The sequence below is a fragment of the Microbacterium sp. UFMG61 genome (assembly GCF_015354505.1).
Lineage (GTDB): Bacteria > Actinomycetota > Actinomycetes > Actinomycetales > Microbacteriaceae > Microbacterium.
The window spans coordinates 113027-170697 of the sequence record NZ_JACAFP010000006.1 but is presented as its reverse complement, the minus strand read 5'-3'; the positions used below and the strand labels follow the sequence as shown (position 1 = coordinate 170697).

At 68.5% G+C, this 57671-nt stretch carries 51 protein-coding genes (2 of these 51 running past the window's edge); 48 read left to right on the top strand and 3 right to left on the bottom strand.

From position 1 onward, the window contains the following. A protein-coding gene (secF, locus tag IXW21_RS09085) for a protein translocase subunit SecF (protein WP_194763940.1) crosses the window boundary here: on the top strand, positions 1-691 show its 3' portion. 299 nt of this gene lie to the left of the window's left edge; the window shows 691 of its 990 coding nt (coding positions 300-990); the start codon falls outside the window, past its left edge; it ends in the stop codon at positions 689-691. A gap of 68 nt (positions 692-759) precedes the next feature. Next, on the top strand, positions 760-3009 hold the full coding sequence (locus IXW21_RS09080; RefSeq protein ID WP_194763939.1) for a RelA/SpoT family protein: 2250 nt from the start codon (positions 760-762) through the stop codon (positions 3007-3009). On the opposite strand, the gene IXW21_RS09075 is transcribed toward IXW21_RS09080, so the two are convergent. Together IXW21_RS09075 and IXW21_RS09070 are read right to left on the bottom strand one after the other, a co-directional pair. Continuing rightward, positions 2996-3547: a type IV toxin-antitoxin system AbiEi family antitoxin gene (locus IXW21_RS09075; RefSeq protein ID WP_194763938.1), complete on the bottom strand. Its 552-nt coding sequence runs from the start codon at positions 3545-3547 to the stop codon at positions 2996-2998. The genes IXW21_RS09080 and IXW21_RS09075 overlap by 14 nt on opposite strands. Positions 3548-3607: 60 nt before the next feature. After that, positions 3608-4972: a DUF349 domain-containing protein gene (locus IXW21_RS09070; RefSeq protein WP_194763937.1), complete on the bottom strand. Its 1365-nt coding sequence runs from the start codon at positions 4970-4972 to the stop codon at positions 3608-3610. Positions 4973-5184: 212 nt separating this feature from the next. Here IXW21_RS09070 and nirB point away from each other — a divergent pair, with 212 nt between their 5' ends. From nirB to IXW21_RS09050, 4 genes are read left to right on the top strand one after another with little or no spacing between them, the layout of a single operon-like run. After that, entirely contained in the window at positions 5185-7764 is a 2580-nt protein-coding gene (gene nirB / locus IXW21_RS09065) for a nitrite reductase large subunit NirB (RefSeq protein ID WP_194763936.1), read from the top strand. After that, positions 7761-8129: a nitrite reductase small subunit NirD gene (nirD, locus tag IXW21_RS09060; RefSeq protein ID WP_194763935.1), complete on the top strand. Its 369-nt coding sequence runs from the start codon at positions 7761-7763 to the stop codon at positions 8127-8129. The genes nirB and nirD overlap by 4 nt, the downstream gene beginning before the upstream one ends. After that, positions 8126-8893, top strand: coding sequence for a uroporphyrinogen-III C-methyltransferase (gene cobA, locus IXW21_RS09055; protein WP_194763934.1), 768 nt, complete (start codon positions 8126-8128; stop codon positions 8891-8893). The genes nirD and cobA overlap by 4 nt, the downstream gene beginning before the upstream one ends. Continuing rightward, the gene (locus tag IXW21_RS09050; protein WP_194763933.1) at positions 8890-10014 is read left to right on the top strand and encodes a uroporphyrinogen-III synthase; all 1125 of its coding nucleotides are present in this window, start codon (positions 8890-8892) and stop codon (positions 10012-10014) included. The genes cobA and IXW21_RS09050 overlap by 4 nt, the downstream gene beginning before the upstream one ends. Positions 10015-10082: 68 nt before the next feature. On the opposite strand, the gene IXW21_RS09045 is transcribed toward IXW21_RS09050, so the two are convergent. Next, positions 10083-10394 carry a hypothetical protein gene (locus tag IXW21_RS09045; RefSeq protein ID WP_194763932.1) on the bottom strand — a complete coding sequence of 104 codons (312 nt, stop codon included), beginning with the start codon at positions 10392-10394 and terminating at the stop codon, positions 10083-10085. A gap of 144 nt (positions 10395-10538) precedes the next feature. Between IXW21_RS09045 and IXW21_RS09040 the strand changes: the two genes are divergently transcribed. From IXW21_RS09040 to IXW21_RS08835, 42 genes are all read left to right on the top strand, one after another. Beyond that, positions 10539-11879: a replication-associated recombination protein A gene (locus IXW21_RS09040; protein WP_194763931.1), complete on the top strand. Its 1341-nt coding sequence runs from the start codon at positions 10539-10541 to the stop codon at positions 11877-11879. 161 nt (positions 11880-12040) lie between these two features. Beyond that, the gene (rpsD, locus tag IXW21_RS09035; RefSeq protein ID WP_194763930.1) at positions 12041-12670 is read left to right on the top strand and encodes a 30S ribosomal protein S4; all 630 of its coding nucleotides are present in this window, start codon (positions 12041-12043) and stop codon (positions 12668-12670) included. Positions 12671-12775: 105 nt separating this feature from the next. Next, on the top strand, positions 12776-12964 hold the full coding sequence (locus tag IXW21_RS09030; RefSeq protein WP_194763929.1) for a hypothetical protein: 189 nt from the start codon (positions 12776-12778) through the stop codon (positions 12962-12964). 73 nt (positions 12965-13037) lie between these two features. Further along, positions 13038-15698 carry an alanine--tRNA ligase gene (gene alaS, locus IXW21_RS09025; RefSeq protein WP_194763928.1) on the top strand — a complete coding sequence of 887 codons (2661 nt, stop codon included), beginning with the start codon at positions 13038-13040 and terminating at the stop codon, positions 15696-15698. Continuing rightward, a complete protein-coding gene (gene ruvX / locus IXW21_RS09020; protein WP_194763927.1) occupies positions 15695-16168 on the top strand; it encodes a Holliday junction resolvase RuvX in 474 nt (157 codons plus the stop codon). The genes alaS and ruvX overlap by 4 nt, the downstream gene beginning before the upstream one ends. 2 nt (positions 16169-16170) lie before the next feature. Beyond that, positions 16171-17736: an endolytic transglycosylase MltG gene (gene mltG, locus IXW21_RS09015; RefSeq protein WP_194763926.1), complete on the top strand. Its 1566-nt coding sequence runs from the start codon at positions 16171-16173 to the stop codon at positions 17734-17736. Beyond that, positions 17733-18551, top strand: a complete 819-nt coding sequence (locus tag IXW21_RS09010) for a shikimate dehydrogenase family protein (protein WP_194763925.1) — start codon at positions 17733-17735, stop codon at positions 18549-18551. Before mltG ends, IXW21_RS09010 begins: the two co-directional genes overlap by 4 nt. Before the next feature lie 48 nt (positions 18552-18599). Beyond that, positions 18600-19829, top strand: coding sequence for a chorismate synthase (gene aroC, locus IXW21_RS09005; protein WP_194763924.1), 1230 nt, complete (start codon positions 18600-18602; stop codon positions 19827-19829). Next, positions 19813-20331: a shikimate kinase gene (locus IXW21_RS09000; protein WP_194763923.1), complete on the top strand. Its 519-nt coding sequence runs from the start codon at positions 19813-19815 to the stop codon at positions 20329-20331. Before aroC ends, IXW21_RS09000 begins: the two co-directional genes overlap by 17 nt. Continuing rightward, positions 20328-21416, top strand: coding sequence for a 3-dehydroquinate synthase (gene aroB, locus IXW21_RS08995; protein ID WP_194763922.1), 1089 nt, complete (start codon positions 20328-20330; stop codon positions 21414-21416). The genes IXW21_RS09000 and aroB overlap by 4 nt, the downstream gene beginning before the upstream one ends. Further along, entirely contained in the window at positions 21413-21850 is a 438-nt protein-coding gene (aroQ, locus tag IXW21_RS08990; RefSeq protein ID WP_194763921.1) for a type II 3-dehydroquinate dehydratase, read from the top strand. The genes aroB and aroQ overlap by 4 nt, the downstream gene beginning before the upstream one ends. Before the next feature lie 73 nt (positions 21851-21923). Next, on the top strand, positions 21924-22484 hold the full coding sequence (gene efp, locus IXW21_RS08985; protein WP_194763920.1) for an elongation factor P: 561 nt from the start codon (positions 21924-21926) through the stop codon (positions 22482-22484). Positions 22485-22487: 3 nt separating this feature from the next. After that, positions 22488-22898, top strand: a complete 411-nt coding sequence (gene nusB, locus IXW21_RS08980; RefSeq protein WP_194763919.1) for a transcription antitermination factor NusB — start codon at positions 22488-22490, stop codon at positions 22896-22898. A 56-nt stretch (positions 22899-22954) separates the two neighbouring features. Further along, entirely contained in the window at positions 22955-26245 is a 3291-nt protein-coding gene (locus IXW21_RS08975) for a DEAD/DEAH box helicase (protein WP_228528335.1), read from the top strand. Positions 26246-26319: 74 nt separating this feature from the next. Continuing rightward, entirely contained in the window at positions 26320-27897 is a 1578-nt protein-coding gene (locus IXW21_RS08970) for a Rieske 2Fe-2S domain-containing protein (protein ID WP_194763918.1), read from the top strand. A 1-nt stretch (position 27898) separates the two neighbouring features. After that, a complete protein-coding gene (locus tag IXW21_RS08965) occupies positions 27899-28483 on the top strand; it encodes a hypothetical protein (protein WP_194763917.1) in 585 nt (194 codons plus the stop codon). Between the two features lie 67 nt (positions 28484-28550). After that, positions 28551-29081: a bifunctional pyr operon transcriptional regulator/uracil phosphoribosyltransferase PyrR gene (gene pyrR / locus IXW21_RS08960; RefSeq protein WP_194763916.1), complete on the top strand. Its 531-nt coding sequence runs from the start codon at positions 28551-28553 to the stop codon at positions 29079-29081. Continuing rightward, entirely contained in the window at positions 29078-30043 is a 966-nt protein-coding gene (locus IXW21_RS08955; protein ID WP_194763915.1) for an aspartate carbamoyltransferase catalytic subunit, read from the top strand. The genes pyrR and IXW21_RS08955 overlap by 4 nt, the downstream gene beginning before the upstream one ends. Further along, a complete protein-coding gene (locus IXW21_RS08950) occupies positions 30040-31344 on the top strand; it encodes a dihydroorotase (RefSeq protein WP_194763914.1) in 1305 nt (434 codons plus the stop codon). The genes IXW21_RS08955 and IXW21_RS08950 overlap by 4 nt, the downstream gene beginning before the upstream one ends. Continuing rightward, entirely contained in the window at positions 31341-31877 is a 537-nt protein-coding gene (locus IXW21_RS08945; RefSeq protein ID WP_194763913.1) for a hypothetical protein, read from the top strand. The genes IXW21_RS08950 and IXW21_RS08945 overlap by 4 nt, the downstream gene beginning before the upstream one ends. After that, positions 31874-33019, top strand: a complete 1146-nt coding sequence (gene carA, locus IXW21_RS08940; RefSeq protein WP_194763912.1) for a glutamine-hydrolyzing carbamoyl-phosphate synthase small subunit — start codon at positions 31874-31876, stop codon at positions 33017-33019. The genes IXW21_RS08945 and carA overlap by 4 nt, the downstream gene beginning before the upstream one ends. Then, positions 33019-36306, top strand: coding sequence for a carbamoyl-phosphate synthase large subunit (gene carB, locus IXW21_RS08935; protein ID WP_194763911.1), 3288 nt, complete (start codon positions 33019-33021; stop codon positions 36304-36306). Before carA ends, carB begins: the two co-directional genes overlap by 1 nt. Continuing rightward, entirely contained in the window at positions 36303-37148 is an 846-nt protein-coding gene (gene pyrF, locus IXW21_RS08930) for an orotidine-5'-phosphate decarboxylase (protein WP_194763910.1), read from the top strand. Before carB ends, pyrF begins: the two co-directional genes overlap by 4 nt. Continuing rightward, positions 37141-38049, top strand: a complete 909-nt coding sequence (gene gmk, locus IXW21_RS08925) for a guanylate kinase (RefSeq protein WP_194763909.1) — start codon at positions 37141-37143, stop codon at positions 38047-38049. Before pyrF ends, gmk begins: the two co-directional genes overlap by 8 nt. Positions 38050-38157: 108 nt before the next feature. Continuing rightward, complete coding sequence (gene rpoZ / locus IXW21_RS08920) at positions 38158-38415, top strand: DNA-directed RNA polymerase subunit omega (protein ID WP_042536631.1); 258 nt, start codon at positions 38158-38160, stop codon at positions 38413-38415. Between the two features lie 92 nt (positions 38416-38507). Further along, positions 38508-39701, top strand: a complete 1194-nt coding sequence (gene metK, locus IXW21_RS08915; protein WP_194763908.1) for a methionine adenosyltransferase — start codon at positions 38508-38510, stop codon at positions 39699-39701. Between the two features lie 28 nt (positions 39702-39729). Next, a complete protein-coding gene (locus IXW21_RS08910) occupies positions 39730-41694 on the top strand; it encodes a primosomal protein N' (protein ID WP_194764041.1) in 1965 nt (654 codons plus the stop codon). 71 nt (positions 41695-41765) lie between these two features. Beyond that, complete coding sequence (fmt, locus tag IXW21_RS08905) at positions 41766-42686, top strand: methionyl-tRNA formyltransferase (RefSeq protein ID WP_194763907.1); 921 nt, start codon at positions 41766-41768, stop codon at positions 42684-42686. A gap of 176 nt (positions 42687-42862) precedes the next feature. Continuing rightward, entirely contained in the window at positions 42863-44248 is a 1386-nt protein-coding gene (locus IXW21_RS08900; protein ID WP_194763906.1) for an RsmB/NOP family class I SAM-dependent RNA methyltransferase, read from the top strand. Positions 44249-44252: 4 nt separating this feature from the next. Continuing rightward, complete coding sequence (gene rpe / locus IXW21_RS08895) at positions 44253-44933, top strand: ribulose-phosphate 3-epimerase (protein ID WP_194763905.1); 681 nt, start codon at positions 44253-44255, stop codon at positions 44931-44933. After that, a complete protein-coding gene (locus IXW21_RS08890) occupies positions 44930-45193 on the top strand; it encodes a phosphoribosyl-ATP diphosphatase (protein WP_042536637.1) in 264 nt (87 codons plus the stop codon). The genes rpe and IXW21_RS08890 overlap by 4 nt, the downstream gene beginning before the upstream one ends. Before the next feature lie 38 nt (positions 45194-45231). Further along, positions 45232-46074: an ATP phosphoribosyltransferase gene (gene hisG / locus IXW21_RS08885; protein ID WP_194763904.1), complete on the top strand. Its 843-nt coding sequence runs from the start codon at positions 45232-45234 to the stop codon at positions 46072-46074. Further along, entirely contained in the window at positions 46074-46835 is a 762-nt protein-coding gene (hisF, locus tag IXW21_RS08880; RefSeq protein WP_194763903.1) for an imidazole glycerol phosphate synthase subunit HisF, read from the top strand. The genes hisG and hisF overlap by 1 nt, the downstream gene beginning before the upstream one ends. Beyond that, positions 46832-47191 (top strand): phosphoribosyl-AMP cyclohydrolase, encoded by a 360-nt coding sequence (hisI, locus tag IXW21_RS08875; protein WP_194763902.1) that lies wholly within the window; start codon positions 46832-46834, stop codon positions 47189-47191. The genes hisF and hisI overlap by 4 nt, the downstream gene beginning before the upstream one ends. After that, positions 47188-47778 (top strand): Trp biosynthesis-associated membrane protein, encoded by a 591-nt coding sequence (locus IXW21_RS08870; protein WP_194763901.1) that lies wholly within the window; start codon positions 47188-47190, stop codon positions 47776-47778. Before hisI ends, IXW21_RS08870 begins: the two co-directional genes overlap by 4 nt. A gap of 47 nt (positions 47779-47825) precedes the next feature. Further along, the gene (locus IXW21_RS08865) at positions 47826-48071 is read left to right on the top strand and encodes a DUF6704 family protein (protein ID WP_194763900.1); all 246 of its coding nucleotides are present in this window, start codon (positions 47826-47828) and stop codon (positions 48069-48071) included. After that, positions 48071-48844 (top strand): indole-3-glycerol phosphate synthase TrpC, encoded by a 774-nt coding sequence (gene trpC, locus IXW21_RS08860; RefSeq protein ID WP_194763899.1) that lies wholly within the window; start codon positions 48071-48073, stop codon positions 48842-48844. The genes IXW21_RS08865 and trpC overlap by 1 nt, the downstream gene beginning before the upstream one ends. Then, on the top strand, positions 48844-50112 hold the full coding sequence (gene trpB / locus IXW21_RS08855; protein ID WP_194763898.1) for a tryptophan synthase subunit beta: 1269 nt from the start codon (positions 48844-48846) through the stop codon (positions 50110-50112). The genes trpC and trpB overlap by 1 nt, the downstream gene beginning before the upstream one ends. Then, positions 50109-50912, top strand: a complete 804-nt coding sequence (gene trpA / locus IXW21_RS08850) for a tryptophan synthase subunit alpha (protein WP_194763897.1) — start codon at positions 50109-50111, stop codon at positions 50910-50912. The genes trpB and trpA overlap by 4 nt, the downstream gene beginning before the upstream one ends. Before the next feature lie 10 nt (positions 50913-50922). After that, entirely contained in the window at positions 50923-51951 is a 1029-nt protein-coding gene (gene lgt / locus IXW21_RS08845) for a prolipoprotein diacylglyceryl transferase (protein WP_194763896.1), read from the top strand. Positions 51952-52086: 135 nt separating this feature from the next. Next, positions 52087-56610: a glutamate synthase large subunit gene (gene gltB, locus IXW21_RS08840; protein ID WP_194764040.1), complete on the top strand. Its 4524-nt coding sequence runs from the start codon at positions 52087-52089 to the stop codon at positions 56608-56610. Beyond that, positions 56603-57671, top strand: partial view of a glutamate synthase subunit beta gene (locus IXW21_RS08835; protein WP_194763895.1) — the 5' portion only. Its footprint extends 398 nt past the window's final position; only the first 1069 of its 1467 coding nucleotides appear in the window; the start codon lies at positions 56603-56605; its stop codon lies beyond the right edge, outside the window. The genes gltB and IXW21_RS08835 overlap by 8 nt, the downstream gene beginning before the upstream one ends.

Here is a 57671-nt window from a genome sequence, read left to right as displayed (position 1 = left end):
CCAGATGAGCGCCGAGGAGACTCAGCAGGTCTCGAACGCACTCGCCGAGGCCTACGGCGTCGAGCCCGACAGCGTCACCTCGTCGTTCATCGGCCCCGCCTGGGGAGAGAACGTCACGAAGCAGTCGCTGTGGGGTCTCGCGATCTTCCTCGCGCTGACGTTCCTGATCCTCGCGATCTACTTCCGCACCTGGAAGATGTCTGCGGCGGCGATCATCGGTCTTCTCGATGTGCTGGTCATCACGGTCGGCGTCTACGCTCTGGCCGGGTTCGAGATCTCGCCGGCCGCGGTCATCGGCTTCCTGACGATCCTCGCGTACTCGCTGTACGACACCACGGTCGTCTTCGACAAGATCCGCGAGAACACCACCGAAGACGGCGAGCAGTCGTCCCGTCTGTTCGGCGAATCGGTGAACCTCGCCGTCAACCAGACGCTCGTCCGATCGATCAACACCTCGGTCGTGGCCGCCCTCCCGGTCGGCGCCGTGCTCTTCATCGGTGCCTTCTGGCTCGGCGCCGAATCGCTCACCGACATCTCGCTGTCGATCTTCGTCGGCATCCTCGTGGCGACCTACTCGACACTGTTCGTCGCGGCGCCGCTGTACTCGCTCTTCCGCGAGAACGAGCCGCAGCTCGCCGCCCGCGACGCCCGCGTGCGCGAGGCTCGCAGCCGGGCCTCGGTCGAGGCCTGATCGTCCCGCTCAGCGGGGCCGCCCCCCGCTGAGCACGCGTAAGATGTTCTGATTGGGGAGGTGAGCGGATGGCGGAACCGCAGACGACGTCGCAGGGGTCGAGCCTCAGGCGACTGGTTCCCCGCATCTTCTCCCGTGCGCCCCGCGTCAATGACCTCGACAACCTGATCCGCACCGTGCGTGCGAACCACCCTCGCGGTGATCTCGCGGTGATCGAGAGGGCCTATTCGGTCGCCAAGGTCAAGCACGAGGGGCAGAAGCGCCAGAGCGGTGAGCCCTACATCACGCACCCGCTCGCGGTAGCTCAGATCCTCGGTGAGATGGGCCTCGGACCGAGGGCCGTCGCGGCGGCGCTGCTGCACGACACTGTCGAGGACACGGGATACGCGCTCTCCGACCTGACGGCCGAGTTCGGCGACGAGGTCGCGATGCTGGTCGACGGCGTCACGAAGCTCGACAAGGTCAAGTACGGCGAGAGCGCGCAGGCCGAGACCGTCCGCAAGATGATCGTGGCGATGTCGAAAGACATCCGCGTCCTCCTGATCAAGCTCGCCGATCGGCTGCACAACGCACGCACCTGGGGCTTCGTCCCGCCCGAGAAGGCGGCGAAGAAGGCGAAGGAGACGCTCGAGATCTATGCGCCGCTCGCCAACCGACTCGGCATCCAGGCGATCAAGTCCGAGCTCGAGGATCTCTCCTTCGCCGTCCTGCACCCGAAGATCTACAACGAGATCCACAATCTCATCGCCCAGCGCACGCCGCAGCGCGAGAAGTACCTGACCCAGGTCGTCGAGGAGATCGACGAGGATCTGCGCGATCTGCGCATCCGGGGCAAGGTGGTGGGGCGGCCGAAGCAGCTCTACTCCGTCTATCAGAAGATGGTCGTCCGAGGTCGCGAGTTCGACGACATCTACGATCTGATCGGCATCCGTGTCCTGGTGGCGTCGGTGCGAGACTGCTACGCGGTGCTCGGCGCGATCCATGCGCGGTGGACGCCCCTTCCCGGTCGCTTCAAGGACTACATCGCGACTCCGAAGTTCAACCTCTATCAGTCGCTGCACACGACCGTGATCGGTCCCTCGGGTCGCACGGTCGAGATCCAGATCCGCACGCATGAGATGCACCAGCAGGCGGAGTACGGCGTCGCCGCACACTGGATGTACAAGGAGCGGATGAACGGCGGCAAGGCCGAGGTCCGTGCGTCGGACAGCGACATGGCCTGGCTCGCGCACATCTCCGACTGGCAGGCCGAGACAGCTGACCCGGGGGAGTTCCTCGATTCGCTGCGGTTCGAGATCGGCGCGAAAGAGGTCTACGTCTTCACCCCGAAGGGCAGGGTCATCGGCCTTCCCGCGGGTGCGACGCCGGTCGACTTCGCCTACGCCGTGCACACCGAGATCGGCCACCGCACCATGGGGTCGAAGGTCAACGGACGTCTCGTGCCGCTCGAGTCGGAGCTCAAGAGCGGCGATGTCGTCGAGGTCTTCACGTCGAAGAACCCGGACGCCGGTCCGAGCCAGGACTGGCTCGGCTTCGTCAAGAGCACGCGGGCCCGAAACAAGATCCGCGGCTGGTTCACGAAGGAGCGTCGCGAAGAGGCCATCGAGCAGGGCAAAGAGGCGATCGCCCGTGCCATGCGACGTCAGAACCTGCCGCTTCAGCGCCTGATGAGCCACGACTCGTTCGCCGAGGTCGCACACCAACTCCGCTACGAAGACGTCTCCGCGCTCTACGCAGCGGTCGGCGAGGGCCACGTGTCGACGCAGTCGGTGCTCGAGAAGGTGACGGCGCTCGTCGCGGCCACCGATCCGGCGACCGGTCCGATCGATCTTCCCGGAACCGTCGCGTCGCGCGAGCCTCGGGCGGGCGACTCCGGCATCCTCGTGCGCGGGGCAGCCGACATCCTCGTCAAACTCGCGAAATGCTGCACTCCGGTGCCGGGCGACGACATCGTCGGCTTCGTCACCCGAGGCAGCGGCGTGTCCGTGCACCGCGCGGACTGCGTCAACGTCAAGGCGCTGGCGAGCGAAGAGGATCGATTCGTCGACGTGTCGTGGGCACCGACGACCAAGAGCGTGTTCCGCGTGCAGATCCAGGTCGAGGCACTCGATCGCTCGGGCCTGCTGTCGGACGTGACCCGGGTGCTCAGTGAGCACCACGTCAACATCCTCTCGGCGACGGTCAGTACGACCGACGAGCGCCTCGCGATCAGCAGGTTCGTGTTCGAGATGGGAGATGCGGTGCACCTCGACCGCGTGCTCAACGCGGTGCGTCGCATCGACGCCGTCTACGACGTGTACCGGGTCACCTCGTCCTGAGCGCGGTCCGTACGAGAGCGGCTCGTGCCGACTTCGTGCCGGGCACTCGTGCGAGCCGGTCGATGCGGTCGATGGCCGCGCTCGCGAGTGTCGCGTCGCTCTCTGCGAGCAGTACGATCCAGCGCATCAGTGACTCGTCGCGGTGCAGTCCAAGGGCGAGGTCGAGCATCGTGCGTGTCGGTGACATCACCGGCACTCCGCCCACGGTCACGAGGTCGGACGACGGCACGCTCGTGTCATGAAGGACGACGCGTGCGGGCAGCTTCGCGCGGATCCGCCGCTCGACGGCCCGGCGCACATGATGGATGGCCGGCGGGGCGTCTCCGGCTCCGTGTATCCACGCCGCAGTGGGCCCTGAAGCTGCGGTGTCGACCGGGATCAGAATCGCGATCGACGCGGCCCGCGTGCCGGGTGTCTCCACGAGGTCGGCGGGGATGAATCCCTCGCCGATGTCGAACAGGTCTCCGTCGATTCGTGCAGCGGCCAGCTCGGAAACGCTGAGAGCACGACCGGGCAGATACAGGAACGCGGGATGCATCACGCCAGTGTGGCGCAGTGCATCCCGCGTTCGCAGTCGTCGTGACGGGCTGTGGAGAGATCAGCCGCCGAGGGCGTTCAACCAGGTGCGTCGAGCTTCGAGGGCATCCGCCGCGTCCTTGGCGGCCTTCTTGTCGCCGGACTTCTCGGCCGCGGCGAGCTCGGACTCGAGCTTCTCGATGGCTTCGAGCAGCTGCGAGCTCATGTCGTTCGCGCGCGCCTTGGTCTCGGGGTTGTTCTTCTTCCAGTCGACGTCTTCACGCGCCTTCAGCGCCTGCTCGATCACGCGCAGACGGTCGTCGAGCGCGCGTTCCTTGTCGCGGGGGAAGATCCGACCGATCTCGTCCCACTGACGCTGGATGCCTGTGAGCAGTGCACGGGCGCGCTTGATGTTCGACTCGTCGGCAACCGCCTTGGCCTCTTCGAGCAGCGCCTGACGGGCCTCGATCTTGGGACCGGACTCGGCTTCCTCGGCGGCGGCCTGCTCGGCGCGAGCCGAGTACAGTGCGTCGCCGGCGGCCTTGAACCGCGCCCACAGCGCGTCGTCAGCCTTGCGGCCGGCACGCCCCGCGGACTTCCAGTCGTCGAGGAGCGAGCGGTAGGCGGGGATGCCGTCGACGCCACGCGGAGCGAGCGCCTCGGCGCGCTCCACCAGACGGGTCTTCGCATCGCGTGCGACCTTGTGGGAGTCGTCGAGCTCGGAGTAGAACGAGCGTCGCGCCTTGTCGACCGTGCTGCGGGCGTCGCGGAAGCGCTTCCACAGTTGCTGCGAAACGCTCTTCGACAGACGCGGGCCGTTCTGCTGGTGAGCCTGCCACGAGTCGAAGAGCTCGCCGAGCTCTGCGGTGACCTGCTTCCACTGCACCTTCGACAGGTCGCGTGCGGCGATGGCCTCGGCTCGCTCCACCAGAGCGGTGCGCTCGGCGATCGCCTGATCGACCAGCTCCTTCGCCTGCTGAGCCTCCTGCGCGGTCGCCTCGGAGAGCGACGAGGTCAGTGCGTCGAGGCGATCACGCAGTCCGGCGAGATCGCCTACGGCTGCGGCGTCCGTCGCCTCCTCGCGGAGGTGGTTCGCCTGCTTGACCAGATCACCCGCCGACGCGCCGCCGGCCTGGTGGCGCTGCTCGAGGGTGTTGACTTTGAAGGCGATGTCGTCGTACTTGCGTACGAAGTAGGCGAGGGCCTCATCAGGGGTGCCATCCGGGTACTGCCCGACGACGCGCCAGGTCTCACCCTCACGCACCTCGACGGTGCCGTCATCGGCGACTCGGCCCCAATCCGCGGCATCGGCGGACGAGGTGCTCGGAGCGGGGGCGGCGGGCGCAGCGGACGCCGCAGCTGCCGGTGAGGGCATCTTGCGGGGCAGCGGCTTCGCCGGGGGAGCGGGAACGGGGGGAGTCGGCTTCGACGGCTCGGTGGCAGACACGTGATTCTCCTTGCGCGGTAGGGCCGCGGGAGGCGGAAAGGACGAGGTTCAGCCTAGTACGCGCGGGCTCCTTCGGTGTGGTCGGTCGTTCTCACAATGCTCGTTACCGTTCTGTGAGCAAACCGTTCGACGCACGAAACACGCAGCGACACATGCGGGAAACACCACGCTCTTATCGTCGCCAACACGGGATAACCGTCGAATGGAGCAAGATGAGCGAGATCGCACTCACCCCCACGGAGATCGTGGTCGTCGGAGCCGGTATGGTCGCGCACCGATTCGTCGAGAGCCTGCTGAGCCGGGCGGAGTCCCCGGTGCACGTGACGGTGATCGGCGACGAGGGGCGCCACCCCTACGATCGGGTGGGGCTGACAGGCTTCTTCTCCGGTTCTTCGCCCGAGGATCTCGAGCTCGACCGCTCGGTGTTCGACGACTTCCGCGTGCGACTGCTGTCCGACGATCGTGTGCTGCGCATCGATCGCCCGCACCGCACCGTGACCACCAGGTCGCGCACCGTCATCGCCTACGACACCCTCGTACTGGCGACCGGCTCGTACGCCGCCAAGGTCGCTGTCGACGGCGCCGACCTGCCCGGCTGCTTCGTGTACCGCACGCTCGACGATGTGCAGGGTCTCAAGGAGTTCGTCGAGCGTCGCGGTCACGCGCTCGGCAGGCCTCTGCGCGGTGCGGTGATCGGGGGTGGCCTTCTCGGTCTCGAGGCGGCGGGCGCCCTGCAGGGCATGGACGTTGATGCGACGGTCGTGCAGTACTCGGACCGCCTGATGTCGGCACAGCTCGACTCTGCGGGTGGCGGGATGCTTCGCAGGCTCCTCGAGGATCGTGGCATCGCGGTCCGCACCGAGTCTCGGACGACGAGGCTCGACCCCGACGCTACAGGCGCGGTGACGGCGCTCGAGTTCCAGGACGGTTCGGTCGAGCGCGCGGACGTGGTGGTGTTCACGGTCGGCGTTCGCCCGCGTGATGAACTCGCCCGCAACGCGGAGCTGCAGGTCGACCCGCGCGGCGGCGTGGTCATCGACGACCGCTGTTCCACCTCGGATCCGCACATCCTCGCGATCGGTGAGGTCGCGAACTTCGAGGGCCGCTGTGTGGGACTCGTGGCGCCCGGCTATGCCATGGCCGAGGTGGCGGCCACGCGCCTGCTCGGCGGCGATGCGGTGTTCCCCGGATACGACGACTCGTCGAAGCTCAAGCTGTCGGGCGTCGATGTCGCGAGTTTCGGTGACGCGATGGCGACGACTCCGAATGCCCTCGATGTCGTGTACGCCGACCCTGTGGCCGGTGTCTACAAGAAGCTGGTGCTGTCGGACGACGCGCAGACACTGCTCGGAGGCATCCTCGTCGGAGATGCCACCGCATACGGCGCGCTCCGACCCCTCGTGGGCGCGAAGCTCGGCGCAGATCCCGCCGCCTACCTGCTGCCGGCGGGCGGCAACGAGGCGCCGAGCGGCGAGCTGCCCGATGCTGCTGTGGTCTGCTCGTGCTCCAACGTCACCGCGGGCCGCATCCGCGAGGCGGTTCACGAGGAAGGGTGCCGCGACTCCGCTGCCGTGAAGGGATGCACGAAGGCAGGTGCGACCTGCGGATCGTGCGTGCTGATGGTGAAGAAGGTCGTCGGGCAGGAGCTCACCAAGCTCGGTCAGACCGTCTCCCACGCTCTCTGCGAGCACTTCGACATGTCTCGTCGTCAGCTCTTCGACGCGGTCCGGGTAGCACGGCTCACGACCTTCAGCTCGATCGTCGAGCGGTTCGGTCGCGGACGAGGATGCGACGTGTGCAAGCCGGCCATCGCCAGCATCCTGTCGGTGCTCGTGGGATCGCACGTGCTCGACGGCGAGAACGCGACTCTGCAGGACACGAACGACCATGTGATGGCGAACATGCAGAAGGACGGCACGTACTCGGTCGTCCCGCGGATGCCCGGCGGCGAGGTGACTCCCGAAGGCCTGCTCGCCATCGGGCAGATCGCGAAGGACTTCGCGCTGTACACGAAGATCACCGGCGGTCAGCGCATCGACATGTTCGGAGCCCGGCTGGAACAGCTGCCGCTGATCTGGCAGCGGCTGGTCGACGCGGGATTCGAGTCGGGCCACGCCTATGGCAAGTCGCTGCGAACCGTGAAGTCGTGCGTCGGGTCGACCTGGTGCCGCTTCGGCGTGCTCGACGCGGTCGGCATGGCCGTCAAGCTCGAGCTCCGTTACCGCGGGCTCCGGGCTCCGCACAAGCTGAAGGTCGGCGTCTCCGGGTGTGCACGCGAATGCGCGGAGGCCCGGGGGAAGGACGTCGGTGTGATCGCCACCGAGACCGGATGGAACATGTACGTCGGCGGCAACGGCGGGTTCTCGCCCCGGCATGCGGAACTGCTCGCATCCGATCTGGACGATGACGGGCTGATCCGCGCGATCGACCGCTTCTTCATGTACTACATCCGCACGGCTGACCGCCTGCAGCGCACGGCGCCCTGGTGCGAGGATCTCGAGGGCGGTCTCGACGGCCTGCGAGAGGTGATCTTCGACGACAGCCTCGGCATCTGCGCCGACCTGGATGACGCGATGGCACAGCACGTCGACCGTTACGAGGACGAGTGGGCGGCGACGCTTCGCGACCCCGCGAAGCTCGAGCGCTTCCGTTCGTTCGTGAACGCTGCGGACACGCCGGATCCCTCCCTCGCCTATGTGGCCGAGCGTGGTCAGATCCGCCCGGCGACGGCTCAGGAGCGGATCAGCGGCGGAGTCCTGATCGCCGGCACAGCACTGGAGGTGCGCAGATGACGACAGCGACCGAGACCGGCATCCCGGTGCGGGTGTGCACGCTCGACGATCTCGAGATCGAGCGAGGGCGCGCGGCTCTGATCGGCGACCAGCAGGTCGCGCTGTTCCTGCTGGGCGACGGCACGGTGCATGCGGTCGACAACTTCGATCCGTACAGCGGCGCCCATGTGATCTCGCGAGGGATCGTCGGCAGCAGGGGAGACGCTCCGACGGTCGCGTCGCCGCTCCACAAGCAGGTCTTCGACCTGCGCACCGGCGTGTGCCTCGAGACGCAGGGCAAGCCCGACGGCGCGTTGAGGGTCTGGCCGGTGACCGTCGTCGACCGCGAGGTGCGGGTCGTGCCACTGCCGCGGAGCGACTCATGAGGCGTGCGCTGGTCGGCAGGGTCGATCTCATCGGCGGCGGCCCCGGCCCCGCCGACCTGATGACGGTCCGCGCTTACCGGCTGCTCATGGCGGCGGATGTCGTGGTCGCCGACCGCCTCGGGCCTTTCGAAGAGATCCGCGCGGAACTGCCCGCGCACGTCGAGATCGTCGACGTCGGCAAGAGCCCGGGCAATCACCCGGTGCCCCAGCACGAGATCAACGATCTGCTCGTGTCCCATGCGCGTGCGGGACGTCGCGTGGTGCGGCTCAAGGGCGGCGATCCGTTCGTGTTCGGACGCGGTGGCGAGGAGGTACTGGCCTGCGAGGCCGCCGGTGTGCCGGTGACGGTGACTCCGGGTGTCAGCAGCGCCATCTCCGTTCCCCAGGCTGCCGGAATCCCTGTGACGCACCGGAGCTCTGCGTCCGGCGTGCATGTGGTGAACGGCCACGGCGAACTCGGACCGGGGGCGCTCGCGTCACTCGCCGATCCGAGCGTCACGACAGTCGTGCTGATGGGCGTCGCCGCCCTGCCCCGTCTCGCCGCCGAGGCCGCGGCTTTCGGTGCTCCGGGCGAACAACCCGTCGCGATCGTCGAGAACGGCCACACGGAAAGGCAGCGGACCATCCGGAGCACGCTGGCCACCATGGCGGCGGACGCGTGCGCCGCGCAGGTGGAGAACCCCGCGGTGATCGTGATCGGCGAGGTCGCACGAGCGGGGCTTCTGCTGCCCACGCCCGCGATGGTGGCGGAGAGCCGCACATGACCATCGCGCGAACCCTCGATTCCGCTCTCGCCGGCTGCACGATCATCGTGGCAGCCGATCGTCGCTCCGTGGACCTCGCGACCGCGCTCGAACGCCGAGGGGCGATCGTGCATCGGGCACCGGCGCTGAGCATCGTCACGGGTGCCGACGATGAGGAGCTGCTGGCGCGCACGAAGCGCGTCATCGCGGATCCGCCCGACATCGTCGTCGCCACCACCGGCGTCGGCTTCCGCGGATGGATGGATGCGGCGCATGAGCACGGCCTCGACGCAGCGCTCGACGACGCGCTCGGCTCCGCTCACTTCGTCGCGCGCGGTCCCAAAGCGCATGGGGCGATCCAGCAGGCGGGATTCACCGCCGACTGGGTCGCGCAGAGCGAGACCTCGGCGGAGGTCGGTGAGTACCTCCTCGCCTCGGGTGTCGCAGGCAAGCGCGTGCTCGTTCAGCACCACGGCGCTGGATCCGACGGACTGGACGAGCAGCTGGCCGATGCCGGGGCCGACGTGCTCAGCATCACGGTGTACCGCTGGGGCCCGCCTCCGAACCCCGAGGTCGTGCGTCGCTCGGCTGTGCAGGCCGCAGCGGGTGAGGCCGATGCGGTTCTCTTCACCTCGGCCCCGGGAGCGGCGTCCTGGATCGCGGTCGCGGAGGAGGCCGGCGTACTCGATCATGTTCGGCGTCGTTCGCACGGTGGTCGGTTGCTGCTCGCCGCCGTCGGGCCGATCACCGCTGCTCCGCTCCACGCGGCAGACCTTCGGGCCACGGTCGCCGATCGCGGACGACTCGGCTCTCTCGCCCGTACCGTGATCGCCCACTTCGGAGGGGGCCGTGCTCCGTCGCTGCCCACCGACGCCGGTCGCGTCGAGGTCCGCAGCGGGGGAGTCGTCGTCGACGGCGCGTTCCTTCCTCTCTCGCGCTCGGCTGCGGCATTGCTCGAGGCGCTCGCGGGTGCCGGCGGTCGGGTGCTCTCGCGCGCCGAGCTGGGCAGCGTCCTCGGCGGCGATCGCAATCCGCACGCGGTCGAGGTCGCGGTCGCACGCCTGCGCGAAGCGCTGGGCGGACACGAGCTCGTGCACACCGTCGTCAAACGCGGATATCGACTGGCGGTCACCGAGGCCTGAACCACCTGCATCCGGTGGATCGTCGAGGGCGCGAGTACCGGGGCGGGCCGGCGGGAACCGGCGGGCGGTCAGCCTGCCGGGGCGTCTTCCGAAGGAGCGGGATCCGGCAGCGGTGTCTGCTCCGGCAGAGGCGCCTCGTCCTGGAGCGGTGCATCGGTCGGCTCGACGGTCGGCGCGGGTGCCGGCGGCGCCACCTGCGCGTGCACGACCTGGCTGCCGATGGCGGCCGCGACGATCAGCGCACCGACGATGCCGGCGATCGTGTTGTCGCGCACCCGGCGCCGGATCAGACCGTCGTGCCACTCCGTGCGGGCGGCGTGGAGCCGTGCGCGCTCCGCCTCGGTGCGCTGCTGCGCGTTCTTGGAACCGCGTGCGGCCATGCCGTGCTCCTTCGTGGACGTCGACTCTCGGCGTACAGGGACAACGCGGCGCTCGGCGGCACCGACGTGTCTCCGAGCCTAGCGGCGACCTCTGGATCCGCCGATCACGAGCGTGATGTCGGAGACCGGCGTTAGCCTGGACTGATGACCTCCGCCGCACTGCTCTCCGGGCAGACGCCCCTCGCCGTGCGCATGCGCCCGGTCTCCCTCGATGAGGTGGCGGGCCAGAAGCACCTGCTGCGAGCGGGGTCGCCGATCGTCGCGCTGGCAGATCCCGACGCCACGTCGCCCGGCGCCGTGTCGATCATCCTCTGGGGGCCGCCCGGCACGGGCAAGACCACGCTCGCACAGGCCATCGCCCGCTCGTCCGGGCGTCGCTTCGTCGAGCTCTCCGCCATCACCGCCGGTGTCAAGGACGTCCGCGAGGTGATGCAGGAGGCGATCACCCAGCGAGACCTGTACGGACAGACGACGATCCTCTTCCTCGACGAGATCCACCGCTTCACGAAGGCCCAGCAGGACGCCCTGCTGCCCGGCGTCGAGAACGGGTGGGTCATCCTGATCGCCGCGACGACCGAGAATCCGTCGTTCTCGGTGATCTCTCCACTGCTGTCGCGGTCGCTGCTCCTGACGCTGCAGCCGCTGACCGACGACGACATCGGACTCCTCGTCGACCGCGCCGTGACCGACGCGCGAGGCCTGAACGGTGCGGTGACTCTCGCAGACGATGCGCGTGCCGCCCTGATCCGTCTGGCGTCCGGCGACGCCCGACGTGCGCTCACCGGTCTCGAGGCCGCGGCCGCGGTCGCCCTGTCCCGCAGTGGCGACGACGGTGACGAGAGCACCGTTCCGTCGGCGACCGCCGACGACGTGGCGCAGGCCGTCGACAAGGCGCTTCTGCGCTACGACAGGCAGGGAGACGAGCACTACGACGTCATCAGCGCCTTCATCAAGTCGATCCGCGGTTCCGATCCCGATGCCGCGCTCCACTACCTCGCACGCATGATCGAAGCGGGGGAGGACCCTCGCTTCATCGCTCGGCGTCTCGTCATCTCGGCGTCCGAAGACGTGGGCCTCGCCGATCCCCAGGCGCTCTCGATCGCGGTCGCCGCGGCCGATGCGGTCGCCTTCATCGGAATGCCGGAAGGGCGCATCCCGCTCGCCGAGGCGACCGTGTATCTCGCGACGACGGCCAAGTCGAACGCGGCGTACGTCGGGATCGACGCCGCCATCGCCGACATCCGGTCCGGCGGTTTCGGACGCGTCCCGCTGCACCTGCGCGATGCGCACTACCCCGGCGCCAAGCGACTCGGCCATGGGCGTGGCTATGTCTATCCCCACGACAGCGAGTTCGGCATCCTCCCGCAGCAGTATCTGCCGGATGAGCTGCAGGGCAAGCGCTATTACGAGCCGAAGAATCTCGGTGCGGAACGCGACATCTCCGCACGTCTCGAGCGCATCCGCCGCATCCTCGACGGGCGATGATCCGGATCTGTTAGACTTGATCGGCTCGAAACCGTGTTTTCGGGCATCTCCTCGTTCACACCCCACCTTGCTGGCGCCCCGGCGTGCGCTCCAAGGCAGAACGCGGACGATACGTCCGCGAGTCGTGAGAGACACGACCGCGTCATCGGAAGGACAACTTCGTGACCACGAAGTCCCAGGACCGCCGCAAGGTCCGTCTGAGCCGTGCCCTCGGCATCCCGCTCACCCCGAAGGCCGCCCGCTACCTCGAGAAGCGTCCCTACGCTCCGGGTGAGCACGGCCGCACCAAGCGCAAGGCTGACAGCGACTACGCCGTCCGTCTGCGTGAGAAGCAGCGTCTGCGCGAGCAGTACGGCATCCGCGAGAAGCAGATGCGCAACACGTTCAACGAGGCTCGTCGTACCGAGGGCCTGACCGGTGAGAACCTGGTCGAGCTCCTCGAGATGCGTCTCGACGCGCTCGTCGTGCGTTCGGGCTTCGCCCGCACCACCGCACAGGCTCGTCAGCTCGTCGTGCACCGTCACATCCTCGTCGACGGCCAGCTCGTCGACCGCCCGTCCTTCCGTGTGAAGCCGGGTCAGCTCATCCACGTCAAGGCCAAGAGCGAGGGCACCGAGCCCTTCCAGGTCGCAGCAGCCGGCGGTCACGCCGAGGTCCTGCCTCCCGTTCCCGGCTACCTCGAGGTCGAGCTCGACAAGCTCCAGGCTCGCCTGGTTCGTCGCCCGAAGCGCGCCGAGGTCCCCGTGACCTGTGAAGTGCAGCTCGTCGTCGAGTACTACGCAGCTCGCTGAGTTCAGCTTTTCCGCAGAAGGCGTCGGGGGCACCCGACGCCTTCTGTCGTTTCGGCATACGATGGTGACACCGCGCCTTCGCGGGTCAAGGGCAAGGATGACGACATGAAGAACGTGCTGTGGTTCCTGATCGGTGTGATCGGCGGCTTCGTCGCGGCGCATTTCATGAACAAGGACCCCCGCGGTCACGACATCCTCGCCGAGGTCGATGCTCGTTTCAACGAGTTCACCGGCATCATCAGCGACGCCTACCGTGAGCAGCAGGCGCGACTCACAGATCCCGCAGACGACTGATCGCCACGGCCCGTCGGCCGCGACGCTTCGCCCGCTCTTCCACACCCTGTACGCAAGGACACCTGGCACCCCTATGAAAACTGCGGAGATCGCGCAGCGCTACCTCGACTTCTTCGAGAAGAACGACCACGTCATCGTCCCTTCGGCCTCTCTGGTGAGTGACGATCCGTCCCTGCTGTTCACGGTCGCCGGAATGGTGCCGATGATCCCGTACCTCACCGGTGTGGTGCCCGCGCCGCACCCCCGCATCGCCGACCTGCAGAAGTGCATCCGCACCAACGACATCGAAGAGGTCGGCAAGACGGCCCGTCACGGCACCTTCTTCCAGATGATGGGCAACTGGTCGTTCGGCGACTACTTCAAGGAAGGCGCGATCCGGTACGCGTGGGAGCTCCTGACCAGCTCCGAAGCCGATGGCGGTCTGGGCTTCGAGGAGAAGGATCTCTGGGTCACCGTCTATGAGACGGACGACGAGGCAGAGGCGATCTGGCGCGACATCATCGGCCTGAAGCCCGAGCGCATCCAGCGCCTCGGACGTGCCGACAACTACTGGAACACCGGACAGCCCGGCCCGGGCGGACCCGACTCCGAGATCTTCTTCGATCGCGGTCCTGCGTACGGCAAGGACGGTGGCCCGGCCGCCGATGACTCGCGGTTCCTGGAGATCTGGAACCTCGTGTTCATGCAGGACTTCATCGAGAACATCCGTGGCAAGACCGAGTTCGACATCGTGGGCGAACTGCCGCAGAAGAACATCGACACGGGTATGGGACTCGAGCGCGTCGCCTTCCTCAAGCAGGGCGTCGAGAACATGTACGAGACCGACCAGGTGCGTCCCGTCCTCGACCGTGCCGTCGAGCTCTCGGGTCGTCGTTACGGCGCCGAGCACGAAGACGACGTCCGCTTCCGCGTGATCGCCGACCACGTCCGGTCCTCGCTCATGCTCCTCTCCGACGGGGTCCGCCCGTCGAACGAGGGGCGCGGGTACATCCTGCGTCGCCTCATGCGTCGCACGGTCCGGGCTATGCGCCTGCTGGGCGTCGACGAGCCGGTGTTCCCCGAGCTCTTCGCCACCTCGCGCGACGCCATGAAGTCCGCATACCCGGTGCTCGAGAAGGACTGGTCGACGCTCTCGGCAGCGGCCTTCGCCGAGGAGGAGACCTTCCGCCGCACGCTCGCTCAGGGGTCCACCATCCTCGATCTGGCTCTCGACGAGACGAAGAAGAAGGGCGACTCGGCGCTGAGCGGCCGCGAGGCCTTCCTGCTGCATGACACCTACGGATTCCCGATCGACCTCACCCTCGAGGTCGCGGAGGAAGCCGGCCTGAACGTCGATCGCGCTGCCTTCGACTCGCTCATGCAGGAGCAGCGCTCCCGTGCGAAGGCCGATGCGCGCAACCGCAAGCGCCAGCTCGCCGACGTGTCGGTCTATCGCGACCTGCGCGCACTCGGCGAGACCGGTTTCGACGGCTACAGCGAGCTCGAGGTCGACTCGCGCATCCTCGGGATCCTGGTCGACGGTCAGGTCGTGACGAGTGCTGCCGAGGGACAGATCGCCGAGGTCGTGCTGGCAGAGACGACGCTCTACGCCGAGTCCGGCGGCCAGGTCGCCGACAAGGGAGTGATCGTCGGTGCAGGGTTCGAGCTCGAAGTGCTCGACGTGCAGCGACCGGTTCCCGGTCTGATCAGCCACACCGTCGAGGTGAGCCGTGGATCCGTCGCCGTCGACGACGCCGCGACGACCGTCGTCGATGCCGCGAACCGACGTGCTGCTCGTCAGGCGCACTCCGCGACGCACCTCGTGCACGCGGCGCTCCGCGACACGCTCGGACCGACGGCCACCCAGTCGGGATCGCTGAACCGCGCGGGGTACATGCGCTTCGACTTCGCCTGGTCTCAGGCCCTCTCGACCGACACCCGCACCGAGATCGAGGACATTGCGAACCGGGCCGTGCAGGATGCCCTCGAGGTGACCACGCGGATCGTCTCGCTCGACGAGGCGAAAGAAGCCGGCGCCATGGCGCTGTTCGGCGAGAAGTACGGCGATGTCGTCCGCATGGTGGACATCGGCGGACCGTGGTCGCGCGAGCTCTGCGCAGGTACGCACGTCAACAGCAGCGCGGAGATCGGCCTGGTCAGCGTCGTGGGCGAGTCGTCCGTCGGCGCCTCCAACCGACGGATCGAGGCTCTCGTGGGGCAGGATGCCTTCCGTGAGCTGGCGGCCGAGCGTGCTCTCGTGTCGCAGCTCACCTCGTCGCTGAAGACGCCCCGCGACCAGCTCGCCGAGCGCATCGCCGACCTGTCGTCGAGCCTCAAGGCGGCAGAGAAGCGGATCGCGCAGTTCGAGGCCAAGGAGCGCGCCGGTCTGGTGCCGGCGATCGCCGACGCAGCCTCGCGTGTCGGGGCTTTCCGCGTCGCAGCGCAGTCCCTCGGAACGATCGCCTCGGCCGACGATGTTCGCGAGCTAGTGCTCGGAGTCCGCGATCGTCTCGGCTCCGACCCCGCGGTCGTCGCACTCGGCGGGATCGTGAACGACCGCCCGGTGGTCGTCGTCGCGACGAACGACGCCGCTCGCGCAGCAGGCGCCAAGGCGGGAGCGCTCGCGAAGCGCGCTGCAGCGGTGCTCGGCGGAGGCGGAGGCGGACGCGATGATGTGGCGCAGGGCGGCGGCACCGACTCCGCAGCGCTCACCACTGCGCTTGAGGCCATCTCCCAGGAGCTGCAGACAGCGTGAGCGGGTTCCGTCGCGGCGTGCGCCTCGGTGTCGACGTCGGCAGGGCGCGCGTCGGCGTCGCCCGATGCGACCCCGACGGCATGCTCGCCGTGCCGGTGGAGACGGTGCCTCGCACGGACGCCGCGGTCGAGCGGATCGCCGCTCTCGCCGCGGAGTACGAGCCGCTGGAACTGGTGGTGGGACTGCCCGTCAACATGCAGGGCGCCGACACCGCATCCACGCTCGACGCTCGGGAGTTCGCGGCGGCCCTTCTGGCGCGTACGCGGATTTCGACGAGACTGGTCGACGAGCGGTTGAGCACGGTGACCGCACACGCCGCACTGCGATCTTCGGGGAGAACTCAGAAGAACTCTCGTAGCATTGTGGATCAGGTCGCCGCGGTGGTTCTGCTGCAGCAGGCGATCGACACGGAGAAGAGCACCGGAAACCCGCCCGGTGTCACGATTCCGCTCGACGAGGAGTCTTCCTGACAATGCCCGAACGCGATAGTGCTTCCCCCCGGCACGATCCGGATGCTCGCCTGAGCGATCTGTTCGAGAACCTGCCGGAACCGACGCAGCAGATCCCGACGGTCGACGACACGCCGCCCGCCCCGGGATCCCGACGTGCCGCTCGTGAGGCCGCCTCGCGGCCGACGAACGCGGCGTCCGGCCGGTCGCAGGAAGCGCCGTCGCCATCACCCGCCGACGCAGGTGGCTCTGCGGAACCGCTCGCTGCTGCGGATACCCGTCAGGTCGATGCGTCGACACGAGCGGTGCCCGCGGATGGCGCGGAGCGGACGACGGCATCGTCCGCCGTCCCCGCAGCCTCCGCCGCTGCAGCCGGTGCGTCCTCGTCGGCAGCGTCCCCGAGAGCCGAGTCCCCCGACTCGCGCGCCGTCGACCGTAACGGTGCAGGGGGACGCCTCGAAGACCTCTTCCACAGCCATCCCGAAGAGGTGCCCGGCGGCACACCGCCCAAGAAGAAGCGCCGCACCGGGTGCCTGATCGCGCTCGTGATCATCCTGGTGATCGTCGGCGGCCTTGCCGCGACAGGCGTCTGGGCGATGAACACCTACGGCGACAGGATCAGCGACGCGCTCGGGTGGGGCGAACCCGACGACTGGGAGCCGGGGCTCGCCACCGGCGAGGTCATCGTCACGATCGCTGAGGGCGACACGGGTTCTCCGGTCTCGGCCTCGCTCTACGAGGCCGGTGTGACCCGCACGGAGACGGTCTTCTACGACTACCTCGTCGACGAGGGCATCGCGGTCACGTTCTACCCGGGCAACTACCGCCTGCAGGAGAAGATGACCGCGGAGGCGGCGCTCGATGCGCTCCGCAATCCCGACAACAAGCTCGAGAACACGGCCAACGTGGGGGAGGGGGCGACGATCGACTCCACTCTTCCCGGCATCGCGGAGTCTCTGAGCATCCCGCTGGCCGATCTCGAGGCCGCAGTGGCGGACCCCTCGGTCTACGGCGTGAGCGCGCAGACGCTCGAAGGCTGGCTGTTCCCCGCGCTGTACACGTTCGATCCGGGCGTGACCGCCCAGCAGGTCATCCAGCGCATGGTCGACCGCACCCACGAGTCGCTGGACAAGGCCGGCGTCCCGGCGGAGGACGCACAGCGCGTCCTGACGATCGCGTCGATCATCCAACGCGAGGGGCTCACCGCGGACTTCCCGAAGGTGTCGCGCGTGATCCAGAATCGCCTCGACATCGACATGAAGCTCCAGATGGACTCGACCGCGCAGTACGGGTACGGCTCCCTTCACGAGGGCGTCGTCTCGAGCTCGGCCGAGGCTCTCGAAGACCCGAACGACTGGAACACCTACGTCCACACCGGGCTTCCGATCACGCCGATCGCCAGTGCGAGCGATGCAGCGATCGACGCCGCCATGCACCCCGCAGACGGGCCGTGGTTGTACTTCGTGACCGTCAACCTCGCCACCGGCGAGACGCAGTTCTCCGAGACCTACGAGGAGCACCTCAAGGGCGTCGAGAAGTGGGGCGAGTGGTGCAAGGCGAACCCCGACGGCGGATGCTCGGCCGGATGATCCGGCATCGACTCGCTGTCTGGGGCGATCCGATCGCGCACTCGAAGTCGCCGCAGCTGCACGCCGCCGCCTATGCGGTGCTCGGCCTCGACTGGGAGTACTCGCGCCGGCAGGTCGCCGAGGGCGGCTTCGCTGACGCCGTCGGCTCGCTCGACGATTCCTGGCGGGGACTCTCACTCACGATGCCGCTGAAGGAGCAGGCGCACCGTGCCGCCCACGCGCTCGACCGCCACGCCGAGCTCACGGGAGCCGTCAACACGCTGCTCCTCGGCGACGACGTGCGGGGCTTCAACACCGACGTGGGCGGCATCGTCGATGCGCTGGCCGACGAGGGCCTCCCCACGGTCGAGCGGGTCCGGATCCTCGGCGCCGGCGCGACAGCCTCATCGGCGCTCGTCGCCGCGGGCGAGATGGGCGCGACCAGGGTCGACGTGCGCGCGCGGCGGCCCGAGCGGGCTGCGCCGCTGATCGATCTCGGTGCCCGGCTCGACATCGAGGTGTCGGTACAGAGTTTCGATTCCGGTCCGGACCCGGTGGATCTGACGATCGCGACGCTTCCCGGTGGCGTGACCATCGATTCCGAAACGGTGTCGCGTCTCTCGGCAGCGGGCGGTGTGCTCTTCGACGTCGCCTATTCGCCGTGGCCGTCTGCGCTGGCGTCCGGGTGGGCCGGCGGACCCGCCGTCTCCGGTCTCGGGATGCTCCTGCACCAGGCCGTGCGTCAGATCAGGGTGTTCCGCCACGGGGATCCGACGCGCGCTCTGCCCGACGAGGACGCCGTGGTGGACGCCATGCGCGCGGTTCTGACGTCGTAGTGCGAAACGCGGCACGAGAGCCCGTGAAACCCATGGGAGACTAGAGCAATGCTCCGCGTGCTCACGGCCGGCGAATCGCACGGCCCAGAACTCATTGCCGTCATGGAGGGTCTGCCTTCGGGCGTCCCGGTGTCCTCAGAGGCGATCCAAGCCGATCTGGCACGTCGCAAGCTCGGTTACGGCCGTGGCTCCCGCATGAAGTTCGAGCAGGACGAGCTGACGATCTCGGGCGGCGTCCGCCACGGCAAGACGCTCGGCAGCCCGATCGCGCTGCGTATCGGCAACACCGAATGGCCGAAGTGGATCGAGGTCATGAACCCCGAACCCGTCGACCTCACCGACAAGTCCCGCGGTCGAGGGGCGCCGCTGACGCGCCCGCGTCCCGGTCACGCCGATCTGGTCGGCATGCAGAAGTACGACTTCGACGAGGCGCGTCCGATCCTCGAGCGCGCGAGCGCCCGAGAGACGGCGGCTCGCGTGGCGCTCGGCGCCGTCGCCCGCTCGTTCCTGGGCGAACTGGGGATCCGACTCGTGAGCCACACGTTGTCGATCGGTCCCGTGCGGGTCCCGGAGGGATCGCCCCTGCCGTCGCCCGATGACGTGGACGCACTGGATGCCGATCCGCTGCGCTGTTTCGACCCGGCGACCTCGGAGCTCATGGTCGCGGAGGTCGACGACGCCAAGAAGGACGGCGACACCCTCGGCGGCATCGTGGAGGTGCTCGCCTACGGCCTGCCTCCCGGACTCGGCTCGCACGTGCACTGGGATCGTCGACTCGACGCCCGTCTCGCGCAGGCGCTGATGAGCATCCAGGCGATCAAGGGCGTCGAGGTCGGAGACGGCTTCGAGACCACCCGGCGCCGCGGTTCGGCAGCCCACGACGAGCTCTTCGCGACGCCCGATGGCATCAGCCGCGGATCCGACCGCGCCGGTGGCACGGAGGGCGGCATGTCGACCGGCACCGTGCTGCGCGTGCGCGCCGGCATGAAGCCGATCGCGACGGTTCCCCACGCACTCCGCACGATCGACGTCGCGAGCGGTGAAGATGCCACGGCGCATCACCAGCGGTCGGACGTCTGCGCGGTGCCCGCTGCGGGCGTCGTCGCCGAGGCCATGGTCGCCGTCGAACTCGCGCGCGCCGTGCTCGAGAAGTTCGGCGGCGACAGCATCCGCGAGACGCGTCGGAACGTCGAGAGCTACCTGGCAGCGATTCCTGCAGAGCTGCGCACGACACCGGCGTCCGAGGCTGCGCTCATCGCGCATGACGAACGGGGCTGAGCAGCTGACGCTGGTGCTCGTCGGTCCGATGGCGGCCGGCAAGACCAGCATCGGCCGGCGGGTCGCGCGCACACTCGCGCTGCCCTTCGTCGACACCGACAAGAGGGTCGTCTCGGAACACGGTTCCATCCCGTCGATCTTCGAAGCGCACGGGGAGCCGCACTTCCGCGCGCTCGAGAGGTCTGCGGTCGCGCGAGCGCTGGACGACGGCGGCGTGATCTCTCTGGGCGGCGGCGCGGTCACCGACCCCGGTACCCGAGAGCTGCTGCGCGAGCATCCCGTGGTCTTCCTCACGGTGAGCCCAGCAGCGGTGGCCGATCGGCTCGCCTCGGGAGGGCGTCCGCTGCTCGACGGCGACGACCCTGTCGCTCGGTGGATGCAGATCTTCGAGGAGCGCCGTGCCTGGTACGACGAGGTCGCCAGCGTGACGTTCGACACATCGAGGCGCCCGATGCAGCGCATCGCAGAAGACATCGTGGCATGGAGGAGAGATCAGGGATGAGCACGACGACAATCACCGTCACGGGGGAGAGCCCCTACGACATCAGAATCGGGCGCGGCATCCTCGATCACGTCTCCGCGGCTCTGTCGCCGGGGGTGCGGAAGGTCCTCGTCGTGCACCCGCCCACGCTCGCGGCCCGCGCCGCCGAGCTTCGCGATCGGCTGCTGGCCGATGTGAGCGAAGGGCCTCGTGAGGTGCTGCTCGCCGAGGTGCCGGATGCCGAGCAGGGCAAGCGTGTCGAGGTCGCGGCCTTCTGCTGGCAGGTGATGGGCCAGGCCGACTTCACCCGTACCGACGCCGTGATCGGGTACGGCGGAGGCGCGGTCACGGACCTCGCCGGGTTCGTCGCAGCGACCTGGTTGCGCGGCATCCAGGTCGTGCACGTGCCCACGACCGTGCTCGGCCTCGTCGATGCGTCGGTCGGCGGCAAGACGGGCATCAACACGGCCGAGGGCAAGAACCTCGTCGGTGCCTTCTGGGCGCCGCGCGCCGTCATCGGCGACCTCGACGAGCTGGCGAGCCTGAGCCCGAACGAGGCGACCGCCGGTTTCGCGGAGGTCGTCAAGGCAGGTTTCATCTGGGCGCCCGAGATCCTCGACATCGTCGAGGCCGATCCTGCCCGCGCGGTCGACACCACGACCGCGGAGTTCCGTCGCGCGATCGAACTCGCGATCGACATGAAGGCGCAGGTCGTGTCGAGCGACTTCCGCGAAGCCGGTCAGCGCGAGATCCTCAACTACGGACACACGCTGGGCCATGCGATCGAGCATGCCGAACGCTACCGCTGGCGTCACGGTGCGGCGATCTCCGTGGGGATGCTCTACGCCGCCGAGCTCTCCCGGCTCGCCGGCCGGCTGTCCGACAGCGCTGCAGAGCGTCACCGCACCGTGCTGGAGTCGCTGGGCCTGCCCACCTCGTATCGCGCCGGTGCCTGGCAGCAGCTGCTCGCCACGATGCAGCGCGACAAGAAGAGCCGGGGCGGCATGCTGCGGTTCATCCTGCTCGATGACATCGCGAAGCCGACCGTGCTCCAGGCCCCCGACGAGTCCCTGCTGTTCGCCGCCTACCAGGAGGTCGGGGCGTGACCGGTCGCATCCTGCTGGTCAACGGTCCGAACCTGAATCTGCTGGGCAGCCGCGAACCGGATGTCTACGGCACGGCGACGCTCACCGACGTCGAGGACCTGACCCGTGCGGCGGCGGCCGAGGTCGGGTTCGACGTGCGGGCGATTCAGAGCAATCACGAGGGTGTGCTGATCGACGCGATCCACGCGGCGCGCGAGGACTGCGTTGCGATCGTGATCAACCCCGGCGGACTCACCCACACCTCGGTGTCGCTGCGCGACGCGCTCACCGGCGTGGCTCTGCCCTTCGCGGAGGTGCACATCTCCGACGTGTACGCGCGCGAGGAGTTCCGACACCATTCCTACCTGCACGATGTCGCGACGGTGCGCGTGATCGGAGAGGGCGTGGAGGGGTATGCGAGCGCCGTGCGGCAGCTCGCGGCGCTCATCCCGTAGAATCGACTGTCGGCTCGCGCCTCGACAGGCTCGTCGGCCCCTGAACTTTCACCCACGAACGGAACTCCAGCGCATGGCATCTACCGCAGACATCAAGAACGGCGTCGTCCTCAACCTCGAAGGCCAGCTCTGGAGCGTCGTCGAGTTCCAGCACGTCAAGCCGGGCAAGGGCGGAGCGTTCGTCCGCACCAAGCTGAAGAACGTGCTCACCGGCAAGGTCGTCGACAAGACCTTCAACGCGGGTGCCAAGGTCGAGATCGAGAACGTCGACCGCCGCGACTTCACGTACCTGTACACCGACGGCGACGGCTACGTCTTCATGGACCAGTCCGACTACGACCAGATCACGGTCGGGGCCGCCACGGTCGGAGACGCGAAGAACTTCCTGCTGGAGAACCAGCAGGTCACGATCGCCCTGAACAACGGCAACCCGCTCTACATCGACCTGCCCGCCTCGGTGATCCTCGAGATCACGTACAGCGAGCCCGGAGTGCAGGGCGACCGCTCGTCGGCCGGCACCAAGCCCGCCACGCTCGAGACCGGTTACGAGATCCAGGTCCCGCTGTTCGTCGAGACCGGCACCAGGGTCAAGGTCGACACCCGCACGGGCGACTACCTCGGTCGCGAGAAGTAAGGCGTGAGCGCCCGTACGAAGGCGCGCAAGCGCGCACTCGACATCCTGTTCTCGGCCGACGTCCGCGGTGACGAGGTCGCCGTCGCTCTGGCCTCCGAGGCGAAGCGAGCGGCATCCGAGCCTGCTCGTGAGGCATCCTGGCTCTACGCCCGCGAAGTCGTGGACGGCATCATCGACCACCGTGACGAGATCGATGAGCAGATCACGACCCACAGCCGCGACTGGAAGCTCGAGCGGATGCCTGCCGTCGACCGTGCGCTGCTGCGGATCGGCGTCTGGGAGATCCTGTTCAACTCGGAGGTCCCGACGGCCGTCGCGATCGACGAGGCGGTCGAGCTCGCCAAGGAGTTCTCGACCGACGACTCCGGTGCGTTCGTCCACGGTGTGCTGGCGCGGGTGGCCCGCGCCGCCTGAGCGCTGAGCCGCGGCCTGACATCGCTGATGTCGGTGCCTGCGGGAAGGATGAGGGCATGTCCGCGCCGCACGTCGATCTCCGCGAGATCATGCAGATCACCGACGCCGGTGGCTACAAACGGGGCCTCGCCTACTTCCGCGAGGGCAACGTCCTCGATGTGGTGTGGCATGAGGATCTCCTCGAGCTCGAGGGGCACGTGAGCGGTGGGCAGGAGACGCCGTACCTGACGGAGATCACGTTCGTGTCGTCGAACGGTCGGCGGCGGATGCGCACGACGAAGTGCTCGTGTCCGGTACGCACCGGGTGCAAGCACGTGGTCGCGACCGTCCTGGCGTCGAACGTGCACGAGTACTCGCAGCAGGCCGCCGCACTGGAGGTCCCGCCCGAGCCCTCCAAGGCCCCGCCGAAGCCAGAGGCGACATCGTGGCGCACCCTGCTCGATGCCGAGGCCACGCGTCACGCGCAACCGCTCGCGCTCGGTGTCGAGCTCCGGCACCGCGAATCGCGCGCCGAGAGTCACTGGGGTCCTCGCCCCATGCGCGCGGCCACGCTGCGCGACCTCGCGCGTCCGTCGGGGGAGCTGCTTCTCGCGATCCGACCGCTCATGCGCAGTGCCCAGACAGGCGCGTGGATCCAGGGGCATGCGGGGTGGGATGCGGTGCGTCGCGACGCCTCGCAGTTCGGGCGCACCCAGACCCGATGGTTCGGCGATCTGCTGAACATCTCGCGTGATTCGCTGCTCTCCGGCAACGCCGGGGAATGGATCGTTGTCGATCAGATCGAGTCGGTCCTCCTCTGGGGCCACCTTCGCAGCGGCACCGAGCTCGGTATTCCTCTCGTCCCGAGTCAGAAGAACGCCACGGTGCGTCTGGCCGGCTCCGCTGCGGTCTCGGCCGCCATCTCCCGCGGCGACGACGGCTCTCTGTCGGTCGGTGCCGAGGTGAAGGTCGACGGCGACGTGATCGACGCCGCCGCCGCGCATCCCATCGGCAGGACGGGGCTCTACGCGGCGACGCTCACGGGCAATCGCATGGACATCGTCCTCGCCGAGGCGCCGCTCAGCGAGCAGACGCGCACGCTTCTCGCCGCGGCGGCCCCCGTGGTCGTGCCGAAGAACGAGGAGCAGTCGTTCATCGACGATGCCTACCCGCTGCTCGCTCGACGCGCGTCCGTTCGTGCCGTGGGCGCCGTGCGCCTGCCCGAGGTTCCCGAGCCGACTCCCGTGCTCACGGTCACGTACGAGCGCGGCGACGTCGTGAGCTACGAGTTCGCCTGGTCGTATGGGAGCTTCGGCACCGTGCCGTTCGCGTGGACCACCTCCGCGGTGCGGGACGCCGCCGTCGAAGCCATGCGGCGCGCCGAGATCGAGACGATCTGGCAGGAGCACCGTGCCACCCGTTTCCGGCCCGCCGGCTCACTGCACGACATCGACGCGGCCGACTTCGTGGCTCAGGTCGTTCCTGCTCTGGAAGCTGTCGGGGTGCGGATCGAGTCCCAGGGCGCGCGCAAGGAGTATCGGGAGCTCACCGGAGACCCGCAGGTCACGGTGACGACGGTCGAGTCGACCGATTCCGATTGGTTCGATCTCGGCATCCTCGTCTCGATCGACGGTCGCAGGATCCCCTTCGGCCCGCTGTTCACCGCCCTGAGCAAGGGGAAGAAGAAGCTGCTGCTCTCGGACGGCGGCTATTTCTCGCTGAGCCATCCGGCACTGGATCGCCTCCGCGACCTCATCGAGGAGGCCGGCGAACTCGACGAGTGGGAGACCGGCCCCCGGATCAACCGCTACCAGGTCGACCTCTGGGAAGAGTTCGAGGATCTCGCCGACGAAGCGCAGCCGGCCGTCAGCTGGCGCGCGACGGCGGAAGGCCTGCGGCGAGCGGAGGGCGTTCCTGCCACGCCGCTTCCGGTCGGCCTCCGCGCTGAGCTGCGGACCTATCAGAAGTCCGGCTTCGACTGGCTCGCCTTCCTCTGGAAGCATCGCCTGGGCGGCATCCTCGCCGACGACATGGGTCTCGGCAAGACGCTGCAGCTGCTGACCTTCATCCAGCACACCCGGGAGATGGGAGAGACCCGGCCGTTCCTGGTGCTCGCTCCCACCTCGGTGCTCAGCACCTGGCGCTCCGAGGCCGCTCGATTCACGCCGGACCTCCGCGTCGCGGTCGTCGAGAGCACGAGCACCACGCGCGCGGCCGGGCTCAGTGTCGCGGCGGCGTCAGCAGACATCGTCGTGAGCTCGTACACGGTCGCCAGGCTCGACGAAGACGAGTTCCGCGAGGTCGAATGGGCGGGCCTGATCCTCGATGAGGCTCAGTTCGTGAAGAACCCGAAGACCAAGCTGCATCGGGCCATCTCGACGTTCCGCTCCGACGTCACCTATGCGGTGACCGGAACCCCCATGGAGAACAGCCTGTCGGAGCTGTGGTCGCTGTTGAAGCTCGCGGCTCCGGGGCTCTTCCCGTCGGCGCGCAAGTTCCGCGATCGCTACATCCAGCCCATCGAGAAGGGCAAGGTCCCCGAGAACGAGGAGGGCGGCGAATACCGCGCCCGGCGCCTCGCGCAGTTGCGTCGACGCATCCGTCCTCTCATGCTGCGGCGTACGAAGGAACTCGTCGCCTCCGACCTTCCGGCGAAGCAGGAGCAGCTTCTCGAGGTCGACCTCAGCCCTGCGCACCGCGAGCTCTACGACGTCGTGCTGCAGCGCGAGCGGCAGAAGGTGCTCGGTCTGCTCGACGACCTCGATCGGAATCGGTTCATCGTGTTCCGCTCACTCACGCTGCTGCGCATGCTGAGCCTCGCACCGGCGCTGATCGACGGGCACGACGCGGAGATCGGGTCGAGCAAGCTCGACACCCTGCTCGATCGCGTCGCCGAGCTCCAGGCCGAGGGTCACCGGGCGCTCGTCTTCAGCCAGTTCACGTCGTTCCTCGATCTGGCCGCCGCACGTCTGGACGAGGCGGGGATTCCCTACGCGCATCTCGACGGGTCGACGCGCCGCAGGCAGGATGTGATCGACTCCTTCAAAGCGGGGGAGCAGCCCGTGTTCCTGATCAGCCTCAAGGCCGGCGGGTTCGGACTCACCCTCACCGAAGCCGACTACGTGTTCCTGCTGGATCCCTGGTGGAACCCCGCCGCCGAGGCGCAGGCGATCGACCGCACGCACCGTATCGGGCAGACGAGTCAGGTCTTCGTCTATCGCATGATCTCCACCGGGACCATCGAGGAGAAGGTGCTCGAACTGCAACGGCGCAAGGCCAGGCTGTTCACCGCCGTGATGGACGATGAGCAGCTGTTCGCGCAGTCGCTCACCGCCGACGACATCCGCGGACTCTTCGACGGCAGCTGAATACTCCCGGCCGGTCACCCCGGCCGCACAGGGAGCCGCCGGTAGAATCGAACGGTTCACTTCAGGAGGAATGCATGCGGATCACGGGACTCGGCCACGCCGGGATGTTCATCGAGACGGCCGGCGGAAACATCATCTGCGACCCCGTTCTCGGGCCCTCCTTCTTCGGCTCGTGGTTCCCGTTCCCCGACAACCGGGGGCTCGACTGGGAGCGGTTCGGCCGCGAGGCGGATTTCCTCTACATCTCGCATCGGCACCGCGACCACTTCGATCCGAAGCTCCTCGAGCGCTACATCCGCAAGGACATCGAGGTGCTGCTTCCCGAGTACCCGATCGATGATCTCGAGCAGGACATCCGGGCTCTCGGGTACACGAACATCACGTACGCGCCCGCGGGCGAGATCATCGAGCGCGGCGACCTCAAGATCATGATCACGCCGTTGCGCGCCCCCAGCGACGGACCGATCGGCGACTCGTCGTTGAGCGTCGACGACGGCACCGGATCGATCCTCAACCAGAACGACTCGCACCCGCTCGATCTCGACACGCTCCTGCACTTCGGCAAGCCCGACGCCTACTTCACGCAGGTCTCCGGGGCGATCTGGTGGCCCATGGTCTACGACCTGCCGATGGATGCCAAGCAGAACTTCGCGAAGCTCAAGCGCGACGCACAGAACAAGCGCGCGATGTACTACATCGACAAGGTGGATGCTCCGCACGTCTTCCCGATGGCCGGTCCGCCCATGTTCCTGCGCGACGAGCTGTTCGACTTCAACGGGATCGGCCGCAACGGCGAATCGATCTTCACGGATCAGAAGCAGTTCCTCGCGCACATGAAGGAGCTCTCGCCGCAGTACGACGGTCACCTCTTCGTGCCCGGCACCGTCGTCACCGTCGACGGGGCAGAGGTCACCACGACGCAGTCGCTGTACTCCGAAGCGGAGCTCGCCCACATCTTCGACGAGAAGTGGAACTACCTCGAGGAGCAGCGCTCGAGCCGTCAGCAGGAGATCCTCGACGAGGAGGCCTCGCGCGCCGAGGTGCTTCCGGCGGCCGAGATCCTCGAGGCGCTCAAGGGGTGGTGGGAGCCGCTGCTGAAGAAGTCGCGCACGATCCGCCTCGGCGTCGGCGGGTGCGTCCGGTTCAGGATCGGCGATCTCGACATGGTCGTCGACTTCCCCCGCGCCAAGGTGCGCGAGTACGCCGGGGAGGAGTGCATCTACTGGTACACGATCCCCGCCGACCTCGTCTCGACGAACATCCGCGACCACGAGATCGACTGGTCGAACTCGATCTTCCTGTCGATGCAGTTCCAGGTCGGTCGCAGCGGCAAGTTCAACGAGTTCCTCACGACCTTCCTCAAGTGCCTCTCGGTCGATCGCATCGAGTACGTCGAGAACTGGTACCAGGAGCAGACCGACCAGACCGAAGACGCCGAGATCGGCGACTGGGTCGTGCAGCGTCGCTGCCCGCATCTGCGCGCCGACCTCACGAAGACCGGGAAGGTCGACGAGGACGGCATCCTGACGTGCAGCATGCACGATTGGAAGTGGGACCTCAAGACCGGACGCTGCCTGTCGACCAGCGGCCACCCGATCCGCTCGACGAAGCTCGACGAGGTCACCGACGCAGTGCTCAGCGAGGCCGGCTGACGTGCGCAGCGGCTCGCACCCGCAGGGATCGGGTCGGGATGCCCGCACCTCGCGCCTGCAGTTCGACGGGCCGTTCCGCGGTGCCCGGTGGGTGGTGCGATCGGATGCTCCCCGGCTGGTGCGCATCGCGACCGAGTTCCTGCAGGAGCAGGGCTTCGAGCGTCGTGACGACGGCCGCGAGAACGACGATCGTCCGCAGGGTCAGGAGTGGACGTCGAGCGCTCTCGAGATCGGCGATGAGAAGCGCTCTCGTCGCGGCTTCTGGCAGGGACTGCTGAGCGACGACCTGCCGTTCCCTCTGCCACGGGCGCTGCAGCACTCCATCCCGCCGACGCTCGTGATCGTCGCGGCCCGCCGCGTGGCGAACGGGGTGGCCGAGCTCGTCGTCTTCCCGCACATCTCCCGGAGAGGAGACGCGGAGTACGCCAGGGCGGCAGGGCCGCGTATCCGTGCGGCACTCGACGGCATCACCGCGGCTGCCGGAGCCGAGGGCGCCATGGTGTCGCACGAGTCTCTGCGCGGGGTGCCGAACGACGGCGCCCCGTTCTCGCAGGCCGTCGTCCGCGACGTTCTCGGTTGGCGCTGACCGCGCTAGACTGGTTCCATCAAGCAACCTTTAACACCGTCCTGTGAGGCGGAGAAGGGAGCGGCTGATGAGTGCACGCACAGTTCTGCACGAAGCCGATATCTCGCGGGCTCTGACCCGCATCGCACACGAGATCCTCGAATCCAACCGAGGGGCCGAAAACCTCGTTCTGCTGGGCATTCCGACCCGCGGCGTCACTCTCGCCCGTCGCCTCGCCGCCGTCATCGGAGACATCGCCCAGACCGACGTCCCGGTCGGAGCGCTCGACGTCACGATGTTCCGCGACGACCTCGCGAAGCACCCGACCCGGTCACCGCGCCCGACGGACATCCCGTCCGGCGGGATCGACGGCCGGACCGTCGTGCTGGTCGACGACGTGCTCTTCTCGGGTCGCAGCATCCGTGCCGCACTCGACGCGCTGCAGTCGATCGGCCGTCCCTCGATCGTGCGACTCGCCATCCTCGTCGACCGCGGCCATCGTGAGCTGCCGATCCGCCCTGACTTCGTCGGCAAGAACATCCCTTCGTCCCGCCAGGAGCGCGTCAACGTGCGGCTCACCGAAGACGACGGCGCCGAAGAGGTGACGATCGAAGCATGAGACATCTCCTCGACACCCGCACCCTCGACCGCGAGACCGCTCTGCGCATCCTCGACGTCGCCGAAGACATGTCCGACACGCAGTCGCGCGAGGTCAAGAAGCTCCCGACGCTCCGAGGCAAGACCGTCGTCAACCTCTTCTTCGAGGACTCGACGCGCACTCGCATCTCGTTCGAGGCGGCGGCGAAGCGTCTCTCGGCCGACGTCATCAACTTCGCGGCGAAGGGCTCCAGCGTGTCCAAGGGCGAGAGCCTCAAGGACACGGCGCAGACGCTGCAGGCGATGGGAGCCGATGCCGTCGTCATCCGGCACCCCGCCTCCGGTGCTCCGCAGACCCTTGCGACGAGCGGCTGGATCTCGGCCGGCGTCGTCAACGCGGGCGACGGCACGCACGAGCATCCGACGCAGGCGCTGCTCGACGCGTTCACGATCCGCAAACGGCGGTTCGGTGCCGACAGCCGCGGTCGAGACCTCGCCGGCGTCCGCGTCGTCATCGTCGGCGACGTGCTGCACTCGCGGGTCGCGCGCTCGAACGTCTGGCTGCTCGCCACGCTCGGGGCCGAGGTCACGCTGGTGTCCCCGCCGACGCTGGTGCCCCAGAACGTCTCGCTCTGGCCGGCGAGGGTCGTCTACGACCTTGATCAGGCGCTGGCGGAGGGCCCGGATGCGGTGATGATGCTGCGCATTCAGCTCGAACGGATGAACGCCGCGTATTTCCCGACTGAGCGGGAGTATTCCAGACGATGGGGTCTTGACGCACTGCGAGTCGCGGGCCTTCCGGACGGTAGCATTGTGATGCACCCCGGACCCATGAACCGGGGCCTGGAGATCTCCTCCGAAGCCGCAGATTCCCCGCGCTCCACCGTGCTGGAACAGGTGACGAACGGGGTGTCCATCCGGATGGCAGTGCTGTACCTGCTTCTTGCAGGAGAACGAGACGACGAACGAGGGGGAGACCAGTGAGCGAGACCCTCGTCATCACCGGCGCACAGCTTCTCGGTGCGGAGAGCGCCGACATCATCGTGGAGAACGGTGTGATCGCCGAGATCGGCACCGGTCTCTCGCGCACGGGGGCCCGTGTCGTCGACGCGGCGGGCCTCGTCGCCCTCCCGGGTCTCGTCGATCTGCACACCCATCTTCGCGAACCGGGCTACGAGGCCTCCGAGACGATCCTCACCGGAACCCGCGCTGCGGCGGCCGGTGGATTCACCGCCGTCTTCGCGATGCCGAACACCTCCCCGGTCGCCGACACGGCCGGAGTCGTCGAGCAGGAGCTCGCGCTGGGTGAGGCCGCAGGCTATGCGACGGTCCAGCCGATCGGCGCCGTCACGGTCGGTCAGAAGGGCGAGCGCCTCGCCGAGCTGGGCGCGATGGCGACGTCGCGCGCCCAGGTGCGCGTCTTCAGCGACGACGGATTCTGCGTCTTCGATCCGCTGATCATGCGCCGTGCGCTCGAGTACGTGAAGTCGTTCGACGGCGTCATCGCACAGCATGCGCAGGACCCCCGGCTCACCGAGGGCGCCCAGATGAACGAGGGCACCGTCTCGGCCGAGCTCGGACTCGCCGGGTGGCCGGCGGTCGCTGAGGAATCGATCATCGCCCGTGATGTGCTCCTCGCCGAGCACGTGGGCTCGCGCCTGCACGTCTGCCATCTCTCGACGGCCGGCTCGGTCGACATCATTCGCTGGGCCAAGAAGCGCGGCATCGACGTCACCGCCGAGGTGACCCCGCACCACCTGCTGTTGACCGACGAGCTGGTGCGCGGCTACGACGCCCGGTACAAGGTCAACCCGCCGCTCCGTCGCGAAGAGGATGTGCTCGCCGTACGCGAGGGCCTCGCCGACGGCACGATCGACATCGTCGCGACCGACCACGCCCCGCACCCGAGCGAGCACAAGGCCTGCGAGTGGCAGGCCGCCGCGAACGGAATGGTCGGGCTCGAGAGCGCGCTGCGCGTCGTGCACCAGTCGATGGTGCAGACCGGCCTGATCGGCTGGGACGACGTGGCTCGCGTGATGAGCGCCGCACCCGCACGGATCGGTCGCCTCGCGGGCCACGGCACCGCGCTCGAGGTCGGTGCCCCGGCGCAGATCGCCCTCTACGACGCGTCGGTCGCAGGGGCCTTCACCGAGGCCGACCTGCACGGTCGCAGCAGGAACTCGCCCTACCTCGGCCGAGACCTGCCTGGTCGGGTCGAGTACACCGTGCACGGCGGCGTGCTGACCGTGGACGCCGGTGCCGTGGTCGAGGAGCTGCGCGCATGATCCCCAGGGATCTCGCGATCGCGCTGATGATCGCGCTGGCCGTGCTCGTCCTGCTCGCGATGCTGTTCGCCTGGCGACGACGACTCCGACGCGATTCGGGCCTCACGGCGCCTCTCGGTGTTCCCGAGCACGCGCAGGTGCTCGATCGTCACGAGGTGCTGTACGTGTCGACGACCAAGCACGATCAGCCGCTCGAGCGACTCACGCTGTCGCCGCTCGCGTATCGGGCACGCGGCGAGGTCGCGGTCACCGACCGGGGACTCGCCCTCTGCCTCGACGGCGCGCCGACGGTCTTCCTGGCCTCCGCGCGCCTCGCGAGCGTCGACCGCGCGACGGTCACGATCGATCGCGTCGTCGAGCCCGGCGGCCTCGTCCGCGTGGCCTGGAGTGCCGACGACGACACCATCGTCGACTCCTACCTCCGTCTCACCGACGGCGACCCCCAGAACTTCATCTCAGAACTGCAGCGACTCGTCCCCGCCTCCGGCGCCTCGGACGACGAAGCCGCCCCCGACACAGGAGCAACGTCATGACAGCCCTCCCCGAACCCGCCGTCCTCGTCCTCGAAGACGGGACCCGTCACACCGGCCGCGCCTACGGCGCGCTGGGAACCACGATCGGTGAGGTCGTCTTCGCCACCGGCATGTCCGGCTACCAGGAGACGCTCACCGACCCGTCGTACGCCGGGCAGATCGTCCTGCAGACCGCGCCGCACATCGGCAACACCGGCATGAACGACGAGGACCCCGAGTCCCGACGCATCTGGGTGGCTGGGTACATCGTGCGCGACCCCTCGCGTGTCGTCTCGAACTGGCGCGCGAACGCCTCGCTCGACGAGATCCTCGTGCAGGACGGCATCGTCGGCATCAGCGGCATCGACACCCGGGCGATCACGCGTCACATCCGGTCGGCCGGATCCATGCGCGGCGGCATCTTCTCCGGCGACGACGCACGGCTCGATGCCGAGGAGCAGCTGCGCATCGTGCGTGAAGCGCCCCAGATGGCCGGTCAGAACCTCTCGGCTCAGGTCTCCGTCGACGTCGCGACGGTGACGACCGCGATGGGGGAGAGGGTCGGCAATCTCGCGGTCCTCGACCTCGGAGTCAAGCAGGCCACGATCGACAACCTCGCCGCCCGCGGCTTCGAGGTGCACGTCCTGCCGCAGAACGTCACGATCGACGACATCCGCTCGATCGACCCGGTCGCCGTCTTCTACTCGAACGGCCCCGGCGATCCCGCCGCATCCGGCGACCACGTCGAGCTGCTGCGCGCCGTGCTCGACGACGGCCTCCCCTTCTTCGGCATCTGCTTCGGCAACCAGCTGCTCGGCCGCGCGCTGGGCCTCGGCACCTACAAGCTGCCGTTCGGCCACCGCGGCATCAACCAGCCCGTGCTCGACAAGTCGACCGGTCGGGTCGAGATCACCGCGCACAACCACGGGTTCGCCGTGGACGCCCCGCTCGAGGGATCCTTCGACAGCCCGAACGGCTACGGCAAGGTCGAGGTCAGCCACGTCGGACTGAACGACAACGTGGTCGAGGGCCTCCGCGCCCTCGACATCCCCGCGTTCTCGGTGCAGTACCACCCCGAGGCGGCCGCTGGCCCGCACGACGCCAATTACCTCTTCGACCGGTTCCGCGACATGGTCATCGCGAGCAAGAAGGACGCCAAGTAATGCCCAAGCGCGACGACATCAACTCCGTTCTCGTCATCGGCTCCGGCCCGATCGTCATCGGTCAGGCGTGCGAGTTCGACTACTCCGGCACCCAGGCGTGCCGCGTGCTCCGCGAGGAGGGCGTGCGGGTCATCCTGGTCAACTCCAACCCGGCCACGATCATGACCGACCCCGACTTCGCCGACGCGACGTACATCGAGCCGATCACCTGGCAGGTCATCGAGACGATCATCGCCAAGGAGCGCCCCGACGCGATCCTGCCGACGCTCGGCGGCCAGACCGCGCTGAACGCCGCGATCGAGCTGCACAACCACGGCGTCCTCGAGAAGTACGACGTCGAGCTGATCGGCGCGAGCTTCGAGGCGATCAACAAGGGCGAGGACCGTCAGGTCTTCAAGCAGCTCGTGCTGGATGCCGGCGCAGACGTGGCACGCAGCATCATCGCCCACACGATGGACGACCTGCTCGAGGGAGCAGCCGAGCTCGGCTACCCGCTCGTCGTGCGTCCCTCGTTCACGATGGGCGGCCTCGGCTCCGGGTTCGCGTACGACGAGGAGGATCTGCGCCGCATCGGCGGTGCCGGCCTGCGTGACTCTCCGACCACCGAGGTGCTGCTCGAAGAGTCCATCCTCGGCTGGAAGGAGTACGAGCTCGAGTTGATGCGCGACACCGCCGACAACACCGTGGTCGTCTGCTCGATCGAGAACGTCGACCCCGTCGGCGTGCACACCGGTGACTCGATCACCGTGGCGCCCGCGCTGACGCTCACCGACCGCGAGTACCAGAAGCTCCGCGACATCGGCATCGACATCATCCGCGCCGTCGGCGTCGACACCGGCGGCTGCAACATCCAGTTCGCCGTCGACCCGAGCAACGGCCGCATCATCGTCATCGAGATGAACCCGCGTGTCTCGCGGTCGAGCGCCCTGGCCTCGAAGGCCACCGGCTTCCCGATCGCCAAGCTCGCCGCCAAGCTCGCACTCGGCTACCGCCTCGACGAGATCCCGAACGACATCACGGGCGTGACCCCGGCGAGCTTCGAGCCCACGCTCGACTACGTCGTGGTCAAGGTGCCGCGCTTCGCCTTCGAGAAGTTCCCGGCCGCCGATGCGACGCTCACCACGACCATGAAGTCGGTCGGCGAGGCGATGGCGATCGGTCGCAACTACGCCACCGCGCTGCAGAAGGCGCTGCGTTCGCTCGAGAAGCGCGGCTCGAGCTTCCATTGGGGCACGGAGGAGCGCTCGGTCGACGAGCTGCTCGAGATTTCGAAGGTGCCCACCGACGGACGCATCGTCACCCTGCAGCAGGCGCTGCGCAAGGGCGCGACCGTCGAGCAGGCCTTCGAGGCCACCGCGATCGACCCGTGGTTCATCGATCAGATCGTGCTCATCAACGAGGTCGCCGAGATCGTGCGCACGGCGCCCGAGCTCGACGCCGCCACGCTCCGCTACGCCAAGGAGCACGGCTTCTCGGACGCGCAGATCGCCGAGCTGCGGGGCGAGAAGGAGGCGGAGATCCGCGGCGTGCGCCACGGACTCGGCATCCGTCCGGTCTACAAGACGGTCGACACCTGCGCGGGCGAGTTCCCCGCCCTCACGCCGTACCACTACTCGAGCTATGACTTCGAGACCGAGGTCGCGCCGTCCGATCGCACGAAGGTGGTCATCATCGGATCCGGCCCGAACCGCATCGGTCAGGGTGTCGAGTTCGATTACTCCTGTGTGCACGCGTCGTTCGCGCTCTCGGATGCGGGCTTCGAGACCGTCATGGTCAACTGCAACCCCGAGACCGTGTCGACCGACTACGACACGTCTGACCGCCTCTACTTCGAGCCCCTCACCCTGGAGGACGTGCTCGAGGTGCTCGACGCGGAGGCCGCCAGCGGAACGATCCTCGGCGTCGTCTGCCAGCTCGGCGGACAGACGCCGCTGGGTCTGGCGAAGGGGATCGAGGCTGCGGGATACACCGTTCTCGGCACGAGCCCCGCGGCCATCGACATCGCAGAGGAGCGCGAGCTGTTCTCGCAGCTGCTCGATTCGGCAGGACTCGTCGCTCCGCGCCACGGCACCGCGATCGACGCCGACGGCGCGGTCGCGGTCGCCGAGGAGATCGGCTACCCGGTTCTCGTGCGTCCGAGCTTCGTGCTCGGCGGACGCGGCATGGAGATCGTCTACAGCTCGGAGTCGCTGCGCGAGTACTTCGTGCGCACGGCCGGCGAGGTCATCATCGAGGAGGGCAAGCCCCTGCTGGTGGATCGCTTCCTCGACGACGCGATCGAGCTCGACGTCGACGCGCTGTACGACGGCACCGACCTGTTCATCGGTGGCGTCATGGAGCACCTCGAAGAGGCCGGCATCCACTCCGGCGACTCGAGCTGCACGCTTCCGCCGGTCTCGCTCGGCCGCACCGACATCGACCGCGTCCGCGAGGCGACCCTCGCGATCGCCGAAGGTGTGGGCGTGCGCGGTCTGCTGAACGTGCAGTTCGCCATCAGCGCCGGTGTGCTCTACGTGATCGAGGCCAACCCGCGCGCCAGCCGCACGGTGCCCTTCGTGTCGAAGGCCCTCGGGATCCCCATGGCGAAGGCCGCAAGCCGCGTGATGGCCGGAGCGACCATCGCCGAGCTGCGCGCCGAGGGCATGCTGCCCGAACAGGACGGCTCGCGCGTTCCGCTCGACGCACCGGTCTCGGTCAAGGAGGCCGTGCTGCCGTTCAAGCGCTTCCGCACCGCGGACGGCAAGACGGTCGACTCGATCCTCGGGCCGGAGATGCGCTCGACCGGTGAGGTCATGGGCATCGACCGTGACTTCCCGACCGCATTCGCGAAGAGCCAGGCTGCCGCCTACGGCGGGATGCCGACGTCCGGCACGGTGTTCATCTCGGTCGCCGACTCGGACAAGCGCGCGGTGATCCTGCCGGCGCACCGCCTGCAGCAGCTCGGGTTCACGATCGTGGCCACCGAGGGCACCGCTGAGATCCTCTCGCGCAACGGCATCGCCGTGACGGTCGTCGAGAAGTACAGCGAGACCCAGGAATCGGGCGCGACGAACATCGTCGACCTGATCAACGACGGCTCGATCGACATCGTCGTGAACACCCCCTCGGGGGGAGCGGCCCGTGCCGACGGCTATGAGATCCGCGCGGCCGCCGTCGCAGCCGACAAGGCGCTGTTCACCACGATGGCCGTTCTCGGCGCCGCGGTGAGTGGAATGGATGCGGCGCACGAGGGCTTCCAGGTGAAGAGCCTGCAGGAGTACGCCCTCGACAGGAAGGCCGCTCTGTGAGCGCACGCTTCGGAGAGAGGGTCCGCGCTGCGCTCGATGAGCGCGGGCCCCTCTGCGTGGGCATCGACCCGCATGCGTCTCTGCTCGCCGAGTGGGGCCTGAGCGATGACGCATCGGGGCTGCGCGAGTTCGGTCTGCGCACCGTCGAGGCCGCCGCGGGACGCGTCGGACTCGTGAAACCGCAGGTCTCGTTCTTCGAGAGAGTCGGCTCGGCCGGGTATGCGGCCCTCGAAGAGGTCCTCGCCGCAGCTCGCGCCGCCGGCCTTCTCGTGATCGCCGACGCCAAGCGCGGCGACATCGGATCGACCATGGATGCCTATGCGGCCGCCTGGCTCCTTCCGGGATCGTCTCTCGAGGCGGATGCCCTCACGGTCAATCCCTTCCTGGGAGTGGGGTCGCTCGACGGCGCCTTCGATCTCGCGAGGGAGCACGACAAGGGCCTCTTCGTACTCGCGGCGACGAGCAACCCCGAAGCCACCGCCCTGCAGCGCTCGATCTCGGCCACCGGACGCGCGGTCTCGGCCGACATCGTCTCGGTGGTGGCGGCGCGCAACGCCGAGCATGCGGAGGCAGGGGAGTGGGGCAGCTTCGGCTTCGTGATCGGAGCGACCGTCGACTGGACGGATGCCGGCCTCGCCGCGTTCACCCCTCCCGCACCGATCCTCGCTCCCGGATTCGGAAGTCAGGGGGCGACCCCCGCCGATCTGCGACACCGCTTCGGTTCGATGAGCCCGGCCGTGGTTGCCAGCGAGAGCCGCAGCATCCTCTCGGCAGGACCGACCGGTCTCGCCGCCGCCATCGACGCCCGCGTCGCAGAGTACAGGGAGACTTCCCGTGGCTGAGTCGCGTCCGGTACCCGAGGTCGACCGCGCAGCCGCGGCACGCCGAGCCGTGGAACGTCGTCGCGCACGCGCGTCGCTCAAGCGCGATCTCACGACCCGTGTCGTGACACCGCAGACGGTTCTCGAGCGCGCAGTCGCCGACGCGGACTCCGTCGAGGGCTCGATGCGGATCACCGACTTCCTCCTCGCACTTCCCGCCATCGGCGCCGGCAAGCGCGACCGCATCCTCGACGAGCTGCACATCTCACCGGTCAAGCGTCTCGGCGGACTCGGTGTGCGCCAGCGAGTCGCGCTCGCACACTGGCTCGACACGCGGTTCCCGGTGACGAAGCCGCGCGATGCCCGGAGCCGGCTGCTCGTGCTCGCCGGCCCGACGGCGGTGGGCAAGGGAACGGTCGCCGCCCACATCCGCGAGCACAACCCCGAGATCCATCTCTCGGTCTCGGCGACGACCCGTCCGCCGCGCCCCGGTGAGGTCGACGGAGTGCACTACTACTTCGTCGACGAGGCGGAGTTCGATCGCCTCATCGACGAGAACGAGCTGCTCGAGTACGCCGTCGTGCACAATCGCTCTCGCTACGGCACGCCGCGCGCCCCGATCGATGCGGCTCTGGCCGCGGGCAAGACCGTGCTGCTCGAGATCGACCTGCAGGGTGCTCGGCAGGTACGGAAGGCCGAGCCGTCGGCGACGCTCATCTTCCTGCTGCCCCCCACATGGGATGAATTGGTGCAGCGACTGGTCGGTCGTGGCACCGAGGATGCGGAGGAGCGGGCCCGTCGGCTCCGCACCGCGAAGGTCGAGCTGGCCGCTCAGAACGAGTTCGATCACCTCATCGTGAACGAGGACGTCGCCTCGGCAGCCGCGGAGGTCGTAGAATTGTCTTCGAGCTCTGCGCGCTGACACGATTTCGGGGATCCTGCCACATCCGGTCCCTGAGCCTGTCGAAGGGTCGCGCGCCCGCTGCACCGTCTTCGCGACGATCCCGTCGCCTGATCAGGAGGTCCCACCATGGCCGGACACCACACCAACGGAATCATCGATCCCCCCATCGACAACCTGCTCGACCGTGTCGACTCGAAGTACGAGCTGGTCATCTACGCCGCGAAGCGCGCGCGTCAGATCAACGACTACTACTCCGACCTGCACGAGGGCAACCTCTTCGACAACGTCGGCCCGCTGGTCGACTCGTCGGTCGAGGACAAGCCGCTCACCATCGCGCTCCACGAGATCAACGAGGACAAGCTCCGCCTGCGTCACGCAGAGTGACGTCCGATGACCGCACCGCCGACTGATGTCGGCGGTGCGGTCCATCATGGGAGCACCCCTTTCTGTCCGACCGATCCCGTCCTGGAGCCCAGATGAGCGCCCTGCGTCTGTTCACGTCCGAGTCCGTCACCGAAGGACACCCGGACAAGATCTGCGACCAGATCTCGGACAGCATCCTCGACGGACTCATCGCGAAGGACCGGGATTCCCGGGTCGCGGTCGAGACACTCGTCACCACCGGACTCGTCCACGTCGCGGGTGAGATCCGCACCGAGGCCTACGTCGACATCCCGACGATCGTCCGCCAGGTCGTGAACCGCATCGGCTACACGTCGAGCGACACCGGCTTCGACGGCGACTCGTGCGGTGTCAGCATCTCGGTGGGCGAGCAGTCGACCGACATCGCCCACGGTGTCGACAACGCGCAGGAGCACCGCGACGGATCCTCGGTGGATCCGCTCGACGGACTCGGCGCCGGCGACCAGGGCATCATGTTCGGCTTCGCGACGAACGAGACGCCGCAGCTCATGCCGATGGCGGCCTGGACGGCGCACCGCATCGCGGAGCGGCTGACCGAGGTGCGCCGTTCGGGCGCCCTGCCGTTCCTCCGCCCCGACGGCAAGACTCAGGTCACGCTCGGTTACGACGGATTCACCCCGAAGACGGTCGACGCGGTCGTGCTGTCGACCCAGCACCACCCCGACATCTCCCAGGACGACATCAAGGCGCAGGTGCGCGAGCACGTCATCGACCCGATCCTCGCGAGCACGGGCCTCGACCTCGACGACGTCACCTACTACATCAATCCCGCCGGTCCCTTCGTCACGGGCGGGCCGAAGGGCGATGCCGGACTCACCGGTCGCAAGATCATCATCGACACCTACGGCGGCGCCGCTCGCCACGGTGGTGGCGCGTTCAGCGGCAAGGACCCGTCGAAGGTCGACCGCTCCGGTGCCTACGCGACGCGCTGGGTCGCGAAGAACGCGGTCGCCGCGGGACTCGCCGACCGCCTCGAGGTGCAGGTCGCCTATGCGATCGGCGTCGCTCGGCCCGTCGGGCTCTACGTCGAGACCTTCGGCACCGGCAAGGTGTCCGACGAGGTCATCACCCGAGCGATCAACGAGGTCTTCGACCTCCGTCCGCAGGCGATCATCGACCAGCTCGACCTCCTGCGTCCGATCTACGCGCGCACGGCGGCCTACGGTCACTTCGGCCGTGAGCTGCCCGAGTTCACCTGGGAGCGCACCGACCGCGCCGAAGAGCTGCGCCGCGCTGCCGGTCTCTGATGTGACGGACGGTCGCGACGTGCCCGCGATGCCGATCGCGGGCACGAGTCGGCGCATCGCGCGCGTGCTCCTCGATTCACCGCTGCCTCAGCTCGATCGACTGTTCGACTACGCGCTGCCCGCAGACCTCGGCGATGTTCCCCCGGGCGTCAGGGTGCGCGTTCCTCTGCGCACGGCGGGAAGGGTCGTCGACGGCTACGTCGTCGAGCTCGACACCGAAGACGATGCCGATCGACCGCTGTCAGAGGTCGACAGCGTCGTCTCACTCGTGCCCGTCCTCCCTGATCATCTCTACCGACTCGCGAGAAGAGCCGCTGATCGGGCGGCCGGCTCGGCATCCGACGTGCTGCGGCTCGTGATCCCGAAACGGCAGGTGCGGGTCGAGAAGGCGTGGACTGCGGATGCTCCGCCGCCCGTGCCGTCGGACGATGCTCTCGCCGCCGCGCGCGACGTGATCGAGTCTTACGACGGACTGGAGGAGCTCCTCGAGCAGCAGGGGCGAGCGGCGGTCGAGGCGATCCCCGTCTTCCACGACGGCGAGCCGGGCTGGGCCGTTCTGCTGGCGTCAGTCGCTGCGCGAACCCTCGCGTCCGGCCGATCGAGCATCCTCGTCGTTCCGGACCACCGCGATCTCGATCACCTGCTCGCCGCACTCGCGCTCACGGTGCCGGCAGAAGCGGTCGCCCGATACGACTCGCGCCAGGCGAATCCCGATCGCTACCGCGCGTTCCTGCGCTCGCTCGAGGAATCGCCGTGCGTCGTCGTCGGCAATCGCTCCGCCGTCTACGCCCCTGTCCGGGCCGGAGTCGTCGCGGTGTGGGACGACGGCGATCCGCTGCTCGGCGAGCCGCTGGCGCCCTACATCAACGCGCGGGATGCTGCGCTGCTGCGTCAGGAGCAGGAGGATTCCTCTCTGCTCTTCGTCGGACACACGCGCACGACCGACGTCGAGCGCCTCGTCGCCCACGGGTGGCTGCAGGATGTCCGCGCCGCACGCCGCGTGCTGCCCCGGGTCGTCTTGAGTACACCGCAGGAGATGGATGCGCCGACGGCTCAGCGCATGCCGTCGTCCGCGTTCCTCTCCGCACGCAACGCGGCCGCCGAGGGCCCTGTGCTCGTTCAGGTCTCCCGCCCCGGCTTCGCGCCCTCGCTCGTATGCGCGGAGTGCAGGGCACCGGCGAGATGCGCGCACTGCGGGGGGCCTCTCGGTGCGAAACACCACGGCGCTGTGCCGGTCTGCGCATGGTGTGGACGAGGCGCGCGAGCCTGGACGTGCCCGGCGTGCTCCTCGACGAAGCTCCGGCTCGCGTCATCGGGAAGCGAGCGCACCGCCGACGAACTGGGGCGGGCGTTCCCCGGCATCCGCGTGATCGTCGCCGACAGCGCGCACCCGGTCGAACGCGTCGACGACAAGCCCTCGCTCGTCGTCGCCACACGAGGCGCCGAGCCACTCGCCGAGGGCGGCTATCGGGCGATCGTGCTGCTCGACGGCGCACGGATGCTGCAGGCGCCCGACCTTCGCATCGGCGAAGCATGTCTGCGCTGGTGGTCGAATGCCGCCGCGCTCGCGGCTCCGGGCGCGCCGATCCACCTCGTGGGGGTCGACGGCAGCATCGCCAGGGCGCTCGCGACCTGGAATCAGGCGGGCTACGCGCGCGGAGAGCTCGCCGAACGGGCACCGCTCCACATGCCGCCGGCCGCTCGGGTCGCGCTGGTCGAGGGATCCACCGCTGCGATGGGGCGTGCTCTCGCGTCCCTGACCGAGCTCGCGCTGCCTCCCGATGCTGTGCTCGGCCCTGTTCCTGTCGAGTCCGACGACTATCCGCCGCGGGTGCGTGCGCTCGTGCGCTTCGAGTACGGTGCGGGTGCGCGTGTGGCCGCGGCACTGAGAGCCGCGGTGGTGGCCGAGGCGGTCGCCGCGCGCAGGGGGAAGGGCAAGTCGACTCGCATCGCGCTCACGGTTCGGCTCGATATCCTGGATCCGGAGCTCTGAGAGCACGGCGCCCTGGTCGTACCGCTCGTCAGTCCTCGTCCGATCACCCCGCATCCCTCCGGAGCACCTTCATGCGTCTCGTCTTCGCCGGCACACCGTCGGCCGCCGTTCCCACCCTCCGCCGCCTCGCGGCAGAGCATGACATCGCCGCGGTCGTCACCCGCCCGGACGCCCCGATGGGCCGCAAGCGGGTGCTGACCCCCTCACCGGTCGCTCAGGTCGCCGACGAGCTCGGACTCCGCCTCATCAAGGCGGCGCGTCTCGATGAGGCGGCGACCGCGTCGATCGCGGAGCTCGACGCTGAGCTCGGTGTGATCGTCGCCTACGGAGGACTCGTGCGGGAGCCGCTGCTCTCGACCCCGTCGAAGGGCTGGATCAATCTGCACTTCTCGCTTCTGCCCGAGTGGCGGGGAGCCGCTCCGGTGCAGCGTGCGCTGATCAACGGAGATGCGCGACTCGGTGCCAGTGTCTTCCAGCTCGTTCCGGCACTCGACGCAGGCGATGTCTTCGCCGTGCGCGTCGTCGAGGTCGCCGCGGAAGCCACGGCTGACGTCGTGCTCGAGACACTCGCCGTCGAGGGGGCCGATCTGACCGCGGAGGTCGTGTCGTCGATCGCCGACGGTACGGCCGTCGCCGTCCCTCAGAGCGGGACCCCCACCGTTGCACCCAAGCTCGCCCTCGATGACGGCGCACTCGACTGGAACGAGCCGCTGGCCCGGGTGTTCGCCAGGTACCGCGGTGTGACCCCGGAACCGGGCGCGCACACGACCGTCGACGGCCTGCGGCTGAAGATCCTCGAGGCGGCGCCGTCGAGTGATTCGCCGCGTCAGGATCCGGGCGCGATCTCCGCGACGAAGACCGCACTTCTGATCGGCACCGCTTCCGAGCCGCTCGCTGTCACGCGGGTGCAGCCGGCGGGCAAGGGGGCGATGAACGCGGTCGACTGGTGGCGCGGTCAGCGCGACACCGAGAACCTGCGAGCCGGCGCATGAGCGGCGACAGGTCACGCGACGACTCGTCCGGACGACAGCGAGGCGGCCGGTCCGGCGGTGGACGCCCTCACGGGGGTCACGCTCGCAGTCCTCAGAACCGCGACGGTCGTCCGCGGGAGCCCCGGCGCACGGAACCCCGGCGCGCAGAACCTCGGCGCGCAGAACCTCGGCGCTCAGTGCAGCCCGCTCGCCAGGTCGCATACGACGTTCTCCGCGCAGTGTCGGAGTCGGATGCCTATGCCAATCTGATCCTTCCGCCGGCGATCGCGGAGGCCCGGCTCGACCCCCAGGATGCCGCGCTGGCAACCGAGCTCGCGTACGGCACGCTGCGCCGCCGTGGGACCTACGACGCGATCATCGCGGTGGCCGCCGATCGTCCCGCCGATGAGATCGACTCGGCCGTCCTCGACGCGCTGCGACTCGCGACCCATCAGCTTCTCGCGACGCGCGTCGCGTCGCACGCGGCCGTGAACGAGTCGGTGAACCTGGTCGCCGCGGCGAAGGGCCGCGGTGCATCCAGCTTCGCGAATGCGGTGCTGCGCCGAATCTCTCGGGAGACCCCGGGGGAGTGGGAGCGGCGCATCGAGGACTCGGCGCGTTCCGATGATGAGCGTCTGGCACTGCGCTCGGCGCACCCCGTCTGGGTGATCCGGGCCCTGCGTCGCGCTCTGGCCGCCGAGGGCCGAGTGCACGAGCTCGACGATCTCCTCGAGGCCGACAACGCGTCACCGGAGGTGACCCTCGTCGCACTCCCGGGTCTCGCCGAGCCGGGGGAGCCGCGTCGCCCCTATGCGCCGACCGCCTACGGCTCTCCGGGCGGCGACCCGCATCGCGTCATCGCGGCATCCGGCGGCACCGTGCGCGTCCAGGACGAGGGCTCGCAGCTGGTGGCCCTGGCGGTCGCCGCGGCCGCGCCGATCCGTGAGGGCGAGCGCTGGCTCGACCTGTGCGCAGGTCCGGGAGGGAAGACCGCCTTGCTCGCCTCGATCGCGCGCGAGCACGACGTCGCGCTCGAGGCGAACGAGGTGGTTCCCACCCGCGCGCGCCTCGTGCGCAACGCCCTGCGCGCCGTACCGGGAGATGTGATCGTGCATGAGGAGGACGGTCGCTCCTTCGGTTCCACACGCCCCGGTGCATTCGATCGCATCCTGGTCGACGCACCGTGCACGGGTCTCGGCGCTCTCCGGCGTCGCCCGGAGGCGCGTTGGCGCAAGACGCCCACCGACGTCGCCGAGCTCGTCCCGCTCCAGGTCGAGCTTCTGGACTCCGCCCTCGACGCCCTCGCCCCCGGCGGCATCGTGGCCTACGCGACCTGCTCGCCGCACCTCGCCGAGACGAGCGGTGTGGTGTCCGAGGTCCTCCGCGGTCGCACGGACATCACCGAGCTCGACGCCCGAGCCGTACTCGCCGGAGTCACCGATTCGCCGATCGATCTCGGCGACGACGGCTCCGGACGCGTGCAGCTCTGGCCGCATCGCCACGGCACCGACGCGATGTTCCTCGCACTGCTCCAGCGCGACTCGACGGATCCGCGCGACGCGAGCGCGGAAGAGAGAGACTAGACACGTGGAACTGCCCCGCGCACCGCGCATCAACCCCAGCATCCTGGCCGCCGACTTCGTGAACATGCAGCGCGATCTCGCGAAGATCGCCTCTGCCGACTTCGCGCACGTCGACGTGATGGACAACCATTTCGTGCCGAACCTCACCTTCGGTCCGCAGATGGTCGAGCGGATCCAGGCCACCAGCCCGATCCCGCTCGACGTGCACCTGATGATCACCGATCCCGAGCGGTGGGCACCGGGCTACGCCGAACTGGGTGCCGCGAGTGTCACGTTCCACCTCGAAGCGGCCGCCGACCCGATCTCGCTCGCGCGCACGCTGCGCGGCATGGGTGCGCGCGCAGGCGTCGCCATCAAGCCCGATACTCCCGCAGAGGGGCTGTACAGCGTGCTCGAGGAGTTCGATCAGATCCTCGTCATGACGGTGGAGCCCGGATTCGGTGGCCAGGGGTTCATGCCCGAGACCATGCCGAAGCTGCGCGCACTCGCCGACGAGGCGAAGCGCCGCGGGTCGAACGTCTGGCTGCAGGTCGACGGCGGAATCTCGGATGCGACGATCGAGGCCGCCGCAGCCGCGGGCGCCGACACCTTCGTCGCCGGATCCGCCGTCTACGGCGCCGATGACGTCGAGGCGGCCGTCACTCGGCTCAGGGACCGCGCCAGAGCCGCTAGCCTGGAATCGTGAAGACTTTCGACGAGCTGTTCGCCGAGCTCAGCGTCAAGGCCGAGACCCGACCCGAGGGATCGGGCACGGTCGCAGAGCTCGACGGCGGCGTGCACACCATCGGCAAGAAGATCGTCGAAGAGGCCGCCGAGGTCTGGATGGCCTCCGAGTACGAGTCCGACGAGGCCGCGGCCGAGGAGATCTCGCAGCTGCTCTACCACGTGCAGGTGATGATGATCGCGAAGGGCCTGAGCCTGCAGGACGTCTACCGACATCTGTGAAGCGCTCCGCCCCACTCGCTTCGATCTGAAGGTTTTCCATGCTGCGCATTGCTGTTCCCAACAAGGGCTCTCTCTCCGAGACGGCCGCCGACATGCTCGCGGAGGCCGGCTATGCCGGTCGTCGTGACCCCAAGACCCTCCACGTCGTCGACACCGACAATGACGTCGAGTTCTTCTACCTCCGCCCCAAGGACATCGCGACGTACGTCGGTTCCGGTGCCATCGACGTCGGGATCACCGGCCGTGATCTGCTTCTCGATGCCCGCATGCCCGGTGCGCGCGAGATCGAGGCGCTCGGCTTCGCGGGCTCGACCTTCCGTTTCGCGGCGCCGTCCGGTCGATACACCGACGTCTCCGAGCTCGACGGCCTGCGCATCGCGACCTCGTACCCCGGGCTCGTCGACGCCTTTCTCGACGAGCGCGGCATCGCGGTCGACCTCGTGCCCCTCGACGGCGCGGTCGAGTCGGCGGTCCGCCTGGGTGTTGCCGATGCTGTCGCCGACGTGGTCGAGACGGGGACGACTCTCCGCCAGGCCGGCCTCGACGTGTTCGGACCGGTGATCCTCGAATCCGAGGCCGTCCTCATCGCAGGGCCTCACGATGCCGAGGGCTCGGAGACGCTGCTGCGTCGCCTGCGCGGTGTCATGGTCGCCCGCCGTTTCGTGATGATCGACTACGACCTGCCGCTGGCTCTGCTCGACGACGCGGTGAAGATCGCGGGCGGCATCGAGTCGCCGACCGTGTCGCCGCTGCGTGATCCCGAGTGGGTGGCTGTGCGGGTCATGGTGGCCCGGTCACGGGTCAATCCCGTCATGGACGCGCTCTACGCTCTCGGCGCCCGTGCGATCCTCGTGACGGCGATCCACAACGCGAGGCTCTGATGACGCTCGCGAGCCGTGTCATCCCGTGCTTGGACGTCGCTGACGGCCGGGTCGTGAAGGGCGTGAACTTCGAGAATCTCCGCGACATGGGAGACCCCGTCGAGCTGGCGCGGCACTATGCGGCGCAGGGTGCCGACGAGATCACCTTCCTCGATGTGACGGCCACGGTCGATGCGCGCGCCACGACGTACGACGTCGTGCAGCGCACCGCAGAGCAGGTGTTCGTGCCCCTGACCGTCGGCGGAGGGGTGCGCAGCGTCGACGACGTCGCGCGGCTGCTGTCCGTCGGTGCCGACAAGGTGGGCGTCAATTCCGCCGCGATCGCCCGCCCCGAACTGATCGGCGAGATCGCCGACCGCTTCGGCGCGCAGGTGCTCGTGCTGTCGCTCGACGTCAAGCGCGCCGACACGACGGCCTCGGGCTTCGTGGTCACCACGCACGGCGGCAGGACGCAGACCACCCTCGACGCGCTCGACTGGGCGCGCGAGGCAGTTGAGCGCGGCGCCGGCGAGCTGCTCGTGAACTCGATCGATGCCGACGGCACCCGCGACGGGTTCGACCTCGCACTCGTGCGCCTCATGCGTGAGGCCGCCTCGGTACCGGTCATCGCCTCCGGGGGTGCGGGCAAGGCCTCGGACTTCGCTCCGGCGATCAAGGCCGGGGCGGATGCCGTGCTCGCGGCGAGCGTGTTCCACACCGGCGCGCTCACGGTCGGCGATGTGAAGGACGCCCTCCGGGCGGAAGGAGTGCTGGTCCGATGAGCGACGTCGAGACGCGCATCGCGCAGGTCGTCTTCAACTCCGACGGACTGGCCCCGGTCATCGTCCAGCAGTGGGACACGAACGAGGTCCTCATGCTCGCGTGGGTGAACGACGAAGCTCTGCGGCGCACGCTCACGACGGGGCGGGCCGTGTACTGGTCGCGTTCCCGGAAGGAGTACTGGCGCAAGGGCGACACCTCGGGTCACATCCAGGTCGTGCACGAGGCACGGCTCGACTGCGACGGCGACGCGATCCTGCTGCGGGTCGATCAGACGGGCCCCGCCTGCCACACCGGCACCCGCACGTGCTTCGACTCCACCGACCTCGACGCCGTCGAGGGAAGCGCATCGGCATGAGCCTCGCGCGCAGGGGGCGTTCGATCGCCGTGACCGGGTTCCTCGTGGCCGGCGCGATCGGCATCATCTCCTCCACGCAGACCTGGCTGACGGTCGAGCGTGCCGATGCGGGCGAGGCGATCCTCGTGCCCGGCGCCTCCGCGCTCCCTCTGCTCGCACCCCTGAGCCTCGCGGTTCTGGCGCTCGGTCTCGCACTGTCGATCTCCGGGCGAGTGGTGCGTCTGGTCTTCGGCGTGCTCGCCGCGGCGACGGCGCTCTTCCTGGGCTGGACGACGCTGCAGCTGCTCACCTCGGAGCCGCTCGGAGCCGTCGCGCCGACGGTGACCGAGACGACCGGACTCGCCGGCAGCGCCGCCATCGCCGACGTGGTCGCGGGGATCGAGGTGTCGGCATGGCCCTATGCCACGCTCGTGGGGTGGGTGGTGCTGCTCGTCGCCGCGGGCGTCGTGCTGTTCACCTGGCGCGGGTGGAAGTCCGGCGGGCGTCGCTACCGCACGGATGCCGCACACGAGGCCCACAGCACCGGCCCCGTCGATGCGATCGATTCCTGGGACGACCTGTCCCGCGGAACCGATCCGACGCGGTGACCCCGATAGACTGAGACAGATCCCGCACGTCGTCCCCGGAGGAGACCATGACCAACCCGATCGCTGACCCCGGCCACGGACACTCGCCTGCTGCCTGGACGGCCGTGATCATCATGCTCGCCGGCTTCACGCTCGGCACGCTGGCCTTCTGCCTCGCCGAGTTCAGCCCGATCTGGGTCACCCTGGTCTGGGTGTTCGCCGCGCTGATCCCGATCGGTGCGCTCGTCGGCTGGGCGATGGCCAGGGCCGGCTACGGCGTGAAGGGCCCCAAGTACCAGCCGAAGGCGCACTAGTGGTTCTCGCCGACCTCACGGCCGGCGCAGTCGCAGACGCTGAGCGTCGCGCTCTCACCCGGCCCATCGCCGAGGTCGAACGCGACGCTCTGGCGCGTCCTGCCGCCAAGGACGCCGTCGCCGCACTCGCCCGCGCTGAGCACGTCAAGATCATCGCCGAGGTCAAGCGCGCGAGCCCCTCGCGGGGTGCGCTGGCCGAGATCCCCGATCCAGCGCTGCAGGCCTCGCGGTACGAGACGGGCGGGGCCTCCGCGATCAGCGTGCTGACCGAGGAGCGCCGCTTCGGCGGCAGTCTCGCCGACCTCGAGGCGGTCACCGCGCGGGTCTCGCTGCCCGTACTCCGCAAGGATTTCATCGCGACCCGGTATCAGGTGCTCGAGGCCCGCGCCGCGGGTGCAGACCTCGCCCTGCTCATCGTCGCGGGCATCGAGCCGGCCGTGCTGCGAGACCTGTTCGGATTCATCATCGAGCTCGGCATGACACCGCTGGTCGAGACGCACTCCGCCGATGAGCTCGAGGCGGCCATCGATCTCGGAGCACCGCTGATCGGTGTGAACGCCCGTGATCTGAAGACCCTCGAACTCGATCGCGATCTCTTCGGTCGTCTCGTCGACCGCATCCCGGACACCGCGATCAAGATCGCCGAATCCGCGGTCCTCACCCCTGCAGACGTCACGCATTACCGCTCCGCGGGCGCTGACGTCGTCCTGATCGGGGAGGCGCTCGTGACGGGCGACCCGATCGCCACACTCAAGAGCTTCCTGGAGGCGTGATGAGTCTGCGAGACCAGCATGGTCCACTGTTCGGTGACTACGGCGGGCGGTACATGCCCGAATCGCTGATCGCCGCGATCGACGAGCTCTCGGCCGCGTATGCCGATGCGATCGTCGACCCGGTGTTCCGCGACGAGCTGGCGTCGCTGCTCAGCTCCTACGCCGGACGCCCGTCGCCGCTCACCGAGGTCGCGCGGTTCGCGGAGCACGCCGGCGGTGCACGCGTCTTCCTCAAACGGGAAGACCTCAACCACACCGGCTCGCACAAGATCAACAACGTGCTGGGCCAGGCGCTGCTGACCAAGCGCCTGGGCAAGACCCGCGTGATCGCCGAGACCGGCGCCGGTCAGCACGGCGTGGCCACGGCCACGGCGGCCGCGCTGTTCGGCCTCGACTGCACGATCTACATGGGCGAGGTCGACACCGAGCGCCAGGCGCTGAATGTGGCGCGGATGCGTCTGCTCGGTGCCGAAGTCGTGGCCGTCACCTCTGGGTCACGCACTTTGAAGGACGCGATCAACGACGCCTACCGGGACTGGGTGGCGAGCGTCGAGACGACCAACTACATCTTCGGCACCGCGGCGGGACCGCATCCGTTCCCGGCGATGGTGCGCGACTTCCAGAAGATCATCGGCGAAGAGGCGCGTCAGCAGCTGCTCGACGAGGTCGGCCGACTTCCCGACGCCGTCGTCGCGTGCGTCGGGGGCGGCTCGAACGCGATCGGCATGTTCGACGCCTTCCTCGACGACGAGGGCGTGAAGCTGTACGGGGTCGAGGCGGCCGGCGATGGCGTCGACACTCCTCGGCATGCGGCGTCCATCGAGCGCGGGCGCCCCGGGATCCTTCACGGAGCGAAGACCTACGTCTTGCAGGACGAAGACGGCCAGACGATCGAGTCACACTCGATCTCCGCCGGTCTCGACTACCCGGGCGTGGGGCCCGAGCACTCCTGGCTCGCCGACATCGGTCGCGCCGAGTACATCCCGGCGACCGACGACGAGGCCATGCAGGCGCTGCGGCTGCTCAGCCGCACCGAAGGCATCATCCCGGCCATCGAGTCCGCGCACGCCCTCGCGGGCGCCCTGCGCCTCGGTCGCGAACTGGGGCCCGACGCGGTTCTCGCCATCTGCCTGTCGGGCCGCGGCGACAAGGACATGGACACGGCGGCGCGCTACTTCGACCTCTACGACGCCGAGGCGCTCGCGCACGACGTCGCCGACGAGAGCGACGCCGAGGCAGCCGCGTCGAAGGGGGAGCCGGAACTGTGAGTCGTGTCGAAGAGGCGATCGCCGCAGCCCATGCGGCCGGTCGCAGCGCATTCGTCGGATACCTCCCTGTCGGGTTCCCCGACCTCGAGACGAGCATCCAGGCTGCGATCGCCCTCGCCGAGAACGGCGTGGACATCATCGAACTCGGCCCGCCGTACAGCGACCCGGTGATGGACGGGGCGGTGATCCAGGAAGCCACCACCGCGGCTCTCGCGAACGGTTTCAAGATGAAGGATCTCTTCACCGCCGTGCGAGCGATCACGGATGCGACCGACGTGCCGGTGCTGGTCATGACGTATTGGAACCCGGTGTTCCAGTACGGCGTCGACCGCTACGCAGACGACCTGCTGGCGGCCGGCGGGGCAGGACTGATCACTCCCGACATCACGCCCGACGTGGCAGGGGAGTGGATCGCCGCGAGCGAGCGCACCGGCCTCGATCGCGTCTTCCTCGCAGCGCCCACCTCGACCGACGAGCGCCTCGAGCTCGTCGTGAAGTCATCGACCGGATTCGTCTACACGGTCTCGACCATGGGCATCACCGGAGAGCGCACGGAACTCGATCGCGCGGCGCGCACCCTCGTCGGTCGCCTGCGTGAGCACGGCAGCATCCGAGCCTGCGTCGGGATCGGCATCTCGACGGCCGAGCAGATCGCCGGAGTCTCCGAGTACGCCGACGGCGCGATCGTCGGCACCGCGCTGGTCCGCGCTCTCCGCGACGGCGGCGTCCCCGCCCTCGCCGAAGTCACCCGTAACCTGGCGGTCGGCACGTCGTCGGCACGCCCCGCACACGAGAACTAGAATCGCACTCATGTCCCTCGCGCTTCACAGCACCTTCAGCGGCGTGCTCGCCAGCATCCCGAGCCCCCCGGTCTCGTACATCGACCTCGGCCCGCTCCGGATCCATTTCTACGCGCTCTGCATCATCGCCGGCATCATCGCCGCCGTGCTGCTGACCAACCACCGCCTCACCAAGCGCGGGGCAGAGCCGTGGGTGGTGATCGACATCTCGATCCTCGCCGTGCCGCTGGCGATCATCGGGGCGCGCATCTTCCACGTGCTGACTCACCCGAACTTCTACTTCGGCGAAGGCAAGAACACCTGGAACCCCTTCGAGCCGGGATCCGTCTGGGCCATCTGGGAGGGCGGCATCGCGATCTTCGGCGCCCTGATCGGTGGCGCCGTGGGCGCCTACCTGGGATGCCGCTGGACCGGCATCCGCTTCTGGACCTTCGCAGACGCGCTCGCTCCGGGCCTGCTGCTCGCCCAGGCGATGGGACGTTTCGGCAACTGGTTCAATCACGAGCTGTTCGGCCTTCCGACCGACCTGCCCTGGGGACTCGAGATCGAGTCCGACAACAGCGCCTTCCCTCCCGGATTGCCCGAGGGCACGCTGTTCCACCCGACATTCCTGTACGAAGTGATCTGGAACCTCCTGGGCGTCGTGGTCCTGCTCTGGCTGAGCCGCAAGGCGACCGCATTCCAGTGGGGCAAGCTCTTCGCGATCTACCTCATCTGGTACAGCGCCGGTCGCGTGGTGTGGGAGTCGATCCGCATCGATCCGAGCGAGATCATCCTGGGCCTGCGCAGCAACGTCTGGGCTGCGATCATCGGCATCATCGTGGGTCTCGCCATCCTCATCGTCCAGTCCCGTCGCCACCCGGGTCTCGAGCCGTCGCCGTACCAGCCCGGCCGCGGACGGAAGGATCTGGACGCTGATGTAGAATCGCAGAACAATACCTCCGACTTCGTGGACCTGAGTGAGCCTCCGTCCGAAGAAGTCGCCGCAGGAGCCAGCGCCACAAGCACCGCTCCCACGGACACGCAAGGCTCCCGATAGCCGAACGGTCCGTGCGGACCCCATCGCATCCACCCGGCCAATGACGCCCCCGGGTCATCCGAAGATCTGAGGACGGTACTGGTGTATTTTCAGCCTCCCTACGGCGCCTCCGGCGCTTATCCGCCGAAGCAGGGCATGTACAACCCGGCGTTCGAGAAGGACGCCTGCGGCCTGGCCATGGTCGCGACCCTGCGTGGCGAGCCCGGCCACGACATCATCGCGCTCGCGCTCGAAGCGCTGCGCAACCTGGAGCACCGCGGTGCGATCGGCTCCGATGCCGGCACCGGTGACGGCGCGGGCATCCTGACGCAGATGCCGGATGCATTCCTGCGGGCGGTCACCGATTTCGAACTGCCCCCGGTCGGCGAGTACGCCGCGGGTCTGGCGTTCCTGCCGCGTGACTCGAGCGAGCGCCGCCAGCAGAAGGCCGGGATCGAGAAGATCGCCCGCAGCGAGGGCCTGCGCGTCCTCGGATGGCGCGAGGTCCCGACGGTCAACGAAAACCTGGGCAAGCTCGCCGACGAGGCACGCCCCGCCTTCGAGCAGCTCTTCGTGAGCGCGGGGGGAGCCACGCATTCGCAGGCGCCCCTCACGGGCATCGCACTCGACCGCGTCGCCTACCGCCTGCGCAAGCGGGCCGGTCACGAGCTCGGCGCGTACTTCGTGTCGCTGTCCGCCCGCACCCTCGGGTACAAGGGCATGGTGACGACTCTGCAGCTCGAGCCGTTCTACCCCGACCTGCAGGACGAGCGCTTCATGTCCGAGCTCGCGGTCGTGCATTCGCGCTACTCGACCAACACCTTCCCGTCGTGGCCGCTCGCTCAGCCGCTGCGCATGCTCGCCCACAACGGCGAGATCAACACAGTGGGCGGCAACCGCAACTGGATGCGGGCGCGCCAGTCCCAGCTCGAGTCCGAGCTGCTCGGCGACGTCGCCCCTCTGCTGCCTATCTGTACCGACGGCGCCAGCGACTCGGCCTCGTTCGATGAGGTGCTCGAGCTGCTGACCCTCACGGGCCGCAGCCTGCCGCACGCCATCATGATGATGGTTCCCGAGGCCTACGAGAAGCAGTCCGACATCTCGCCCGAGCTCCGCTCCTTCTACGAGTACCACTCGAACCAGATGGAGCCGTGGGACGGGCCGGCCGCGCTCATCTTCACCGACGGCACGCTCGTCGGCGCCACGCTCGACCGCAACGGCCTTCGCCCGGGTCGCTGGACCGAGACGACCGACGGACTGATCGTGATCGGATCCGAGACCGGAGTGCTGACCTTCGAGCCGGAGCGCATCAAGCGTCGCGGCCGGCTGCAGCCCGGCAAGATGTTCCTCGTCGACACCGCGCAGCGGCGCATCATCGAGGACGAGGAGATCAAGCACGATCTCGCCACGATGCACCCGTGGCAGGAGTGGCTCGATGCCGGTGCCGTGCGTCTGGCCGATCTGCCCGAGCGCGAGCACATCGTGCACCCGCCGGCGTCGATCACCCGACGCCAGCGCACCTTCGGCTACACCGAAGAGGAGATCCGCATCCTTCTGACCCCGATGGGCCAGAACGGCATCGAGCCGCTCGGCGCCATGGGGTCGGACACGCCGATCGCCGTGCTCAGCAAGCGTCCGCGCCTGCTCTTCGACTACTTCACGCAGCAGTTCGCGCAGGTGACGAACCCGCCGCTCGACTCGATCCGCGAAGAGGTCGTCACGAGTCTGAAGCTCGGTCTCGGCCCCGAGAGCAACCTGCTCGCCTGGGGTCCGGACCACACGCGTACCGTGTCGCTCGACTTCCCGGTGATCGACAACGACGAGCTCGCGAAGATCCGCCACATCGACAAGGCCCTGCCCGACAGGTCGAGCGTCACCATCCGCGGGCTGTACCACTTCGACGCCGGATCGAACACGCTCGAGCAGCGTCTCACCGAGATGTGCACCGAGGTCGACGAGGCGATCGCACAGGGCGCCGAGTTCATCATCCTGTCGGACCGCGACTCGAATAAGGACCTGACGCCGATCCCGTCGCTGCTCATGGTGTCGGCGATCCACCACCACCTGATCCGGCGCGAGAACCGCATGAAGGTCGGTCTGATCGTCGAGGCCGGCGATGTCCGCGAGGTCCACCACGTCGCGACGCTGATCGGCTACGGCGCATCGGCGGTCAACCCGTATCTCGCGATGGAGACGGTGGAGCACCTGGTGCGCACCGGATACATCACCGGCATCAGCCCCGAGAAGGCCGTCCGCAACCTGATCTACGCGCTCGGCAAGGGGGTGCTCAAGATCATGTCGAAGATGGGCATCTCCACGGTGTCGTCGTACGCAGGTGCGCAGGTCTTCGAGGCCGTGGGCCTGAGCGAGGAGTTCATCGACCGGTACTTCACGCGTACCGAGTCGAAGCTCGGCGGCATCGGCATCCACGAGATCTTCATCGAGAACCAGGCTCGTCACGACTACGCCTACCCCGAAGACGAGGCGGCGCGCGCGCACGAGCGTCTGTGGACGGGTGGCGAGTACCAGTGGCGCCGCGACGGTTCACCGCACCTCTTCAGCCCGGAGACCGTCTTCAAGCTGCAGCACTCGACGCGGGAGAGGCGTTACGACGTCTTCCGCGAGTACACGAAACTGGTCGACGACCAGGCATCCGAGCTCAAGACGCTCCGTGGACTCTTCACGCTGCGCACGGGCACGCGTAAGCCCGTGCCGATCGACGAGGTCGAGCCGGTCTCTTCGATCGTCAAGCGATTCTCGACCGGTGCGATGAGCTACGGCTCGATCTCGAAGGAAGCGCACGAGACGCTCGCGATCGCCATGAACAGCATCGGCGGCAAGTCCAACACCGGCGAGGGCGGTGAGGACAACGACCGACTCGTCGACCCGGAACGCCGCAGCTCGATCAAGCAGGTCGCCTCCGGTCGCTTCGGTGTCACGAGTCTCTACCTGACCGAGGCCGACGACATCCAGATCAAGCTCGCTCAGGGCGCGAAGCCCGGCGAGGGCGGTCAGCTGCCCCCGCAGAAGGTCTACCCGTGGGTGGCCCGGACGCGTGGAGGCACGCCCGGTGTCGGTCTCATCTCGCCGCCGCCGCACCACGACATCTACTCGATCGAGGACCTCAAGCAGCTCATCTTCGACCTGAAGAGGGCGAACCCCGAGGCGCGAATCCACACCAAGCTCGTCAGCCAGTCGGGCATCGGCGCGGTGTCGGCGGGTGTCGCCAAGGCACTCAGCGACGTCATCCTGGTCTCCGGCCACGACGGCGGAACCGGCGCGAGCCCGCTGAACTCTCTCAAGCACGCGGGGACCCCGTGGGAGCTCGGCCTCGCCGAGACCCAGCAGACGCTCATGCTCAACGGCATGCGCGACCGCGTCGTGGTGCAGGTCGACGGCCAGCTCAAGACCGGCCGCGACGTGATCATCGGCGCTCTGCTCGGCGCCGAGGAGTTCGGTTTCGCGACCGCGCCTCTCGTCGTGAGCGGATGCATCATGATGCGCGTCTGCCACCTCGACACGTGCCCCGTCGGCGTGGCCACCCAGAACCCGGTGCTGCGCGAGCGGTTCAGCGGCAAGCCCGAGTTCGTCGTGAACTTCATGGAGTTCATCGCCGAGGAGGTGCGCGAGCATCTCGCCGAGCTCGGCTTCCGGTCGATCGATGAGATCGTCGGCCGAGCAGAGCTCATCGAGGTCGACGCTGCGGTGGATCACTGGAAGGCCGAGGGGCTCGACCTGAGCCCGGTGCTCGATGGGCCGGCGTTCCCGGCGAGCGAGCCGCGTCGCAGCCGCCGCACGCAGGATCACGAGCTCGAGAAGCACTTCGACGTGCAGCTGATCGACATCGCGAAGAACGCGCTGCTGAACGGCGAGCCGGTCGTCGCCGAGCTGCCGATCGCGAACACCGAGCGCGCCGTCGGCACGATGCTGGGCCACCAGGTGACCTCACGCCACGGAGCGGCGGGTCTGCCTCGCGGCACGATCGACGTCACACTGCACGGCACCGCCGGACAGTCACTGGGCGCGTTCCTCCCGTCCGGGATCGTCCTGCGTCTCGAGGGCGACTCCAACGACTACGTCGGCAAGGGTCTCTCGGGCGGTGACATCTCGATCCGCCCGCCGCGCGGCTCGAAGATCGTCCCACACGAGAACGTGATCGCCGGCAACGTCATCGGCTACGGCGCCACCGCGGGGACCATGTTCCTGTCCGGTGTCGTGGGTGAGCGGTTCCTGGTCCGCAACTCCGGTGCCACCGCCGTCGTCGAGGGCGTGGGAGACCACGCGCTCGAGTACATGACGGGTGGCGTCGCGGTGATCCTCGGAACCACGGGTCGCAACCTGGGCGCAGGAATGTCCGGGGGAGTGGCCTATATCCGCTCCCTCGACACCGGCAAGATCAACGCGCAGTCGCTCAGCAGCGGAGAGCTTCTGCTCGAGCCGCTCGATCGCGCCGACCTCGAAGTGCTCCGCAGCCTGATCGCGGAGCACGTGGAGCGCACGGCGTCGCCGCTCGGCTCCGACATCCTGGCGCGATTCGAAGAGGTCGCCGGCCAGTTCACGAAGGTGCTTCCTCGCGACTACGCCGCCGTGCGCAGCATGCGCGACGAAGCAGTCGCCGAGGGCATCGACCCCGATGGCGACATCGTCTGGAACCGCATCCTGGAGGTGACCGGTGGCTGACCCCAAAGGCTTTCTGAAGACCACGGAGCGCGAGCTCCCCAAGCGTCGCCCCGTGCCTGTCCGCATCATGGACTGGAAAGAGGTGTACGAACCGGGGGACCAGGCGGTTCTTCGACGGCAGGCGAGCCGCTGCATGGATTGCGGAGTGCCGTTCTGCCACTCGGGATGCCCTCTCGGCAATCTGATCCCCGAGTGGAACGACCTCACCTGGCGCGGCGAGGGCCGCGCGGCGATCGACCGGCTGCACGCGACCAACAACTTCCCGGAGTTCACGGGTCGTCTGTGCCCGGCCCCCTGCGAGAGCGCCTGCGTACTCGGCATCAACCAGCCTCCGGTGACGATCAAGCAGATCGAGGTCTCGATCATCGACGAGGCCTTCGCCAAGGGCTGGGTCGAGCCGCAGCCTCCCGCACGCCTGACCGGCAAGACGGTCGCGGTCGTCGGGTCGGGCCCTGCGGGCCTCGCAGCCGCGCAGCAGCTGACCCGCGCCGGGCACACGGTCGCGGTCTTCGAGCGTGACGACCGCATCGGCGGCCTGCTCCGCTACGGCATCCCCGACTTCAAGATGGAGAAGGGTCAGCTCGAGTCCCGCCTCCGTCAGATGCAGGAAGAGGGCACGCGCTTCCGCGCCGGGGTCGAGATCGGCAAGGACATCTCCTGGGCCGATCTCCGCGCCCGGTACGACGCGGTCGTCGTGTCCACCGGGTCCACGGTTCCTCGCGACCTCTCGATCCCGGGCCGTGACCTCGACGGCGTGCATTTCGCCATGGAGTACCTCGTCGAGTCGAACCACGCGGTCGCCGGTGACAAGGTCACCGAGCAGATCTCGGCAGAGGGCAAGCACGTGATCGTCATCGGCGGTGGCGACACCGGCGCGGACTGCATCGGCACCGCGCACCGCCAGGGCGCGCTGAGCGTGACGAACCTCGCGATCGGCAAGCAGCCCGGCACCGAGCGCCCGGGGCACCAGCCCTGGCCGATGATGCCGACGGTGTTCGAGGTGCAGTCCGCCCACGAAGAGGGCGGTGAGCGCGTCTTCCTCGCGTCGACGGTCGAGTTCC

Excerpts from the sequence above, each read along its gene's own strand:
- IXW21_RS09080 (WP_194763939.1), top strand. The coding sequence starts at position 760 with ATGGCGGAACCGCAGACGACGTCGCAGGGGTCGAGCCTCAGGCGACTG.
- IXW21_RS09075 (WP_194763938.1), bottom strand. The coding sequence starts at position 3,547 with ATGCATCCCGCGTTCCTGTATCTGCCCGGTCGTGCTCTCAGCGTTTCC.
- nirB (WP_194763936.1), top strand. The coding sequence starts at position 5,185 with ATGAGCGAGATCGCACTCACCCCCACGGAGATCGTGGTCGTCGGAGCC.
- nirD (WP_194763935.1), top strand. The coding sequence starts at position 7,761 with ATGACGACAGCGACCGAGACCGGCATCCCGGTGCGGGTGTGCACGCTC.
- cobA (WP_194763934.1), top strand. The coding sequence starts at position 8,126 with ATGAGGCGTGCGCTGGTCGGCAGGGTCGATCTCATCGGCGGCGGCCCC.
- IXW21_RS09050 (WP_194763933.1), top strand. The coding sequence starts at position 8,890 with ATGACCATCGCGCGAACCCTCGATTCCGCTCTCGCCGGCTGCACGATC.
- IXW21_RS09045 (WP_194763932.1), bottom strand. The coding sequence starts at position 10,394 with ATGGCCGCACGCGGTTCCAAGAACGCGCAGCAGCGCACCGAGGCGGAG.
- IXW21_RS09040 (WP_194763931.1), top strand. The coding sequence starts at position 10,539 with ATGACCTCCGCCGCACTGCTCTCCGGGCAGACGCCCCTCGCCGTGCGC.
- IXW21_RS09030 (WP_194763929.1), top strand. The coding sequence starts at position 12,776 with ATGAAGAACGTGCTGTGGTTCCTGATCGGTGTGATCGGCGGCTTCGTC.
- alaS (WP_194763928.1), top strand. The coding sequence starts at position 13,038 with ATGAAAACTGCGGAGATCGCGCAGCGCTACCTCGACTTCTTCGAGAAG.
- mltG (WP_194763926.1), top strand. The coding sequence starts at position 16,171 with ATGCCCGAACGCGATAGTGCTTCCCCCCGGCACGATCCGGATGCTCGC.
- IXW21_RS09010 (WP_194763925.1), top strand. The coding sequence starts at position 17,733 with ATGATCCGGCATCGACTCGCTGTCTGGGGCGATCCGATCGCGCACTCG.
- aroC (WP_194763924.1), top strand. The coding sequence starts at position 18,600 with ATGCTCCGCGTGCTCACGGCCGGCGAATCGCACGGCCCAGAACTCATT.
- IXW21_RS09000 (WP_194763923.1), top strand. The coding sequence starts at position 19,813 with ATGACGAACGGGGCTGAGCAGCTGACGCTGGTGCTCGTCGGTCCGATG.
- aroB (WP_194763922.1), top strand. The coding sequence starts at position 20,328 with ATGAGCACGACGACAATCACCGTCACGGGGGAGAGCCCCTACGACATC.
- efp (WP_194763920.1), top strand. The coding sequence starts at position 21,924 with ATGGCATCTACCGCAGACATCAAGAACGGCGTCGTCCTCAACCTCGAA.
- IXW21_RS08975 (WP_228528335.1), top strand. The coding sequence starts at position 22,955 with ATGTCCGCGCCGCACGTCGATCTCCGCGAGATCATGCAGATCACCGAC.
- IXW21_RS08970 (WP_194763918.1), top strand. The coding sequence starts at position 26,320 with ATGCGGATCACGGGACTCGGCCACGCCGGGATGTTCATCGAGACGGCC.
- pyrR (WP_194763916.1), top strand. The coding sequence starts at position 28,551 with ATGAGTGCACGCACAGTTCTGCACGAAGCCGATATCTCGCGGGCTCTG.
- IXW21_RS08955 (WP_194763915.1), top strand. The coding sequence starts at position 29,078 with ATGAGACATCTCCTCGACACCCGCACCCTCGACCGCGAGACCGCTCTG.
- IXW21_RS08945 (WP_194763913.1), top strand. The coding sequence starts at position 31,341 with ATGATCCCCAGGGATCTCGCGATCGCGCTGATGATCGCGCTGGCCGTG.
- carA (WP_194763912.1), top strand. The coding sequence starts at position 31,874 with ATGACAGCCCTCCCCGAACCCGCCGTCCTCGTCCTCGAAGACGGGACC.
- carB (WP_194763911.1), top strand. The coding sequence starts at position 33,019 with ATGCCCAAGCGCGACGACATCAACTCCGTTCTCGTCATCGGCTCCGGC.
- rpoZ (WP_042536631.1), top strand. The coding sequence starts at position 38,158 with ATGGCCGGACACCACACCAACGGAATCATCGATCCCCCCATCGACAAC.
- metK (WP_194763908.1), top strand. The coding sequence starts at position 38,508 with ATGAGCGCCCTGCGTCTGTTCACGTCCGAGTCCGTCACCGAAGGACAC.
- IXW21_RS08910 (WP_194764041.1), top strand. The coding sequence starts at position 39,730 with ATGCCGATCGCGGGCACGAGTCGGCGCATCGCGCGCGTGCTCCTCGAT.
- fmt (WP_194763907.1), top strand. The coding sequence starts at position 41,766 with ATGCGTCTCGTCTTCGCCGGCACACCGTCGGCCGCCGTTCCCACCCTC.
- hisG (WP_194763904.1), top strand. The coding sequence starts at position 45,232 with ATGCTGCGCATTGCTGTTCCCAACAAGGGCTCTCTCTCCGAGACGGCC.
- hisF (WP_194763903.1), top strand. The coding sequence starts at position 46,074 with ATGACGCTCGCGAGCCGTGTCATCCCGTGCTTGGACGTCGCTGACGGC.
- hisI (WP_194763902.1), top strand. The coding sequence starts at position 46,832 with ATGAGCGACGTCGAGACGCGCATCGCGCAGGTCGTCTTCAACTCCGAC.
- IXW21_RS08870 (WP_194763901.1), top strand. The coding sequence starts at position 47,188 with ATGAGCCTCGCGCGCAGGGGGCGTTCGATCGCCGTGACCGGGTTCCTC.
- IXW21_RS08865 (WP_194763900.1), top strand. The coding sequence starts at position 47,826 with ATGACCAACCCGATCGCTGACCCCGGCCACGGACACTCGCCTGCTGCC.
- trpB (WP_194763898.1), top strand. The coding sequence starts at position 48,844 with ATGAGTCTGCGAGACCAGCATGGTCCACTGTTCGGTGACTACGGCGGG.
- lgt (WP_194763896.1), top strand. The coding sequence starts at position 50,923 with ATGTCCCTCGCGCTTCACAGCACCTTCAGCGGCGTGCTCGCCAGCATC.
- gltB (WP_194764040.1), top strand. The coding sequence starts at position 52,087 with ATGTACAACCCGGCGTTCGAGAAGGACGCCTGCGGCCTGGCCATGGTC.